This is a genomic window from bacterium, from assembly GCA_028820935.1.
Taxonomy (GTDB): Bacteria; Actinomycetota; Acidimicrobiia; order Spongiisociales; family Spongiisociaceae; genus Spongiisocius.
Window position 1 is genome coordinate 1 of record JAPPHZ010000047.1, and the last position, 55573, is coordinate 55573.

General features: G+C 62.6%; 35 protein-coding genes. 29 read left to right on the forward strand and 6 right to left on the reverse strand.

Going from position 1 to position 55573, the window contains the following annotated elements; translation table 11 throughout:
• The first annotated feature begins 571 nt into the window (after positions 1-571).
• On the forward strand, positions 572-1306 hold the full coding sequence (locus tag OXM57_14240; GenBank protein ID MDE0353838.1) for a site-specific integrase: 735 nt from the start codon (positions 572-574) through the stop codon (positions 1304-1306).
• 722 nt (positions 1307-2028) lie between these two features.
• Here OXM57_14240 and OXM57_14245 read toward each other — a convergent pair.
• Together OXM57_14245 and OXM57_14250 are read right to left on the reverse strand one after the other, a co-directional pair.
• Positions 2029-6801 carry a relaxase domain-containing protein gene (locus OXM57_14245; GenBank protein MDE0353839.1) on the reverse strand — a complete coding sequence of 1591 codons (4773 nt, stop codon included), beginning with the start codon at positions 6799-6801 and terminating at the stop codon, positions 2029-2031.
• Between the two features lie 674 nt (positions 6802-7475).
• Complete coding sequence (locus tag OXM57_14250) at positions 7476-7658, reverse strand: AlpA family phage regulatory protein (protein MDE0353840.1); 183 nt, start codon at positions 7656-7658, stop codon at positions 7476-7478.
• Positions 7659-8527: 869 nt separating this feature from the next.
• On the opposite strand from OXM57_14250, the gene OXM57_14255 reads away from it, so the two are divergent.
• From OXM57_14255 to OXM57_14365, 23 genes are all read left to right on the forward strand, one after another.
• Positions 8528-9094 (forward strand): HNH endonuclease family protein, encoded by a 567-nt coding sequence (locus OXM57_14255; protein MDE0353841.1) that lies wholly within the window; start codon positions 8528-8530, stop codon positions 9092-9094.
• A gap of 818 nt (positions 9095-9912) precedes the next feature.
• Positions 9913-13176 (forward strand): adenosylcobalamin-dependent ribonucleoside-diphosphate reductase, encoded by a 3264-nt coding sequence (locus tag OXM57_14260; protein ID MDE0353842.1) that lies wholly within the window; start codon positions 9913-9915, stop codon positions 13174-13176.
• A 28-nt stretch (positions 13177-13204) separates the two neighbouring features.
• Positions 13205-13351, forward strand: a complete 147-nt coding sequence (locus tag OXM57_14265) for a hypothetical protein (GenBank protein ID MDE0353843.1) — start codon at positions 13205-13207, stop codon at positions 13349-13351.
• Positions 13352-13466: 115 nt separating this feature from the next.
• Positions 13467-14111 (forward strand): hypothetical protein, encoded by a 645-nt coding sequence (locus tag OXM57_14270; protein MDE0353844.1) that lies wholly within the window; start codon positions 13467-13469, stop codon positions 14109-14111.
• A 17-nt stretch (positions 14112-14128) separates the two neighbouring features.
• Positions 14129-18988, forward strand: a complete 4860-nt coding sequence (locus tag OXM57_14275; protein ID MDE0353845.1) for a hypothetical protein — start codon at positions 14129-14131, stop codon at positions 18986-18988.
• A gap of 237 nt (positions 18989-19225) precedes the next feature.
• A complete protein-coding gene (locus OXM57_14280; protein ID MDE0353846.1) occupies positions 19226-20251 on the forward strand; it encodes a zincin-like metallopeptidase domain-containing protein in 1026 nt (341 codons plus the stop codon).
• Positions 20252-20419: 168 nt separating this feature from the next.
• Complete coding sequence (locus OXM57_14285) at positions 20420-21427, forward strand: hypothetical protein (protein ID MDE0353847.1); 1008 nt, start codon at positions 20420-20422, stop codon at positions 21425-21427.
• Positions 21428-21756: 329 nt separating this feature from the next.
• The gene (locus tag OXM57_14290; protein MDE0353848.1) at positions 21757-24231 is read left to right on the forward strand and encodes an ATP-binding protein; all 2475 of its coding nucleotides are present in this window, start codon (positions 21757-21759) and stop codon (positions 24229-24231) included.
• Positions 24232-24266: 35 nt separating this feature from the next.
• Positions 24267-26369, forward strand: coding sequence for a hypothetical protein (locus tag OXM57_14295; GenBank protein MDE0353849.1), 2103 nt, complete (start codon positions 24267-24269; stop codon positions 26367-26369).
• Positions 26370-26373: 4 nt separating this feature from the next.
• Positions 26374-28077: a hypothetical protein gene (locus OXM57_14300; protein ID MDE0353850.1), complete on the forward strand. Its 1704-nt coding sequence runs from the start codon at positions 26374-26376 to the stop codon at positions 28075-28077.
• Positions 28074-30191, forward strand: a complete 2118-nt coding sequence (locus OXM57_14305) for a type IV secretory system conjugative DNA transfer family protein (GenBank protein ID MDE0353851.1) — start codon at positions 28074-28076, stop codon at positions 30189-30191. Before OXM57_14300 ends, OXM57_14305 begins: the two co-directional genes overlap by 4 nt.
• Positions 30188-31624 (forward strand): zincin-like metallopeptidase domain-containing protein, encoded by a 1437-nt coding sequence (locus tag OXM57_14310; protein MDE0353852.1) that lies wholly within the window; start codon positions 30188-30190, stop codon positions 31622-31624. Before OXM57_14305 ends, OXM57_14310 begins: the two co-directional genes overlap by 4 nt.
• A complete protein-coding gene (locus tag OXM57_14315) occupies positions 31621-32343 on the forward strand; it encodes a hypothetical protein (protein MDE0353853.1) in 723 nt (240 codons plus the stop codon). Before OXM57_14310 ends, OXM57_14315 begins: the two co-directional genes overlap by 4 nt.
• 1395 nt (positions 32344-33738) lie before the next feature.
• Positions 33739-35142 carry a hypothetical protein gene (locus OXM57_14320; protein MDE0353854.1) on the forward strand — a complete coding sequence of 468 codons (1404 nt, stop codon included), beginning with the start codon at positions 33739-33741 and terminating at the stop codon, positions 35140-35142.
• A gap of 1556 nt (positions 35143-36698) precedes the next feature.
• Complete coding sequence (locus tag OXM57_14325) at positions 36699-37271, forward strand: hypothetical protein (protein MDE0353855.1); 573 nt, start codon at positions 36699-36701, stop codon at positions 37269-37271.
• An 18-nt stretch (positions 37272-37289) separates the two neighbouring features.
• A complete protein-coding gene (locus OXM57_14330) occupies positions 37290-38822 on the forward strand; it encodes an ATPase, T2SS/T4P/T4SS family (GenBank protein ID MDE0353856.1) in 1533 nt (510 codons plus the stop codon).
• Complete coding sequence (locus OXM57_14335; protein MDE0353857.1) at positions 38819-39631, forward strand: hypothetical protein; 813 nt, start codon at positions 38819-38821, stop codon at positions 39629-39631. Before OXM57_14330 ends, OXM57_14335 begins: the two co-directional genes overlap by 4 nt.
• A gap of 7 nt (positions 39632-39638) precedes the next feature.
• Positions 39639-40370 carry a hypothetical protein gene (locus OXM57_14340; GenBank protein MDE0353858.1) on the forward strand — a complete coding sequence of 244 codons (732 nt, stop codon included), beginning with the start codon at positions 39639-39641 and terminating at the stop codon, positions 40368-40370.
• A gap of 29 nt (positions 40371-40399) precedes the next feature.
• Positions 40400-40609 carry a hypothetical protein gene (locus OXM57_14345; GenBank protein ID MDE0353859.1) on the forward strand — a complete coding sequence of 70 codons (210 nt, stop codon included), beginning with the start codon at positions 40400-40402 and terminating at the stop codon, positions 40607-40609.
• Positions 40610-40640: 31 nt separating this feature from the next.
• Positions 40641-41078, forward strand: a complete 438-nt coding sequence (locus tag OXM57_14350; GenBank protein ID MDE0353860.1) for a hypothetical protein — start codon at positions 40641-40643, stop codon at positions 41076-41078.
• Position 41079: 1 nt separating this feature from the next.
• Positions 41080-41400 (forward strand): hypothetical protein, encoded by a 321-nt coding sequence (locus tag OXM57_14355; protein MDE0353861.1) that lies wholly within the window; start codon positions 41080-41082, stop codon positions 41398-41400.
• 9 nt (positions 41401-41409) lie between these two features.
• Complete coding sequence (locus tag OXM57_14360) at positions 41410-41751, forward strand: hypothetical protein (GenBank protein MDE0353862.1); 342 nt, start codon at positions 41410-41412, stop codon at positions 41749-41751.
• 59 nt (positions 41752-41810) lie between these two features.
• Positions 41811-42941: a hypothetical protein gene (locus tag OXM57_14365; GenBank protein MDE0353863.1), complete on the forward strand. Its 1131-nt coding sequence runs from the start codon at positions 41811-41813 to the stop codon at positions 42939-42941.
• A gap of 141 nt (positions 42942-43082) precedes the next feature.
• Here OXM57_14365 and OXM57_14370 read toward each other — a convergent pair whose 3' ends face one another.
• A complete protein-coding gene (locus tag OXM57_14370; protein ID MDE0353864.1) occupies positions 43083-44231 on the reverse strand; it encodes a tyrosine-type recombinase/integrase in 1149 nt (382 codons plus the stop codon).
• A gap of 488 nt (positions 44232-44719) precedes the next feature.
• Here OXM57_14370 and OXM57_14375 point away from each other — a divergent pair, with 488 nt between their 5' ends.
• The 5 genes from OXM57_14375 to OXM57_14395 all read left to right on the forward strand — a co-directional run bounded on the left by OXM57_14375 (position 44720) and on the right by OXM57_14395 (position 50110).
• The gene (locus OXM57_14375; GenBank protein ID MDE0353865.1) at positions 44720-45505 is read left to right on the forward strand and encodes a hypothetical protein; all 786 of its coding nucleotides are present in this window, start codon (positions 44720-44722) and stop codon (positions 45503-45505) included.
• Positions 45502-46578: an XRE family transcriptional regulator gene (locus OXM57_14380; protein MDE0353866.1), complete on the forward strand. Its 1077-nt coding sequence runs from the start codon at positions 45502-45504 to the stop codon at positions 46576-46578. Before OXM57_14375 ends, OXM57_14380 begins: the two co-directional genes overlap by 4 nt.
• A gap of 247 nt (positions 46579-46825) precedes the next feature.
• Positions 46826-47050, forward strand: coding sequence for a DUF2188 domain-containing protein (locus tag OXM57_14385; protein ID MDE0353867.1), 225 nt, complete (start codon positions 46826-46828; stop codon positions 47048-47050).
• 18 nt (positions 47051-47068) lie between these two features.
• Positions 47069-48757, forward strand: coding sequence for a hypothetical protein (locus tag OXM57_14390; protein MDE0353868.1), 1689 nt, complete (start codon positions 47069-47071; stop codon positions 48755-48757).
• A 393-nt stretch (positions 48758-49150) separates the two neighbouring features.
• Positions 49151-50110: a DUF2511 domain-containing protein gene (locus OXM57_14395; GenBank protein ID MDE0353869.1), complete on the forward strand. Its 960-nt coding sequence runs from the start codon at positions 49151-49153 to the stop codon at positions 50108-50110.
• Positions 50111-50274: 164 nt separating this feature from the next.
• Here the strand turns inward: OXM57_14395 and OXM57_14400 are convergent, their stop codons facing one another.
• From OXM57_14400 to OXM57_14410, 3 genes are all read right to left on the reverse strand, one after another.
• Positions 50275-51681 (reverse strand): hypothetical protein, encoded by a 1407-nt coding sequence (locus tag OXM57_14400; protein MDE0353870.1) that lies wholly within the window; start codon positions 51679-51681, stop codon positions 50275-50277.
• A 98-nt stretch (positions 51682-51779) separates the two neighbouring features.
• Positions 51780-54275, reverse strand: coding sequence for a hypothetical protein (locus OXM57_14405; protein ID MDE0353871.1), 2496 nt, complete (start codon positions 54273-54275; stop codon positions 51780-51782).
• Positions 54262-55377, reverse strand: coding sequence for a hypothetical protein (locus OXM57_14410; protein ID MDE0353872.1), 1116 nt, complete (start codon positions 55375-55377; stop codon positions 54262-54264). Before OXM57_14410 ends, OXM57_14405 begins: the two co-directional genes overlap by 14 nt.
• Between the last annotated feature and the right edge of the window lie 196 nt (positions 55378-55573).

Below are 55573 nucleotides of genomic sequence, written 5' to 3' on the forward strand. Positions count from 1 at the left end.
TGCTGTCTGCCGTCGGAAACGGCTCAAAGAAGCAAACATAAGTTTACATACTGCGGCACACAAGGCGTAGCTTTACATACCGTCAACCAATGTGGACACTTTCCTGCCGTGGGCCGAAAAAGCTACCTTGCCAAGCTAGGACGAACTTATCCAAATTTGGGGAGGAGGTGGGGACGCCGAGAAGTGGGATGCACTTGGTACCTCCCGGGAGCCGTCTAGGGAGCGGGGAAGGGGAATAGGCAGTCCGGTCGTCACTATGGGCGTCGCGGAGAGGATCACCAACCGGTCCGGACCGTTCGAAACCTCTAGGTCCTCGAAGCGGACCGGGTGCGGCTCCCCCAGCATTGGGAATGGTGCCGTCGGTTAGCAATCCACGCGAACGCAGCGGGTGAGCGTTTCCTGCCCTGCTCCTCCAAATCGTAAGCGGACCAGAGGCGTGCGGCAGGTTTTGGATCTTGCTCTCCAATCATCTACGCGCGGGTTCGCCGTCGTCGCTGGTCGAAGGCCTCAGGCTTTCCATTGTGGCTTCGAAGCAGGACCTGTCTGTTGATCTACCGTGGAAAGGAAGGCCATGAACAGTAGGACGCCGGACCATCTCCCGACCAGCATTTCCCCCTCCGATGTCCGTCTGCCGGCCAAGGACTGGGAGAGGGTGCTGGATGTAGCGCGCAAGAGCCGATCTCCCAACACTGAGGCTGCTTATCGGAGGTATCTCTCTGCGTGGGCCAGCCACGCGGAAAAGCGAGGAGTTCCGACGCGGCCGGCACATCCCGCGGCGGTGGCCGAATGGCTGACCAGCCTGGCCGACGAGGGCAAGTCGATCAGCACAATGCAAGTGGCCAGAGCCGCCATCGCTGCTGCTCACCGAGAAGCCGGCTTCGAGGATCCAACGGCCACTGAACTGGTCCGTCGGGTGCTGTCGGGTTTAGCCCGGGAAGCCGCCAGACAGGGCCGTCGTCCCTCGCAGGTAAAGGGACTTAACGGCGGGGACCTCCAGCGGATCCTGGCTCACTTCGACCCATCCGGAGGGGCTTTGCCTAGCCGTATCGTGCTCAGGGATTTGGCGCTTGTTCAGGTGATGCGTGACGGGCTGCTGCGGCGGAGCGAAGCCGCCAACCTGATCTGGGGTGCCATTGTCCGGGTGGAGGACGGGTCGGGGCGGTTGACCATCCGTCACAGCAAAACAGACCCGGAGGGCAAAGGCGCCGTGATGTACCTGGCACCGTCCACCGTGGCGGCCCTGGAGCGGATGAGGCCCGCAGTTGCCCAGCCTCATCAGGCGGTGTTCGGACTGAGTGGCTCCTAACTCTCCACGCGGATTAAAGCAATCGCCAAGAGAGCTGGTCTCGGCCCGGGGTACAGCGGTCACAGTTGCCGGATAGGCATGGCGCAAGACCAGGCTGCCCAGGGCGCCACTCTGGCCCAGTTGATGACCGCGGGACGCTGGACCAACCCAACCATGCCCGCCCGATACACGCGGAATCAGGCGGCGGCCAACAATGCTGTGGCACAATGCTACCGGCAACTCGGTCTGCTAAACACACATCCCTGAGTAACTACTGGGGCACTCAAACCCAATCACCCGAACACGATCCCAACTAAAGGGATGGAGGCTCTGGGGAGGGGGGAGTTTCCATCCGGAACGCCTTGATGTTCAGGAAATGAGGAACTGGGGCACTCTGCATGGAACGGTCCTCCCTATTCAGCATCAATGTCGTCGAAACTCAAAAGGGGGTGCGATGGCTGGGCGGGTGTCGTGGTTCCAGTGCCGACTAACAGGAATGACAACGCCACATTGGCGCAGGAACCGCAACCGCGTTGGCAGTCGCTTTTGTGATGGTGGCAACTTAGGGGAGGAGGGCGACAACCGTCAGTGGCTGACGTTTAATGGCAAGAGGCAAACAACAGGGTAAAGACGTGAGGGGACTCTGTCCTTGTGGGGACAGGATTCCTGGTCTTTTTGGGGATGCTTTTTCGGAGCCGCTTGTGGTGTGCTCACTGCGGTATTGAGGAGGGGCTGGTATTGGATCAGAGGGTGCGAACGTGGGCCCGTCCATGTGTTGGGACTGGTTGTTGTCTTTTGGGTTGGGTTGTGTGGTAGCGGTGCTGTTCGATCAGGAAGATGTCGGTGTCGGTGCCGAGGAGAGTACTGAGCAGGTGGGCGGTGACCAGGTTGGTGAGGTGGGGGAAGGTGTTGTCTGGGTGTGTCCAGGGGACGTTCTGGTCGAGTGGGAGGCTTTCTTGGACTGTTCTGCTGACGCGGAGGGTGCTTTCGATGGGTTGCCATCCGCCACGTTCGTAGTCGATTGCCTGCTGTAGGGCGTTGGCGATGGTCGCCCAGGGCAGGGATTTGGCATCGGTGATCGCTTGACGCAGTTCCTCGGGTGTGACGCTGGCCGGGTCAGTACCTTGGGGTAGTTGCGCGATGGATACGGACAGAGCTTGGCGGAACGCGGGAAGGGCAACGTTGTTGAGGGCCGAGCTGGTCCCTGCCTGGTCTCCGTCGAAGCAGACTGTCAGGTGTTGACAGCCGGCTGCTTCGAGTTGGTTAAGGTGATCGCCGGTGGCGGCGGTGCCGCAGGGGGCGACTGCCGGAAGGTCGGCCTTCTGTGCGGCGATCACGTCGAGGTACCCCTCGACCATGATTGCTTGGCCGTTGGTGTCGATACGGTCGGCGATGCGGTCGAGGCCGTATAGGACTTCGCTCTTGTGGTAGAGGTCGGTTCGGGGAGTGTTCAGGTATTTGGGTCCTTGGTCGGTGATGGCCCTTCCTGCAAAGGCGATGGTCTCTCCTGCAGGGTTGCGGATGGGGAAGACGATGCGTTCCCGCATCCGGTCATAGATGGTGCCTTTGCTGCTGGTGGCGGCTATGCCTGTGTGGAGGGCGAGTTGGTCGTTGCCTATGGGACCGCAGGCGCCACGCCAGGCGTTGCCTCCCCATCCGAGTTTCCAGGTCTTCCAGTCGTTGGGAGTTAGCCCGCGTTCGATGAGGTACCGTCGAGCGGGTTCGGCGTGGGGAGAATAGAGAAGTTGTTTGTGGTACCAGTCGGCGGCGGCGTCGCAGGCCTTCTTTAGGTCTTTTGCGGATGGAGGCGTTGGCCGGTCGGGGAGGCGACCGCGGGCGGCTGCGCGTCGCAAATCGGACAGCGTAGCGACGGCGGCGTCGTGGCGGGTCTGGGTAGCTGCTGAAAGGCCGGTGAGTGGTGCGGTTGGGCAGCGGCCGGGTTCGGGGGGCTGGGCGGCGATTAAGGACTGCCATGGTGGTTGGGAGAGGGGCTCGATGATGAGGGTGGTGGAGTGGCTGGTCAGGGAGGCCTTCAGGTGATGGTTGGCCTGGTGCCATCGCTCCACAAGCTCTCGGGGGTGTTCGTTGTTCTCCAACCATTCCTGACAGTGTGTCCACCATTGATGCCGGTCGGTGTCTTGGATGACTTTGGCTTTTTCTGGAGCGCCGAAAGTTGTGGTGGTTTCGACGGCTTGGGTTTCTCTGAGGTGGTCGAGTTCGTCCAGAAGGGGCCGGGTTCTGACAGCCCGCTGGTGGAGAGCCTGTGTTCTGACCGCGTCGGCCCAGCGACGTTCGGGCTCGGTCAGGGTGCCGGTGTGGAACCCTGCTTCGATGGCGCGGCGCAGGCCGGGATCGGCTACTCGGGCCATTATCGCCAGGTGGCGGGAGATTTGCTGGCGATTCCAGGTGCGGTGCGCCTGCTCGCATCCAACCAGAAGGGCCGAGATGGCGTCTGTGACGGCATCGCTGTAGATCCGCGGCGGATGGGGAAGCGCGTCCTTAATGATCTGGGACGCCTGCGCGGCCCCCGGAGCGAAGTGTTGCCACGGGTCCAAGAGCGGGGGTGCTGGCCGTTCGGTGGTCTCGGTCTGGTAGGTATCCCAGCCTTCCGGGGTGAAGTCTTGGTCACCGAGGCTGGCGAGGTAGTCGAGGAATCGCCGATCCCAGGCGGCCTGTTCTTCGTCGTGGGCTTGTTCGTCGTAGGTCATGTCGTCGTAGTCGGCAGCCCATTCGGCGATTTCTTCGACGATCCGTTCTTCGAATTGGCGGGTGGTCTGGTGGGTGGTGGCTTGGGTTAGCATGTGGGGCACGTCCAGACCGTCGAGGTGGGGAAGGGGTTGGTCGTGGGAGGTGTTGGTGATGGTTTGCAGGTGCTCGCTGGCTTCTTGGGCGGGAAGGGTGGAGTGGGCGTCGGTGATGGTTTCCCATCCGCCGCGGCGGCTGAACACGGTTTGCAGGACTTCTTCGCGGGGGAGCTGGGGAGGGGGCGTGTCTTCGTCATAGTCGGGTTGGTCGGTGACTACCACCAAGTGGTTTTCGATCTTGCCGCGGGTGAGACCCACGTACAGTTGGTTGAGGCGAGAGTTAGACGTGATCACGGTCATGGCGGCGTCTACGGAGAGGGATTGCGCTCGGGTTTGGGTGATGCTGTAACCGAGTTGGACATGTTTGAGTGCGTATTCTTCGGGAATCCGCAGGAGGGCTTGGCTGTCGTTGTCGTAGCGTTGTACGGTGAGTCGGCCGCGGTGGGCGGAGCGGACTGTCCACCGGTCGCCGTTGCGGACCCACTCGCCGTTGCTGTCTACCAGGTGGCGGGAGTTGCGGCGGGTGAGGATGATGTCACCGACACGGATGGTGTTGACGCCGGTTCCTTGGATGGTGTCGCCGGTTTCACCTAGGGCGTGGCGTCGGCGGGCGATTTCGCTGTTGATTTCGTGCATGAGCGTGGAGGTTTGAGCGGAGATGACGGTGTGTTGTTCCCTACGGGGTTGCCACCAGTCGCCGGCGAGTCCGGCTACTTCGGGGTGGGTGGCTTCTTGGACGCGGTGTCGTTTGATGTGATAGGACAGGCCGGATATGTCGCCCAACCGGATTTTGATGGTGGCGAGGGCTTCGGAGCGTTCTTGGAATCGCCAGAGTTCGGAGAGGGTGACCGAAGGGGTGGTGCCCGATTTGGCGAGGGCGGTGAACATTCCACCGGCTGCGATGGCGTTTTGCTGGGCAGGGTCTCCGACCAGGATTACCTTGCCCTGGGTGGCGGCGGCTTTGCCGCAGAGCGCTGCCAGGTCGCGAGTGCTGACCATGCCGGCTTCGTCGACGATCACCCAGGCCCGGTGTGGGAGGGGCTGGTGCTGGGTGACGATCCGGGCTAGGGTGTCGGAGGGGACCCCGAGGCTGTTCCCGAGGGTAGCTGCGGCCACGGCGGTGGGAGCGACGGCTACGACTTTTTCGTGGCCCACCGCTTCGGCGACGCGTTGCAGCATGACGGTTTTGCCCGATCCTGCCGGGCCGACGACTATCGCGCCGTTGGTGTGGGCGGTGAGGAGGGTGGTGACCGCGGCCGCCTGGTCGCTGCCCAGGTTCGCCAGGTCCGTTTGATCGAGGAGCGTTCTGGCAGGGGTGTCGGATTTGTCCGGTTCGCGCTCTTGCGGTGTCGAGTCGTTCTCGCTGGTAGTGGCGGAGGGGTGGATGGATTGCATCCAGGCGACAATTGCAACTTCGGCGGCGACCATTCCTGGGGAGTACCAGCGGTCTTTTTGCTTGATGAGCCTGTCCTGGACCAGGCGGAGCAGGATATCGGCAAGACGTTCCACGGCTTCTACCGAAGACGTGGTGTTGTCCAACCGGGCGGATACGGGTCCGGCGGTGATCACGGTGTAGATGGTTTTTTTCAGGTCTATGTCGGTGAGCCTGTTTGCTTGTTGCTCTGCGGTGGCCAGGATGTGGTCGATTACTTGGGTGGAGAGTTCTATTTGGTCGGTGACGATCACTTCGGGCCGGTCGTAGCGGTCGGGCGGGAGACGTTGGGCTGTGCGGTATAGGGACAGTTGCTGTTCGGGTTCTACCCCGAGCGCTGCGGCTTCGGTGCGCCACCCCGTGTGGGGGTCTTCACCTACCCCGTAGCGTTTGGTCGCTCGGGAGGCGATTGTGGCTGCGTTCCACAGTTCCAAACGTTCTTCCACCGTGGCGGCCCTTTGGCGTTGTTTCTCGAATTTGCGGACGCGGCGTTGGGCTTCTCGGGCTATCTCTCGGGATCGGTGGGACCAGTATTCGGACAGTTCCGCGGGGTTGCCTGCGATCTCGGCGTGCAGGTTGTCACCGACCCGATCCCAGGACCATCCCAGACGTCGGGAGAGTTCGGTGCGGAGCACCGCTGCGCCGTACAGGCTGGCGGGCATGAGATGGCGGTAGATCAGCCGCCCGTCCAAGGTGCGCCATTTCCCGTCTTCGCAGAGGACCCTGTTGTGGAACAGCAAGTGGCTGTGCAGCTGGGGGTCTCCTGATCGACTGGTCCGATGATCGAACCGCGCTACCGGTGCTCCTTGCGGGACCTCAACTCTTTCTGTCCCGCCCGCGCCCTTGCGGGAGGCGACTGCCCAGGTTTGCATGTAGTCCACTAATGCGTGGACGCCGGTGTCGAACGCGGCCTCGATGTGTGCTCGGGTGTGGGGATCGGATAAGGCCCAGGCGACGCTGATACTTTTCGGGGGTGAGAAGGTCAGGTCGAAGGCCGCGCAGGGGCGCCGCTCGCGGCGGATCCCGAGTTGGTCCACGAAGGTGCCTTGCACGGTGAAGCGACGCCCGAGTTGCTCGCCGGTGTTTGGTTCAACGGCGCTGAGAGAGGCTTGTAGGGCTTGATGTGTTACGACGGCGCCTGCGGCGACAGTCAGCCCACCGGCGTTTACCCACCGGCCCGGGGTATCTCCACCGTCCGTGTAGTACCCCGCCGAACCCACCGCCCGGCCTGCTGTGTAATAGGCGGCATGAGCGACGCTTTTCTTCCCGATCGACAGCATAAGACCTTCAGCATGAATGAAGGATCGGGTCAGAGCGTTCGCAAACCGTTCGTTAGGGCACCGAACGTTTGCGCGAACGTCTACGGCGGGGGAGGAGAGCCGCCCACGGGTCGGGGGAGGAATGCCCGCAATGCGGGACTTGGTCTAGGAATCCGGGGGGCTGGCCTTGCCCTCGAGGCAGGCGAGCATGCTCCAGGTTCTCCCTTGGAGAGTCGAAAGGGACACCGAAGGATGCCTCCACTTGGAGCGCCGGACGGATGCCACTGTGAGCAGGATCGGCAGAAAAGAGACACCCCAACATGGCGGCGACCGCTCTTTGACTTGCGCCGCGGCTGGTGAGATATCCATGGTCGCACACCCGACCCCGGCAGCGGGTACCGCGAAGCTGTTCAAGCGATTGAGGCGGCTATGCGTCCCGTAGCCACCTCAAGACCCTACAACAACGTCCCGGTGAGGTGATCTGCAACTACGGACAAGCCGCGGTAACGGAACACAGCATGGGACCGACAAATGTTGGGAGGGGGGTATTCTTGTGCTGTCTGGCAGGGCCGACATGGCAGCCACGGCAAGGAGGGGAGAGCACGCCCCCCACAGCCCTACAAGGAACCGAGGTCGTCCTGCACATCGCAGCGACACTGGGTTTACTTTTCCTCCCTGGGAATTGGTTCTCAGGTTTAGCCACCGTTTGGTTGGGCTGCGGGTCTGGTGTGGATCCATGCCTCGATGTCGCTTCTTAGCCAACCAACAGCCCGGGATGTGCTCCCGCCCAAACGGACAGGGTTCGGGAACTGTCCGTTCTGGCGCAGACGCCACAGAGTCGTACGAGACAGACCTGTAACAGCCACGACTGTAGGCATGCGCAGCACCTGAGGTAACCCTTCGGCGGGAGGGCCAGGTTCAAGGTGGGGAGGGATGGCCCATCCCCGGGGATGTTCGGAAAGCGATGTACTGTGTTTCATGCCCTCCACTATGAAACCACGCCCAGAACACGCGTTCGCAAACCGTTCGTATAAGCGTTCGCAACGTTCGTGTGGTGTCTGACCTGGGGAAACGCCAATTGTGGCGGCAAGCGTTCGCAGACCGTTCGCTGGGAGTCTCCTTGGTGAGGAGTCGTGTGAGTATGCTGCGAACGCTTTTGCAGAAGGTCCCCCGAATCCACCTCACACTGGCCTGCGCCACCCTGGAATGCTGGTGTTTGCCCACCCGAATTCCGTTGTGGGCACTGCTTTAGTGCAAACGTGTGGTTGAGGTCTTCGGTCCTTTTTCGATCTCTCTGGAAGTTCTCTGGTTACCGCTGGTATGGGCTATTCGATCACCGTGGATCCGCCAACGGATCGCCAACGCTCAACGCAGGCTGAGTTCCGAGCCGATCACCGAGTCCGTTCACACATTGTCGGGCCTACCACGCCTACCGCACAACTGTCCCCGCAAACCGGTTGTCTTCTTTCGGGCCTCTCCCAATTCTCGTCGTTGGTTGTGAAGCAGCTCAGGTGGAGCGGGAGCTATTGTCCGTGCGACCCGCCCTCCTATGGTGAGGGATCGGCGGTGTCACAGGTGGCCGGTAGCGTGCTTGGGTATGAGGGTTGGTTGGTGGCTGTTGTTTTTGGTGGCAGTGGCTTGCGGAGGCGATTCGACGGGAGTGGAGACTCCGGCCGAGTGGGGGGAGGAACCCGTTTGGGCCGTTCCGACATCCTCCACGGCAGTGGCGTCCGGGGAGAATCGGCTGGTGTCCGAGTCGCCGACGGAGGAGCTTGTGGCCAGCTTGCGGGTCGAAGAGGAGCGGTGGGAGGGGTACGATCGGGGGCTTTTCTCCCACTGGTCGGATCTCGACGGTGATGGGTGTGACACGCGGCGGGAGGTTCTGATCCGGGACTCGGCACCGGACTACTTGGTGATGGCGGCTGACCGGCCATGCTGGGTGGTGTCTGGCCGATGGGGGTCGCCCTATGACGGGCTGGTCCTGACCGACGCCGCCCACGTGGACATTGATCACTTGGTTCCGTTGGCTGAGGCCTGGCGTTCCGGTGCGTGGAGGTGGGACTCGGGGCGGCGGGAACTTTTCGCCAACGATGAGAGATCATTGTTGGCGGTCTCGGCCGTGTCGAACCGGACCAAGGGCGCGGACGATCCATCGGAGTGGTTGCCGCCGGTTGAGGAAGCAATCTGTCCCTATGCGGTGGCTTGGGTGGAGGCCAAGGTCCGGTGGGATCTGTCTGTGGACGCCTCCGAACTTGCGACCCTCAAGCAACTGTTCGGAGGTCCGTGCACGGGTTGGCTGGTGGCGTTGCCCTGACCCGGCGAATCTCGCCGTCGGTCGGTCGGATGAAACTCCCGATCCCGTCGCAAAACAACAGCTAGGAGCCCCGGAGGAGACCCTTCTGACGTCCTGGCAGTGTTACTCACGCACCCTCGTGGGATGCCTCCAACCTCTCAGAATGCGCAGGAAACAGGGATTCTGGGCCCCGCCACTGGGGCCAGGGTGGGTGTTTTGAAGCGTTCGTGGACCGTTCGCAAGGGAAACGAACGCTTTGCGAACGTTCGCCGATGAGCGAATGGCATGGTGTACCCAAGGGTTTCCCATTTGAGAGGAGCGATGACATGTTCACCACAGGGACGGATCGGCTTCCGGGTCGAGGGATGCAGGGGCCGCTGACTGATGCTGGCGAATGCGCTCGGAATGTTCGAGCGGCCCGTCGGGAACTGGTGCGCACCGAAGCCGCTAGGGATGTCGCATACGAGACGGCGATGTCCCTGGGGGACTTGGACGACGCGCCCAGGGAATTGTTGGAAGTGATCTGGTCCGCCGAGGACGACCATGCCGCCGCCGAGTTCCGGTATTTGGAAGCGAAACGAGCCTTCACCGAGATGGCGGCCGTCGTGGGGCCGGGCCTGTGCGATTCGGTCTGGCGGCAGGGCTGTGATTGTCTCCCCAATGGACCGGGCGGTACTCTGCCAGCGGCCAGTGTGGGCTGCAACCCTCTGGGTGAACTGTCGCCAACGGCGCATGTCGCTCCGACCGCTGGGAATGTGGGAGGTATGGCGACGGCCCAGACGGTGGACACACATCGTGGTGAATTGGGAGGAACGGAAGGGAGGCCAGGTTTGGTTGGTGTGAATGGTTTGAAGATTGATCGGCGGTACACCACTGCCGGTGAGGATCCGTACAGTGGGGTGACGTGGCAGCGGCGGGACGCTCGCATCACCAACCCGGACGGTTCGGTGGTGTTCGAGATGGAAGGCGCGGAGGTGCCTGCCGGTTGGTCGAGGGTGGCATCGGACATCATCGTCTCCAAATACTTCCGGAAGGCGGGTGTTCCGACCGACGGCGACCATCTGGATTCGGAACGGTCTGCCCGGCAGGTGTTTGACCGGCTCGCCGGAACGTGGCGACGGTGGGGTGAAAGACTTGGATACTTCGCCTCTGCTGGGGACGCGGCGGCGTTCGAGGACGAGATGCGGTACCAGCTGTGCAGGCAGATGGGCGCACCGAACTCGCCACAGTGGTTTAACACCGGATTGAACTGGGCCTACGGACTGACCGGCCCGCCGCAGGGATTCTGGTTTGTCGATCCCGAGACCGGAGAGATGGCCCCTTCCCCGGATTCCTACTCCCACCCGGCGCCTCACGCCTGTTTCATCCTCAAGGTCGAGGACGATCTGGTCAATCCGGGAGGGATCATGGATCTGTGGCTGCGGGAGTCCCGCGTTTTCAAGTTCGGTGCCGGTGCCGGCTCCAATTTCTCCGCTATCCGAGCCGAAGGCGAGCGCCTGTCCGGCGGCGGCACGTCCTCGGGGGTCATGTCGTTCCTGAGGGTCGGGGACCGGGCGGCTGGAGCTATCAAATCGGGCGGCACCACCCGCCGCGCGGCCAAGATGGTCATTCTTGACATCGACCATCCCGACATTGAGGCCTTCATCAACTGGAAGAAAGAGGAGGAGGAAAAGGCCAGGATCCTCATCGAACAAGGCGGGTTCCCTGCCGACTTCAACGGAGAGGCGTACGCCACTGTGTCGGGGCAGAACTCCAACAACTCGGTGCGGGTCACCGACCGATTCCTGCGAGCCGTGGAGTCCGACGGTGAGTGGCGGCTAACCGAGCGCACCACCGGCAGGGTGGTGAGGACCGTCCGGGCCGGGCACCTGTGGAACAGCATCGCCGCCGCCGCGTGGGCTTGCGCTGATCCCGGGGTCCAGTTCGACACCACCATCAACGACTGGCACACCTGCCCTGAGGGTGGCCCCATTCGGGGTTCCAATCCCTGTTCGGAATACATGTTTTTGGACAACACGGCCTGCAACCTGGCGTCTTTGAACCTGGTGGCGTTCTACGACGAAAAGACTCGGTCCTTCGACGTGGACGGGTTTCTGCACACCATTCGCCTGTGGACGATCATGTTGGAGATCTCCGTGGCCATGGCCCACTTTCCTTCCCGGGAGGTGGCCCGGGGTTCCTACGACTACCGCACCCTCGGCCTGGGTTACACCAACCTCGGGTCTCTGTTGATGCGCCAGGGCATCCCGTACGACTCCCCCCAGGGAAGGGCAGTCGCCGGCGCGGTGACCGCGGTTCTGACCGGCCACGCCTACGCCACCTCTGCGGAAATCGCCCAAGCAGTGGGCCCGTTTCCCAGGTTCGACGAGAACCGGGAGGCGATGCTGCGGGTGATCCGGAACCATCGCCGCGCCGCTTACGACGCTCCCCCAGGGGAGTACGAGGGGCTGTCCCGGACGGTGATGGGCGTGAGCAGACGGTATTGCCCCCCTGACCTGGCCCAGGCCGCCCGCGATGTTTGGGACCGGGCTTTGGCCCTGGGGGAGGTGCATGGGTTCCGCAACGCCCAAGTAAGTGTTCTCGCGCCGGGCGGGACCGTCGGATTGGTGATGGACTGTGACACCACCGGGGTCGAACCGGACTTTGCGCTGGTCAAGTTCAAGAAACTGGCCGGCGGTGGTTACTTCAGGATCGTCAACAATGCGGTGGAACCCGGGTTGCGGGCTCTCGGGTACGACGACGAGCAGCGGCGAGCGATCCTCGAGTACATGGTCGGAACGGGATCTCTCGAAGGGGCTCCGCATGTCAACCGTTGCAGCCTGAGATCGCACGGGTTTTCTGACACCGACCTGGACAGAATGGAGGGGGACATGGGTGATGGGTTCGACCTCCGGTCGGCGTTCGACGTCTTGGCTGTCGGCGATGTCACCTTGCGCCGCCTCGGCGTCCCACCCGACTTGGCCGAGCAGCCCGACTTTGATCTGCTGCGGTGGCTCGGGTACACACCGGAGCAGATCCGAGCGGCCAACGACCATGTGTTCGGCCGGCACGCCATCGAGGGCGCACCGCATCTGCAGAGAGAGCATCTGGGGGTGTTCGACACCGCCAACCGCAACGGCCGGCATGGGCAACGGTTCATTCACTACGAAGGGCACATCAGGATGATGGCCGCCGCTCAGGCGTTCATCTCAGGTGCCATTTCCAAGACCATCAACATGCCCAACGAGGTCAGCCCCTTGGATATCCGGGACGCCTACTCACTCTCGTGGAATCTGGGATTGAAGGCAATTGCCCTCTACCGGGACGGCAGCAAGGCCTCCCAGCCTCTCTCATCGACAACCACCACCCCTGGCGAGGAAGACGCCGAACTTGCCGACGCACTGGCGGTCGAACAGCGGTTGGCGTTCGGGCCCCTCCCCGAGGGGATCTCCCCCACCCAGGCGTGCCGCCAGGGTTTAAACCCTCCCCGCTTCGTGCTGTCGGCCAGCCGACGGGGTTGGACCCACGAGGCCCGGGTAGGCGGTCACAAACTGTTCCTTCGCACCGGCGAGTACTCGGACGGCACCCCCGGGGAGCTGTTCATCGACCTCGCTAAGGAGGGCACCACCCTGCGAGGGGTCCTGTCCTGTTTCGCTATCGCAGTCTCCAAGGGCCTTCAATACGGCGTACCCCTGGGGGAGTTCGTGGACACGTTCCTGTTCCAAACCTTCGAACCGCGGGGCTTGGTGCAGGGCCATCCCAGCATCAAGACGGCCTCGTCGATGGTTGACTACATCTTCCGGTCTTTAGGCATCGAATACCTGGGCAGGGAAGAACTCGGCCAGGTGCGTTCCACTTCTCAGCTCGAACTGGCGGCGCCGCCTGACCCCGCCGTGGCAGAAGCAGGCACACAACTCCGCCTGGAAGCGACCCCAGACGGGGCGGCCATAGCGGCGGTGCAGACCCGTCATGCTGGCCAGAACGGCTCCGCTTCCGCTTCTCAAATGTTCCTCGGGGACATGATGGGCGACGCTCCCATGTGCGACGAATGCGGCCACCTGACGGTCCGCAACGGCAGCTGCTACTGCTGCCTGAACTGTGGAACGTCGCTGGGCTGCAGCTGACCCCGCTATTAGAGAGGAGCAACCGGCCATGACGTTCATCGGGAACATCGTTCACGACCCTCCCTACGCCACTTGGCTACGGAACGCCGAGCGGCAACTGGCCGACGCCGACCGCCAACCCGAAGAAGCAATGGGAATCCGCGTCTCGACACCCACCGTCGGGCTCAACCGCTAAAAGGGCCGCCACCGAAAATGTTTCACACCCTACAGAAAGCATGGCTGTACCATGAATAGTGGCTCCGGTCGCTGGTTTTACGAACAACTGTTGTTGTTCGGTTTGGAGGAGGAAGATGGTGAACATCGCGTTGCCCCCGTCGCAGGAGATAGCCCGCTGTCGGGTACCGGAGACGATCGGGATCCAGGCGCGGATAGGCCAGATGGGCACCGCGGCGTGGACGTGGATGGCCATGTGGTGTCCACGCCACTTGGCAACAATCAGCGACCAGGAAGCACATTTCAAGACCCTGGACCGCAAACTGGAGCGGATCCTGACCGAATCGGAGATCCGGATAGGACAGCAACTGGGAGTGACCGATCTGGACGACCCGGACCAGATGGCAGAACCCCAGGAGGTAGCGATGGCGAACTTGCGAGCCGACTGGGTGGAGGTGTGCAGGGAGGAACCGACTCCGGTGTGGGATCCGGAGTGGACGGAGTTCAAGGTGGCTTACGGGGAGAGCCTGTGGGGCCGCTACCAGGGCCTCCCGATCGACATGCTGGCGAGAGAGATAATCGAGCACATGGGCCCGGTGAAGCTGTGGTGGACGGCGGCGAAACGCCAGCGGCAACGGGAACTGCAGCAGATTCTGGACAGGGAGATGTCACCGCTGGGACGGCATCTCACGTTCGACCTGGCGGCGCGGATGGCCAGGAGGCTCGATCCGCCGCCGGCGGAGATGGGCGAGTTGGTGAACTACCCGAGCCCACCCTACTAGCCGACCCGAGCCTCGACTTGTTCCGACCACCGTCGGGACAGATCGGCCGGATCGATGCCAACCTGGCGGCGTTGCGTCTGATCCGCAGGCGGAAGAAAATCGCCACCGTCGAGGACCAACGTATCCTCGCTAGGTGGTCGGGATGGGGAGCGGTACCCGCCGTTTTCGACCCTCACCACAAGCTCGGCCGACGGTACGGCGCCGCCATAGCCGACGTGCTGTCACCGGAGGAGTTGCGTTGGGCGGAGGCCAGCACCCTCAACGCCCACTACACCTCGCCGGAGGTCGCTGAAATGATGTGGGACCTGCTCCGACGGTGGGGCATCACCGAAGGCAGCGTGTTGGAACCCGGTTGCGGTGTCGGGGTGTTCATGGCCGGTGCCCCCCGGGGTGTCAACGTTGTGGGAGTGGAGATGGACCCGTCCACCGCGGCGATCTGTGCCGGGTTGCATCCCCGACACCAGGTAATCAACGAACGCCTGGAGGAGTTCCGCGGGGAGGGGTTCGTTGCTGCGATAGGGAACGTGCCGTTCTCGGAGGTGCATCCGTTCGATCCCGAACACAATCCCAACCGGCAGTTGTCGCTGCACAACTACGCCCTCTACCGGGCCTTATTGAGCCTGAAACCGAGAGGGGTGCTGCTGTCTATCACCTCCAGGCATACCCTGGACTCGCAAGCAGACCACCAGCGCCGCCAGCTCGCCAAGTGGGGCCACTTCCTCGGGGCGGTGCGCCTGCCCAACACCGCGTTCACCGAGCAGGCCGGAACGGCAGTCACCGCTGACATCGTGGCGTTCCAACGGCGGGAAACACCCCTATCCGACGAAGAAGCAGCTGAGCTCGAGGAGGCCTGGTTGGAATCGGTGCCCCAGGTGTGCGCTGACGGGGACTTCCACATGAACGGGTGGTTCGTGGAGAACCCCGACCTAGTGTGCGGCACGGTGCGCCTCGGGGGAATGTGGGGCGCCCGGGACGTCCGAGTGGTGCTAGACGAGACTTCGTCCCTGGTGGAAGTGGTCGGCACCGCCATCGGAGAGGCGGGAACCGCCAACCTGCCGTTGGGCGTTCCCCCCGCGGACGCAACGGAAGCCCCTGGGGAGGATCCGGTGTTGGATTGGTCACCGCCTCCCTGGTACCGGGAGGGCTCGGTTTTCGCCCCCGGACGCGGGTTTGTTCGGATCACTCGCAACAAACCAGTCACGTTCCACCCCAGAATTCCTGGGAACCAAAACCCGCAACTGGTGAAAACCCGTCTGCGGGCGTTGTGTCACCTCCGCGACGCGGCCCGCACGCTGCTGGCGGCCGAGCAGGCCGGGTACGGAGACGATCATCTGGACCGCCTCCGGTCCCGGTTGGATGCTGCCTACCGGTCGGCCCGTCGAGCGTATGGGGGAAAACCCCTCACCCGCCTAACCCCCAACGGCAACCGCCGCCGGGCCCACCTCGGAGAATTCCGCACCGACCCCGACTGCGGGCTGGTGCTCGGCCTCGAAGACATATCCCGCTCGGGAAAAGTGACCCGAGCGCCCATCTTTACCCGACGGACCGTCCATCCCGATGTTGCGCCGCAAATGGTCAACACGGTCGAAGACGCGGTGAAGGCTTCTGTGGGTCGCACCGGCCGCATAGACCTCAACCTGATGAAACAGATCACCGAGTTCGACTGGGACGAGACCGACCTGGCGGGGCTGGCGTTCTACGACCCCCAGGGTGGAGAGTGGGTGCCGTCGGTCCGGTATCTGTCCGGGAACGTCCGAGCGAAACTGAACACCGTCGAACAGGCCAACGATCCCCGCCTGGAACCCAACCGGGAAGCCCTTCTGGCCGTCCTGCCCAAGCCGTTGGAGTCGGGAGACATTCATGCCGGGTGCGGAACCCCGCTGCTGAAACCCGACGAAGTGCAAGAGTTCATCGAAGCCACCCTTCCCGACAGCCGAGGCAACATAGCCGTTGTGTACACCGACGCGGCCGGGTGGACGATAACGGGGGATTTGTACCACGGCGCCAAGGAGAGACAGGACTGGGGCACAGCCCGCCGCACGCCCCTTGAGATCGTCGCCGCGGCGTGGGCCGGTCGCAAGATAGAGGTGAAAGACACCGTCTACGACGATGACGGGAACCGCCGCCAAGTCCTCAACGAGGTGGAAACCGCCGCCGCTTCGGAGAAGACCGAAAAGTGGAACAACCGCCTGGCGGAGTGGATGTGGGACGAAGACCCGACGCGGTGTCATCAGCTGGTGGAGCGGTACAACGACATGTTCAACGCCTGGGTGCCGCCTCGATATCCCGCCGACTGGATCGGACGGCCTCCCGGCCTGGCGACCGGGATCGAACCCTATGAACATCAGGCCGTGGCCGCGGCGCACATCGTCGACGTTGGTGACTTCCTTCTCGGCCATTCCGTCGGCGCGGGGAAGACCATGACCATGGCCATCGCCGCCCAGGAATCGAAACGGCTCGGTCTCATCCGCAAAGCAGCATTCGTAGTACCCAACCACCTCGTGACTGACTTTGCCGTGGAGTACCAGAGGGTGTTCCCGAACGCTCGCCTGTTGATGCCCGACGAAGGGCGAACCCCCGGACCCGAGGAGAGGGAAGAGTTCGTAGCCCGCTGCGCCTGGGGCGACTGGGACGGGATCATCTTATCCCACAGCCTGTTCACCATGCTGAAGCTGCGGCCCGAAACCAGAGCCCAATACCTCCATGAGGAGCTGTTGGACTGGCGGGGAGCGTTGCAGTCGTATCGTGCGCAAACAGACGAACATGGGGGCAGGGACCGCCTCACAGTCAGGCGCATGCAGAAGGCCATCGAGCAGCGGGAAGCGCAACTGCAGGAACTCATCGAGACCCAGTACGTCAACCGCGAACCCGCCTATTGGGAAGACCTCGGCGTCGACTACCTGTTCGTGGACGAAGCGCACGAATTCAAGAACCTCAGCATCCCCAGCATGAACCGCGATCTCGCCTTCCGCGGAAGCGGCAAAGCCACCGGATTGGACATGAAGCTTCGGTGGATGCGCTCCCACTACGACCGGTCCCACGGGGTCGTCACCGTGGCCACCGGCACCCCCATCGCCAACAAGCTCATCGAACTGGCGGTGATGCAACGGTATGTGATGCCGGACATGCTGGCCCAATCAGGCCTGTTCCGCTTCGACGACTGGGTGGCGCAGTTCGGACAGCGCAAGGGCGCCAGCGAACTCACCGCCGCCGGCCGCGGGTATAAGTGGCGGGAGCGGATCGCTCGCTACACCAACATGCCGGAGCTGTTCACCATGCTGGCGGTGCGGGCCGACATCCGCTCGGCGGAACAACTCGGGTTGGACCGTCCCTCCCTGGTGGGTGCCGAACCCAACATACACACAGCGCCGCCCACACCACATTTGAACAGTTTCATGGACTCTTTGGACGACCGCCAACAGAACCTGGAACAGCCCGACAACATGCTGGCCGTCTGCACAGACGCTCAGAAGGCCTCCCTCCACCTCGGCCTGGTCGGTTTGCCCCAAGACAATCCGTCCAAGGTGCTCCAGTGCGCCGAGGAGGTGGCCGGCCTCTACCACAGATACGCCGATGTCGAATACCGCTCAGAGGATCCCAACGCCCAACCGGGCGCTCTGCAGGTGGTGTTCTGCGACAAAGGAGTACCCGATGGTGCTTCCACCGTCCCCATCTACGACATCCTGGCATCCCACATGACCAAAGCGGGCGTCCCCCGGGAGAAGATACGGTTCATCCACGACTACAAGACCCCCGCCGCCAAGAGCGCCCTGAACAAACGATGCCGCAACGGAGAGGTGGCGGTACTGATCGGTTCCACCGCCAAGATGGGCACCGGGATGAACATCCAAGACCGAATGATCGCCCTCCACCACTTGGACTACCCGTGGAGACCCGCCGACATCGAACAGCGGGAAGGAAGGATCCTCCGACCCAAGAACCAGAACCCACAGGTCTTCATCAACTACTACCTCACCGAAGGGTCCGCCGACGCGTTCTCGTTGCAGACCATCCAACGCAAACAGGTGCTGATCGACCAGTTCCGCTCCGGTAACTGCGACCGCATTATCGAGGACATCGACACCGGATCCGACGCAGCCGTGTTCGGAGCCATCAAGGCCCTGGCCACCGGCGACCCACGCTCGGTCCGCCTCAACGAACTCAACACCGAGATCACCCAACTCACCACCCGCCACCAGGCCAGAGTCGTCCAACAACAACGCCTCCGACGGCACATTCAAAACTGGGAACGTGCCATCCCCAAAACCGAACAGCGCATCCGGATGCTGACCGAACTGGCCGAAGACCCCGGCGACCTGGAACACATCACCCTCCCCGAATGGCAAAACACACCCGACGAAGCCGACTACTGGAAGACCATGGCCCGCCACGGCCCCAACCATTGGCTGTGGAGAGGCATGGCCGTGACCGAACACCGGATGTGGTCCCGCAACCGCCGCCGCCTCGGTCGCCTCGGGAACATCGACATTCACCTGGCCCGCCGCCCCTACAACCGGCGAAGCGCCATGTTCGCCATAGAACTCGGCGACCCCAACACCGGGCTGGGGTTTGTCATCTCCCGCAAAGACTGGTCACGGCACTTCCACAACCCTCACACCAAGAAACCCGTCCAGATGGACAAACGCATCGGCCATGCCCTCGGACGCATCCCCGACCTCATCGCAGCAGCCCAGAAGAAGCTGGAGGAGATCAACTCCGAACTGCCCAAGCTCAGGGATGCGATCAGCCCGGTCGACCGTACTGACCTCGACCTTCTCGAAGCCGAAAGAGCCGCCCTGGAAGAAGACATCACCAACAACCCCATAGAGCGGATACTCCCCCAGGAGGACCTTCCAGACCGGCACATTTCGCTGTAAACCCCCCACCCCGGGAGTCCGAATAGGAGGAACCTCCAGAACATGGCAACCAAAGACAAAACCCCATCCCCGGGCAAGGAAACCCCCACCCACACGCCCGTGGACTTGTCCCCACTCGAACTGGAAAGCGACGACCAAGGGCGGATCGCCCGACATCCCGCCGGGTTCGTAATCGCGGTCGCACCCGAATACGAAGAAGCCGACCCACGCTCCGACTCCTAGACGAGGAGGACAAATTTGGCCAGCACAAAGCGCATCGACAGAGTCCAGGCGGTAGCCACCGAAGTGGCCCAGGCCATGGCCACAGCCATGGAGAGCAACCCAAGCCGGTGGACCCAACCGTGGAGCGCCCTCGGTGCCGCAACCCCCCACAACCCCGTCTCCGAAGTGATCTACAACGGCATAAACCGGTGGGTGCTGACCGTGGCCGGTGTGACCTTCGGCGACGACCCGAACGCCTGGGCCACATACCGTCAATGGCAACAGGTCGAATGCCAGGTACGCCGCGGGATGCACGGCGTCTACATCATCCGGCCCATGTTCACCCGCTGCTGTAAGGACAGGAAGTGCCGGGACGGTGACCTGTGCGGCAACTCCCGCCGCCTAGTCGGAATCACTACCCATACCGTTTTTCACCACACCCAGGTGGACGGCGAAGTCCCACAAGACCCACGGTTCACGGCCGTAGAGCACGCTTCCTTTGAGCATGAAGAGATCGACAGGATGTTCGACACCCTGGGAGCGACCCGCGAATACGGCGGCGACGAGGCCTGCTACACCCCGGAGACCGACCGTATCCGGATGCCCAAGCCAGAGCAGTTCTTCGACGTCGGCGGCTACGCCTCGACCATGGCCCACGAATACGCCCACTGGACCGGCCATCCCTCCCGCCTCAACCGCTTCGACGAATCCACGATCCCCAGCCGGGAGGAACGGGCCTTCGAGGAACTTACAGCCGAACTCGGGTCGGTCATCATCTGCAACGCCCTCGGAATGGAACACGAACCACCCCCCCAGCACGCTGCCTACCTCACCTCTTGGACCAAGGCACTCAAAGGCGACAACGGCGCGGCGATCATGCTCACTGCCTCATCCCAAGCCACCAAAGCGGCCGCTTGGATCGTGAACGGCATCCAACGAGGACTGGAACAAGGACGCACCACCCCCGCAACCGAGGTGATCGTCGCCCAGCAGAAACCAACCAACGTCCTCCCCCAACCGGCCCGCACCGAGACCGTGGCAGCCCGCGGTCTCAGCTTGTAACCCCCGGCTGCCTGACCGGCCCAGAACCTCGAAGGAAGGCACTCGATGCGCCCGGCGCACCCTCACCTTGGGTCATGGCGTTTGCCCAGGTCAACACCGAAACGAACGGTTTGCGAACGCTCATGCGAACGGTCTGCGAACGGTCGAGGAAACGCCTGTTGCATAGTGGTGGCCATGCACAGCGGAACGACCTTCAGCAGCCGTCCCTTCGAGCATCTGATAGCCGAGGTCGCTGACCTGAAATACCCATGCGGCGCTGCCGGTTCCCCTGACAATGACCCGCCCACCTCCGTGGGCAAGTTGCAACGCCCAACCTCGACGGTCTCCACCACCTTGACCGGACGGACCGAAACCAGCGAAGCCCCGGGTCCCGTCTCCACGGAGGACACTACCGCAACCAACGGGTTCGGCGCACCTACCTACCTGGCGCGGATCCGCCTGGCGACCCTGGTCCTCCCCACCGACAGCCCAACCGAAACCGGGCGGACCGAAACCGGTGAAGACCCGGACCCCCCATCCCGCACCGAAGCGACGACGGATCAAGGTCCGGTGGATGGGTTCGATGATTTGTTGGCGGCGGCGGAGTTTTCCGTGCGGGCCTCGGAGAGCCGTCCCCAACCGGTTGAGGTGGGGACTGTCAGCGGGGTGTCAATGGGAGGGACGGCCCGGCAGGTCACCGCGGCCGCTGTGGCTAACGGCGGTTGGTTGGATGCATCGTCGGTTCGTAGCGACGGCAGGGTGAGTGTCTTTCGGCGTCGACTGGCGAGAGCTGGGGCTGTCACCGGGAACCTGTTTGACGGTGACCGGCTGATAGTGGCCGGCCGGAACTTAGAGCAGAGAAAGGAAGAAAGCAAAATGTTGACCCTATTTGTCTTGGCACAGGCCACACCGGCCCAGCGTGGGATATTCGACATCTTCACGGAGCTTGTTAGCGATGGCTTCAAGGCCGCCGTGGCGGTGATCGGGTTGGCTGCGATCGTCGGTGGGATTGTGGTGTTTATGAAAACGAAATCAATGCCGGCGCTGCTAGGCGCGATAGCCCTCGGTGCTGTGGCGGTTGGTCTTGCTGTGAACATGTACTTCTTTGCCGATGCGACATCGGCGGAGTTCAATCCTGACGCTCCGCGGGTCGGCAACGTCGGGAACCTGCAGTACGGCACTCCCGACGGTTCCTGAACGGCGGGGAACGCGTGGTGCGTGTCGTTCGAGTGTTCACACAGGCCCGCAGGCGGCCTAGCGAAATAGGCCGCCTACCGGGTTTGAGCCTTCCCTGGACGTTCACTATTGCCCAGTTCTGTGTTGGGGCGGTGGGCTGTCTGGCGGCGTTGTGGATGCTGAGGTCGGGGGTGCATGTTCTGTTGGCGTTGGTTGTGGTAGGGGCTACCTTGCTGCTCGGGCGGTCATTGCGACGAACGCGGGTCGACGAGCGGTCGATGGTGACAGGCGTGGCCGGGTGGCTCCGGTGGCGTTTGCGGCGGCGGGTGTGGAAGCGGTTGGCACATCGCATGGCTGATGCCGTAGTAGACAATGTGGTGGTCGGGAGAGATCATTCGGCTTGGATGGTGTTCGCGGTCGGGTCGCCACATTATGGGATGTTGCTGGACACCCAAGCCGCGTTGGGGTCGCTGGATGCGGTCGAACGACTGGTCGAGTCGGTGACGGCCCGGCGGTGGCGGTTGGTGTCCACGCTGGCTACCGTGGACGCGGACACTGTGGCGGCGCGTATGGCCGCCACGTCCGACCGTGAGTCGTGGCGGGTAGAGATAGAGGCGGAGCGGAAGCGGTTATCACGGGGGATGGAGTTGACAGAACGTAGGTTTTGGCTTTGGGTGGAGGGCGATGTAACGGCTGAACCGGCGGGGCCGGTGGCGCGATATGCGCATCGAGTGCAACGGATGTTGGGGTTGGCGGCACCCGCCCGGGCGAGTTGGGTGGACAGGGAGGCCATGGCCCGGGGGGCGGAGGCGACGGTTGCCAGGGCCGCCAATGCGGTGGGGCTGCGACCGGCGACTACCGGCGAGGTGATGGAGTTGTTGGAGCGTATCCCTCGGGGGTCTGCGTTCGTTCCCCCACCGGAGCCCGACGACGACTTGCCCCATTTGCTGCCGGTGCCCAAGCCCGGTGGGGTGATGATCGGCAATGGGATGGTGGACGGCGGATCTGCCTGGCGGCTGGGAGAGGCTATGTGGGCGGAACCGATCCGGGGGGTGGCGGTGGCGGCGATGCCGTTTGATGGGAGGGTGGCGCACACCACGGCCGTGGTGGCCCAGTTGCCGAACGCCTGGCGGTTGCCCGGCGGCGGAGAGCTGTTGTGGAGGTTGGACAAGTTGGATGCTCCTTGGGAGTGGTGTGTGGATGTTTCGGTGGTGCCGCATTCGGTGGCGGCTGCGAAGACCCGCAATCAGGCGCGACGACTGACCTCGGAATATGCCCAGTTTGCGGGGGATCCAGCCGGCCCGCCGCCGGAACTGGACTTGGCCCACGAGTTGGTGGAGACCCAGCGGAGGGCGTTGGCCGAGAGACAGAACTCCGACGAGTTGGTGATCTCGGTGGCGTTGGCTACTGCGGTCCGGGTGGATGGCGAAGATGTAGTGGCAGCCGGGGAGCGATTGAGGCGCAGGGTTGAGGGGTTGCGAGGCCTGGCCGCATCGGTTCAGGTGACTTTGGGTGTGCCTTCAGGTGATCAGGTCGCCGCGCGGCGGTGGTGGGCTCCGCAACGGGTCCTGGGGCCGGTCGCTAGGGATTATCGACAGTATGTCATGGCTGATGGTTTGGCAGGCCTGGGCCCGTGCCTTCAGTCGCAGTTGGGAGATCCCCGGGGAGCGTTGTTGGGGATGATGGACGATCGTGGCGTTCCGGTACCGGTGTTGTTCGACCCCACCCTGGGTCCACGGGCACAGTCGGTGGGTGGCCACCCCCGCTCACCCTCGATGGGAATCGCGGGGAAGTTAGGGTCCGGCAAGTCGGTCTTCGCCAAAAGGGTGCTGTGGACGGCGCTGGCCGCCGGCGGCCGGGTTGTGGTGGTGGATCGAAGCAATATGGACAATGGCACCGGCGAGTATGTGGAATTCGGTAAGGCGATCGCCGGGCTCTCTCCGGAGATCTCCGTGGAAGTGATCAATGTGACTGATCCTGCGGCTGGGAGCATCGACCCGATGCGGGCCATACCCGACCGGGAGTTGGCGGCTAAGACGGCAGTGAAGCTTTTGTCTTATGCGGCCGGGCTGGATCCCCGCTCCAAGGTGGCGTCGGCGATAGCTCGAATGGCGTCGGAGCGGCACGGTGTCCCGCTGTTGTCGATGGTTCGGGAGGCCGCAACAGGGGCGCCTGAAGGTGGGGGCTGGTCGCGGATCGTGGATTTGGTGGAGGTGCTGGCAGCCGACCAGATCGGTGGTGCGCTGTTTGATCCACGACGCCCACCTGCCGACCTCACTGCCGACCTGATCGTGTTGCATGCCCCCGGGCTGTCGCTCGTGGAGACGCCTGATACCCCCTCGGAGGTGGCAGCGACGGCGGTAGTGCTGGGTTTGATGTTGGTGGCCCGGGCGGTAATCGCTCCCCCGGAGCGGTACGGGGCCCTGCTGTTGGATGAGGCATGGTCGGTGTTGGACGATGTGAGATCCCGGAGTGTGGTGGTGGAATCGATCCGTGACGGGCGGAAGCACAACGCTGCTGTGCTGTTGGCCACCCAGTCCCCTTCGGACTTTTATGCCTCTGCCGAGTTGGCCGAATTGTTGGGATACTTCGCCGTGTTTGGTGTCGAGACAGAGTCCGCGGGACAGGCCGCAGCCAAGCTGGCGGGGATCGACCCCGACCTAGCAACACCGGCTCTCATGTCCCTGCCGACGGGTGTGATGATGTGGCGTGATGTTTACGGCAGGAACGGTCTGGTCGACGTGTTGCTTCCTGCCGACCCGCGGCTGGCAGCGGCGATCGACACGACCCCCGCGGCGTCCGAGCGGTCGGCGGCGGTGTCGTGAACCGTCCACAGTGGCTTCTCGGAGCAGCCTTGGCGGTGGTTGTGCTGGTTGGGGTCGGGGCGGGGCTGGCCGTGGCGCAGGAACCGCAACAGCCCAACCAGCCGGAGGAGACGTTGGCGGAGTGGGCAGCGAAGGTGGAGCAGGCGAAGGCCGACTTGATGAATGAAGTATTGGACTGCCAGCGAATGGCTGGGCAGCCTGCCACCACCAATATCGGCTCGTCGACGTTCAACTTTGACCTTCCCAACCCCGCCGATGCCACCTTCAATCTGGACTACTTCGTCAGCGATTGTGATCGGAAGATCCCCCAAGGCATGAGCCTGTCCAATCTCGGAGGGGACTGGCTGGGAAGCGGGAGCGTGGCGGTAACCACGCCGGGGTTCGCTCTGACCCGTTACCAGATGTATTACGACGGCGGATGGATCCTGTCAATGTGGCGGAAGTTCCTCGGCACCTTTATCTCTGGGATGTGGTTTCTGGCCACGGTGCTGCTGCGTTTGGGAGTTTGGGCTTTTGACTTCGTGGCGGCCGGGCGGCTGAGTGACATCATCGGGTCCATACCCTCCAGTATCAGCGAGGTCCTGGATAGGGACATTGTGCAAGGGATGCAGCTTCGATGGGTGGCGGTGACCGCCATGGGTGTGGCAGGAGGGTGGGGGTTGGTGCGCCAGCAGTGGGCCACGGCTGCCGGCGGTGTGGCGTTCTCGCTGGTGGCCCTGGCCGTTGGTGGGTTTGTTCTCGCCAACTACAACGGCTACTACCAGGGTGCCCAGGCAACCTCGTCGGCGCTGGTCGCGGAGGTGCTGAAGATCGGCGACGGTTCCGCCACCACACGGCCGGGGCAGATAGATACACCGACGATGATGGCTCCCCTCCTCGACGCCGCCGTGCATGTGCCGTGGGAGCAGCTGAACTTCGGGCGGGAACTGTCAGGGGACTGTGAGATAAGGGCAGGTGTGGACATCCTGGTCCGAGTCGGCGGTGTCGACAGCACCTATCCGCGGGATCGGATATCTCAATGCCCGGGCGGGCATGAACTGGCATTGTTTAACGCTTCGGCGTCGCTGGAGCGGGCGTTCGCGGTGGGCGTGGTCACTGTCGGGCAGACAATGATCGCTCTGTTGATCCTGTCTACCGCCGGGATGGCGATGCTGTCCGAGGTGTTGATGGCAGCGGCGTTCGCGGTGTTGCCGGTAGCAGCGGTGCTGGTGGGGTTCCCGGGATTCGGCAGGAACGTGGCGGCATCGTGGCTGACCATGCTTTTGCAGGGCATTACCGGCTTGGGAATCGGAGTGCTGTTTCTTCGCCTGATCCTCCTGGTGACGACCGCAGTGGCCGAGAACTTCGCCGACCTGGCGCTGCTGGAACGGTTCATGGTGTTCATGTTGATCGCGGTCGGGGCGTTCCGTCTGCGGAAGCTGGTGCCGAAGGCAAGAGCCAAAGTGTCGGCGACCCTGGCGGGCAAGGTCGCCACGGCGGGCACCCCCGGCGGTGGTGGTGGAGTCGCCCCGGCGGTGGCGGGCGGCGTCGCCGGCGGCCTAGCCGGTAGCGCGATCCGGGCTCACATGCTGCCCGCCCAAGGTGTAGTGGGTGCCGCCAAGACCGCCGGGAAAGTGGGGCAGAAGACCACTGGTGCGCTGGCAGCCTACCGTGCCGTCAGCGCCTCCCGGTCCAACCTGAAGGTCGCGGCGGCCCAGGCGGGAGAAAAACTGCCTGCCGGTAGCGGCTTGTTGGATATGACCAAAGGACCGCTCGGCCCTGCAGGAACCAGGGGACCCGGCCTGGCCGCGGCGGCGGGTATTGGGATGGCCAGCGGCGCGGTGAGACTCCTGAGCGGCGGCGCCAAGAAGGCCACTACCCCCCTTTCGGTTGGTGCCCGGGCTGTGTACGACTGGGCCAACAGCCCATCCGCCGGTAAAGCTGCCATTCCCCCGTCGACCGGGCAGACACCTACCGGGCAAACACCCGACGCCGACCCTCCCACCACCGCACGCTCTTCCGAACGTCCCCCCAGTGGGCCGGTTTCCGCTACGCCGGCAGGTGCTTCCCCCGCCCCTCTGCCACCGCCGCCCCCGTCGCTGGAGTTTCCTCCCGACCGTGTGTATGAGGAGGAACCGAGAGGCGAGGAACTCGTTTAGCGCCATGGGTAGCAAAAGGCACCATCGGGCCACGGCGGCGGCTGCGGCCGGGACGGATGCGTTCCGAGCGTTCCATGGGGATGTGGTTTCTGCGGGGCGGTTGGTGTGGTCGGTGCTGCGCAGCCGCTGGTTGCGCCGCCTGGTGGCGGTGTTTGCGGTGGTCATTGGAACCCTGGGGCTGGTACTGTTCGATGGCGAGCCGCTCAATGGAACGTCCCGGTGGAATGGGACAGCCGGGCTGGCGTTTGGGGTCCCGCCTCGCCTGTGGGTCGCCTATCAGGCATCGTCGAGGGTGTGGTGTTTACCGTCCGGGGAGGTGGCGTTGAGCGGCGAACCGATGGCGGCACCGTGGATGCAGACCGACTGGCGGCTGGTGGCGGCAGTCGGGAGGGTGGAATCGGCTCATGCGTCCGGTGTTGAGATCGACGCGTTCGGGGATACCAGCCCGTGGTTTTTTGGTCCGATGTTGGATGGGTCCAACCCGCAGTGGCTAACTGTTAGCGACAGCGACGGTGGGCGTTGGGATTTGACGGAGGAGTGGGATCGGGCGGTGGGGCCTATGCAGCTTCTGCCTCAGACCGTGGCGTCGCATGGCATTGACGGCAACGGGGATGGGATCGTGAGCCCTCATAACGTGTGGGACGCTGCCGCGTCGGCTGCCTATTACCTGTGCGTCGCCGGGGGATCGTCCCGGGACCGAGTGCAGGCGCTGTTTGCTTATAACCGGTCGGAGGAGTATGTGAGGGATGTGCTGGGGTTCTACGCCGAGTTCGTAAACGCTGAATTACCGGCGGAGACGACGCCGCGGTTCCCGGCGGGTGCGCCGTTGGCGTATGTGCCACCGTTGGGACCGGTCGCCGACATCAGCGGCGACGGGTCGCCCCAACCCGCATTGCGGGCGTTCTTGCATCGCCTCGGTCGGGGAGAGTTCCTGGAAGATGTGGAGGTGGTGTGCGCCGGTGACGGGGGATGCGTTTGGACGGCGGACCGCGGGACCGACTGGGTTGGCCAATGGGATGGTCTGCGGAAAGTGGGGTTCGCCGGTCCGGTCCGGTTCGCCGACCTAGGTGTGGCTGTGCTGGGGGAGGCGGCCCGGTATGTGCGCGTGGCGCCGCTGCCGAACAGTGGGGGAGAGTTGAGTTGGCCGGTGGCTCTGCGGCCGCCGCCGCAGCCCTCCAGGGCCGCGCCGCCCGCCTGGTTCTCGGCGCATGTTCCGATGGTGGACGGCAGCTGGACCGCACCCGGCGACATGGTGGTGTTACCGACTGTTCCCGGGCAGTGGGTGTTCGCCCCGACGGAGGGCACCGTCAGGGTCGACGGGAGGTCCGGTTGTGTGATTGTGGTGGACGGCGAGGGGTGGACTTGGTCGGTGTGCGGCGTGGCCACAGAGCACCGAACCGGAAAGGCACCGGCAGGGGTGGGTATAGCCTCGGCGGAAGGGGAGGTGGCTTTGCGGCTTGTCAGTCCCGAGGGGAGGGACGCCTGCCTGCAGCGGCTATTCGGCCTATGGTCGGCGGACCGGGCGGTAACCCCGGGCCAGTTGGATCGAGACATCAAGGCGTGGCAAGCGAGGGCCGTCCGGTTGGCCGCCGACGCGCTGGCCGAGAGGGTAGTGAACGAGAGGCTGGAGTTGGCGGTGCTGGCTGCCGAGGCCCGGGCCGAGACGGATCGGTTGGAGAGGGCATTGTATGAAAGTTGCAGGACATGAGAGGGTCTTCTAGGTCCCAGAGGGCCCACCCGAGATTGTTCGAGTGGGGAGGTGTCGAGTGGTGGGTTCTGATACCTGGTGGTCTCCTGTTCGGATATGTGGTGTTGACCGCCGCTTTGTGGCTTGGGACCTTCGTTGTCGGCGCTGACGCCGGGTGGGCATCACCCGCGGACATGTTGGGTCTGGTGTGGGCCATGCTGTCGCTGGGTCATCGGCTCGATGAGGCTTGGCTGTTGGGCGGCCACGCGCACGCGGTGGCGGCGGCGGGATGGCTGTGGGGGATAGCCACCACCGTGGCAGTGGCGCTGTGCGGCACGGGAATGGCGGTGTGGGAGTGGTGGCAAGCCGACCTGCCGTTACCGAAGGGAAAGCCGAAAGCGCGGCGCATGAAGGAGGTACGTCTTAGGGATTGGCCGATCAAACCGCCCTACTCGCCGACCCGACCGGGCGCCGGGCTGCTGCTGGGCCATCCCCGTTATCGCCGCGGCAAGGTGACCGTCGCGGTGGACGGTCTGCCCGGTCTGGTGATAGGCCCGACGGGATCGGGCAAGACCCGCCACGTCATCGGCCCGAACATTGCCCATTGGCCGGGTCCGGTAGTGGCTACCTCGGTCAAGACGGATCTGGCCGAGTTAACCCTGCCGCATCGGCAGCCCAAGGGCCGGGTCTTCGGCTACGAACCCACCGGACGGCTGTGGCCGTGGATGCAGGAACTGGGAATAACACCAGTCGTTTGGGATCCCGTGGCGATCCTCAACGAAGTGGGAGCCACAAGGGAGAACGCCGATCTGCTGGCACAGTTCCTTTCCTCCCAGTCGTCCGCGCACCAGGCAGGCTCGGCGGGCCTGTGGGCAAGACTCAGCCACCAGGTCATCTCCCAGGTGCTGCTGGTGGCCGCCGAAACAGGCCACTCCCTATATGACGCTCAAAACTGGCTGGCCAACCTGGTCGAATTCCGCCAAAAGGAGATCGACCCGGACCAACTCAGCGCCCAAGGAAAGTTGAGTATGAAACGGCTCCGGGAAATGGCCGCCAAGGACCCCAAACTATTGGGAAGCGTAGAGGTCTCCATCCTCGAGGTCGCCAACGCCCTGACCTTCACCGCCGAGAACCCCGACGCGCCGTCCCTGCCCACCACCGTCACCACCGCCGACAGTCAGGACACCCTCTATCTGATAGCCGATCACCTGAGCCAGGGAACCCACCAGGCGGTGTTCGCCGCCGTTCTGCGACACCTATTTCACCTCACCGAAACCCATCACCCGCCGGCGGGAGAGGAACCCCCGCGGCCCCTGTTTGCTCTGGACGAGTTGGCCAACCTGGCCCGGCTGAAAGACTTCCCGCAAGTGCTCTCCACCATCCGGTCTCACGGTCAGGTGCTCACTGGGCTCCAGGAACTGTCGCAGCTGGTGGCCGGGTGGGGGAGAGACAACGCCACCACCATCATCGGGAACCATCCCACCAAAATACAACTCGGGGGCAGCTCCGACGCCAGCCAGCTCCAGGCGTGGGCCACGCTGAGCGGCAAACCCGACGACGACAACAAGCACACCGACCCAGCAAGTTGGCGGAAGATCAAACCCGGGCGGGGCAGAGTCCTGGCCGGAGACATGGATCCATTCGATCTGCGCCTGGTGAAACCACAACGGTGGCTTAACCCTCTGGGAGAGAAGCCCGAGCGGAATGGGAGTCCCCCGACCCCAACGCCACCAACGAGGCCAACTCCAGGAGGGGAGACCGCCGTATTCAACGGTCCCTCTGAAACGGAGGGGGCTTTCGGGGGGTTCGACCTACAGGAAATGTGCCAAGCCGAACAGTTGACAATCGAACCGATCACCGTTCCCAACCCAACCACCCAGGACCCAGCGGAAGGGCCCTTCCTGCCGGTACCGATCGCCGACCGCAACGCCGAAGCCTACGCACGGTCGCAAGCCACCGCGGAAGACCCGCTGCCCTCTGATGGGGGAGGGCACCGGTCGGAAGTCCACCCGGACGTGCAGTACCGATTCGACGAAGACGGGGACGAATGTTGGCGGTGGGCGGGTGAAACCGAATCGCATTACGGGGAACCACCGAGTATCGAATACGACAGCGTAGGGGGATACGAACTATGACAGAGCAGAACAGTCCAGGTGCCGTAGGGCAGGAGTTGGCGAGCGCAATCGCCATATCCATCGAGACCAACCCCAACACCTGGACCCGACCGTGGAGCGTCACCGGCGAAGCCACACCCCACAACCCGATCACCCACGAGATTTACCGTGGCGTCAACCGTCTCCTGTTGTCCAACGCCGCCTACGCCGAAGCACACAAGGTGGGAGCGTGGGCTACCAAACGGGACTGGCGCAGGGCCGGGATCGACGTGGAACCCGACCGTCCCGGCATTGCCATAGTTGTGCCATCAGAAACAACCTGCTGGGACGACCCCGCCTGCGACGACGGGTGCGGCAAAGCCACCATCCGGGGCTTCCGGACTTCCACCGTCTTTCATTACACCGCCACCGGAAGCGACCAGCCACCGGCCACCCATCCCCGCTTCCAGACAGCGCCACCAGCCTTCACCGCCGACCAGATAAGCGAAATGTTCGCCGGGTTGGGCGCCGCCATCGAAACCGGTGCCCAACCGTACTACTCGCTAACCACGGATCGAATCACCATACCCACATCGGACATGACAGCCGGCCTCGACCACTGGGTCTCGACCCTGGCCCGGGAACACATCCACTGGACCGGCCATCCCTCCCGACTTAACCGGCAAGTCCGCAAGGCCACCAGCCGACAGCAAGCCCTACAACAGTTGGTCGGAGAATTCGGGGGACTGCTGCTGACCAACTCTCTGGGACTGCACTACCACCCGGGGCAGGAGAATCAGAGCACACGACACGCATGGGTGTCACAACTGCAAGGCAGCACGGGCGGGCGCGTCATCAGCGAAACGGTCGCATCGGCCTGCGCCGCCGCGCAGATGATCAGAAACGGCCTGAACCCCATTCCCCAAACGTCCCGACACCAGCCAACAGCCACCGAACCAACGTCCGACCACGAACCGTCCAACCCACCAGCCCCCAAAGCCGGCCGGCCGAAGACCAAAAGACCCCGAAGGCGACGCCGCCGGGTAAGGGTGTTCACCCGCAAAACCCACTCCTCGCCGCCGCTCACCACCCCAACCGAACCAAAACCCGAGCCGGTCACCGAGATGGCGTCCGCCGCCACGGCACCTGACGAAGAATCCAACGATCACGACCGCCGCACAGTTGCATGGTGGATCATGGAACGGGTGGCCGCCGACAACGGCGACGACGAAACCGCCTCGCAAACCATCGCAGACCTCCTCGACCTTCCCGCCGAACACTGCCAGCGCCCACCATCCGCCGCCCCCGGCCATGCCTCCCGGGAAGAACGCCTCCGAGTAGCGAAGTGGATGCTGGAACAGGTCATCGCCGACAACGACGACCCCACCGAAGGAGCCCACCACATCGGGCGCCTGCTGGGAATCGCACCCCGCGAAATCCAACCACCCCAGAACGATCAGGCCATGCACCTATGAGCACCACATCCAGCGACCGACTGCGCCGCGTGCTCCGAGCCGTCGCGATCTCCGTCGTGGTTTTGATCGGCGTCCTGGCGTTCGCCAGATGCAGCTCCCCGTCCACCATCACAACCGGACTCGCCGGCGGCGACGCCTCCACCATCAACGCCGCCGCCATCGCCATGGCCCACCTGACAGCCTGGCAGCAAGAAACACCCACCCTGGTCCAGGTCCGCCAACTCGGCGCCCACAGCGTAGTCGTCACCGCCCGATACCCGACCACAGGTGAACATGTAGAGATCACAGCCGAGCACAACGGCACAACATGGCACACGCCCTACCCTCCTCGGCCCGCCGCCGCTCCAGCCACCCAGGACTGGCCACAACTACCAACCCCAGACCCAGTTACCGCCGAAGACGCACGCTGGGCCACCGCGACCGGGTTCCTCCGCGCCTGGCTCACCGGCCAACCCACCGACCGGTGGACAAGCACCAAATACCAGGCACAGCCTCTCCCCGTCAAGTACAGCAACTACGAGATCACCGGCGCTCTTAATCCAATGCCCGTTCCCAATAGCCCCGTCCAAGTCATCACCATCGAATACACTGCTTCACCCGACACCGACCTCAACAGCCGACCCCGCCCATACCGAACCTACATCGCCGTCCACAAAGACCAAACCGGCCGCTGGACCGTAACCGCCGTCGCCTACCAACCTCCCGAATCCAACCCATAGGCCAATCAGAGGTAACGGGCATGGAACACTAAGCACACCTCCTCCTCGAACCTGGTGTCCCGGCGTAGTCCCACTTCCAGCCGGTGCCCATCACGGGTGTACGCTTCAGCGATAGTGCTCCTGCTGCCGTAGCGACGGTCCAACTCGTCGCGGGCCCCGAACCTGATCCGGTCCAGACGGTAGATAGGAAGCGACAGAACATACCAAAGATCCCCCTCATCGACACCGTTCTTCCAAACCGAAGCGGCAAACCCGAAATTCTCGTCGGGAAGGGTCCGTGTGGGCCAGTAGGCCGCCGGCACTTAGGCAACCGCCAGCGGGTTGTCTCCTAAGAGAGGAACAGGGCCTTCGATAGGCCCCTCGTAGTGTTGCAGAAACCGAGCGGCAGCATCGCGATGGTCACGAACCAGTCGCTCCCGTTCGCTCTCGGGATAGCCACATCGGGCAATAATTTCATCAACCGTGGCTGTCAAAGTGTCGAACGACACCATCCTGCCCCTGTCCTGCTGATGAGGCACCCAAAACGTGGGATCGTGGCGGTCGTAGGGACCGCGTTGGTCTATGCGAGCTGCCTGGGCATCCAACAGCCGCTGATCTTCCACAGAGATCCTCTGGATGCTCTTTTCCGTCACTATACGACGTACTTTACCACCAGACGCGAACCGGGGGGATGTGTGATTTGGTTGAAGGACGGCGCCACCCGGTGGGGGAGAGGGACTGCAACACCGGTTTGACCTAGATAGTGAGTCGGGGAGGGGTCGAGTTGTCACATGGCGTGAACCTCCAAATGACCATCCCACTCTTCTCCGTATGGGTGAGTGAGCACCGGCGGCGGTGCGCAGGGGCCCATCGCGGGAAAGCTGTTCCCCTAAAGATTTGACAATCGAACATATGTTCGACTACCATGTGTGGTTCCCTGACGTATACGACGTGAAAAGGAGAGGAATTGTGGATCGGGTATCTGCCGTTTTTTCTGGGGTTGGCGGTCAGCATCTCCGGTGGGCGTGGGGTCGGCGGACACGCGTTTCTGACCGGAACGGCTGCGGGTCGTGGGGAGTATTGGAGCACCCGTGGAGGAAAGTGGACCAGGGAAAAGGAAGGAACCGGCCTCAGAGCATCGTCTGGTACGCGGCCTTATTGGTTTTCATGGCGGCGGCTTGCAGTAACCGGACCGGCCCGTCGGTCGACACTGTCCCGCCGGAAGCGGTTACCACTTCGACTGGGGCGATGCCGGAGCTTCTGCCGCCGGCCACCGTCGCGCTCGAAACGGTCGATCTCGATCCCGGTAGCGGCCCGGCTGACTGTCCCGAGAGTGCCTATTCTCACGACCAGGGCTGTCATCCTGTCCACACGGATGACCCGCCAGAAACGCCGGAGGAAGTGCAGGATGCCGCCATGGTTGTGGTCGAGGACCTGCCCAACCCCGGTTCCTGCGAGGCCGGCGGGGGCGCCTGGGACGAGGACACCGGCGAATGCGGACCCCTTCCCACCGCGCAGGATCCCCATTCCGAATCGGTGCAGTCCCACGACCAGAAACAAGGCGGGGAGGAGCCACACCGGAGTGGGGATGGAGCGGGAACCGCGGGCGCCGACGAGGTGGTTGTCCAGTGGTGGCGGCCCGGTCTCATCGACGAAGCCGTGGCGCTGGTCGATCCGCGCTCTCTGGGTGCGGACGATTGGCATCTGAATGAAAGCGAGCGAGACTGGGGAACCTACCGTTTTTACCGCTTCTATCACGCTCTCCGCGAGGACAGCGCAACGGAGCGGGAGACGTTCTGGCAGGCGATCCAAACTGTCCATGACGTCCATTTGCAGAAGGGTGGGGGAATCTACTACCCGTTTCGGTACGACGTGGCCTGGGTCGAGTACCCGAACCGGATAGGGGTCACCCTCACCTTTCCCCTCGGGGAGGCGATGATAGTGCCTGTAATCCGCACCGATGGTTCTTGGTCGGCGGAATGGGATGTCGAGTTTCCGCCCGGGCCTCCGATCCGGCCCACCACTCCTTTCACTGACCCGCGATTCCCTGAGACCGCTCAGGCTTTGGGGCGGGACTGCCCACCGGTGGAGCAACTGTGGCGGAAGAACCAACCGGTCGAGGACCCTTGCACCCTCAAAGCGGTCCAGACCGCCCTCGAGTACGCTGAGTCAGGCACGCTTGAGCAGCGGATGGCCGCCGTTCGGGACGGTCATGTCCTTGCCGACTTGTTGGCGGCAGTGGACAACATACAGGACCCGTTCATAGCTTCGGGGATGGGAGACGTCGGCCGGGCGACGAAAACGATTGAGACAAGTGCCGTCAGGTGGCGGGGCGGGTTTGCGCAAGCGTCAATGATCCTGCTCGAATGGCGGTCGGTTTGGCCCGTGCGGGACCTGACCGAGGAAGAACGGCAGGCGGCGATTCGCTACTACGAATGGCGCGCCGCCCAAGGCCTGGATGTGCCACCGGACCGCCTTCGGGGGGAGTTCCGAATCGGCGGCCCCACCTCCTGGTTCGAGACGTTGATGGTGCGCACCGCGGACGGCACTTGGCGGCAGTCATACCGAGAGTTCTGCCACAAACTGGACCACACCATCCCGAACTTCCCTGATTATGTCTCCGAGCACACGCTGCAGTGTCCCGACGATCCCACCCCCCATTTCCCCGATTCGCGGTTCTTTGACCAGTTCATCCCGCCACCCAACACCCGCCTGTACTACGTTGACCCCCGATCGGGCGATGATCCGAACGAGTTGTACCGGCTGGACCGGGGCCTTTACCGCCTTGGGGGCGAGTATCTGGGGGTGCCTCCCTCGTGAGCCCAGCTCAGGTCCGCCACCTCCACCGCGCCATTCTCTGGTCCGCGGGTCTGGTGCTGGCGGCCGCGGTTGCCCTGGTGCTTCTCCCATCACCCAAACAGTCCGAGGCTGATACCCGAACCCGGCGAGGAACGGTCACCCAGACCACTACATATGTTGGGACCAAACCCGAGGAACGCCGCGAATGCCTTTCATACGACTGGTACGGCCAGTGCGAAAAGTGGAGGGTCAGGACTGTTCAGGTGCCCTGCACCCCGGGCGCGGATCCAGCCTGTTCGAATATCCTCACTCAGACGCGGCTTGCCTGTTCGGGGTTTTGGGCTGGCGGGCCGGGGTCGAACTGTCGGGAATACGTGCCGCACTCCCAGACGCAGACCTGCCCGGATGGCAGCGTGATCCCTCATACCGCCACGTGCCCGACCACTACAACCGGCGCCCCAACGACTACCGAGGGAACAACTACCACCAGCACCTCTTCCACTACGACGATCACCACGACCCCTCCGTCTCCTCCTCGGGATCGGTGTACGGGGAATCTGCATTATCACCCCGGCCCGGGTGGGGGATGTTTCGCTCCCCACCAGGTGCCGACCTGCGGCGGGTATTACGTGCATTCGGGACATACCCATGTGTGGGTGGAGGGGACGCCCTGCAACCCTGAACCTGACCCTGACCCTGACCCTGATCCCGATCCTGTGACCTGTGCGGGGGGCACCCATCGGTTCGGGTCGGGGTGTCACCCGGATCATCCTCCGCGTCCGGCGTGTTCGACGGCGGCGCAGACCTACACGTATCACTCTGGCGGGTCGCATGTGACGGGCACTGTGGCTCCCTGTCCAACCACAACCACCACCCAGACGCCGAGCACAACCGCGGTTCCGTTGGTGTGTTCGAGTGGTTTGTCACCGATTCAGGAGCAGGAGTTGCGGGATTTGGTCGGCGATTTGGTGGGGTGGGGGACCTCGTTTCCGAATGACGGGTCGGTGGGGGCGGTGTGGGCTGGTGATGAGCCACCTCAAGCGGGCGGTTCGTTTTGGTTTATCGCGTCGGATAAGATTTCGTCGCCTTCGTCGGCGGAGCCGCCGGTGTGGCCTGTGGCTGATGGTGCGGCAACGGCGGCGGCAGTTGAGGATGACGGTGGGTGTTGGTGGTATCCGGTCAAGACGTGGTCGAGGTGGAATTCGTTGAAACCGTGGTCATATGCGGAGCGGTTGAAGATCGGGTCAGTGGCCCCGGATTGGGTGGACAGGTGGAATCTGATGTCTTCTGCCGAACAGCAGGAGACGCGGGATCGGTGGGAGGCGTTGGAAAAAGCCCATCCTGATCCTTCGCGGTGGTGTGATGTAGATGAGGCGGATCCGGAGGGGGAGTGTGCATTCTTTGTGCCTTATACGGCGGTTTGGGAGTGGTCGCTGTATGCCCGGGTGGAGACAACCGATGACGGCGGGTTGAGCAGAGATGTGGTGAGGTTGCATTCGGGGGTGTCGATGGTGCGAAGGTTGGTGGACTATTCGGACTGGGAGCGGACCACCACAGGGTTTGGAGGTGATGAGTAGATGTTGGAGTCGCGGGTTTTGGGATTGGCTCCCGCCCAGTGGGCGTGGATCGCGGCGACGTTGGTGGCGGGCGTGGTTTCCATTTGGTTGCTGGGGACGGTTGATGAGGAACCGACGGTGGATGTGGCCGTGACGATCGGGGAATGGCGTGCCGGGGAGGTGGGCGAGTTTGTGGTTGTGCCGGTGCCGGAGTCGTTGGCGCCGCTGTTCGCTACGCGGGAGATGCTGTCGGGCGGGGCGGTGTCGTCGGTGGCGTTGCCGGATGGGGTGGTGGTGCCCGCGGCGGTGTTGGTGGAGGAGAAAGCGGCGACCGAGAATGAATGGACGACTTTGATGCGGTTCCCGGTGGATGCGTCGCTGTGGGCCGGTTCGGGCCCTCGGGCTGGTGACCTGGCGGTGTTCGGGCGGCAGGCGGGCGGGTGTGCTGTGCTGATTGCGGAGCTGCGGGCGGTGGATCCGGGTGCTGTGACGTTGGAAGTGGATGCGGATATGGTGGCCCGATTGGTGGGGGAGGAGGGGCTGGAGACTTTGGCGATTTGGGAGTCGCCGGCGGTGGGCTGGCCGGGCTGCTGAGTTAGGGGTCGGTGGCTGGTGCTGTTCGTGGTGTTTGATCGGGCGTTGGAGTCGAAGGGGGTGGCGACCTGGGTGCATACGGAGATGGTGAGGTCGGCGGCGCGGGTGTTGGGCGGTGATGTGGGGTTGGGGTGGGACAGTCCGGATCCATTGGCGTCGGCGGAGATTGTGGGGGCGTTTTCGGATGCGCCGAATCAGAGGTTGGGGCAGACAGCTGCCGAAGCGATGGGGGTGGTGGCGGTGACCACGCAGCCTCCGGTTGGGATCCGGAAGCTGTTGGGGTTGCAGGGGGCTGGTGGGAGGGTGGAACTGGGGGTGGTGATGGTAACCGACGAGGCAGTGGACGAGACACAGATCAAGATTCAAGTGGCGGCGTCGTGGGTGTTGTCCGTTTCGGCAGAGGGGACCAAAAGGGAGTTGCGGAAGATCCGGCGGGTGCGGAAATGGTTGGCTTGGAAGGCGGCGGAGTCTCATCGGTTGGACGAAGCGGACGGGCGGAAACGTCGGCGGGGGGCGGTGGTGGCGGCTAGTGAGCCGTTCCACGAGTTGATTGCCGAGAAGGGTGTCGAGGAGATACAGATCCGAGGTTCGCAAAGTATGTATGTGTTGTTTGCGAACGGGGATCGGGAGAAGCGGCCGTCGCCGTTTCCGACGGATGCGGACCTGTTGGAAACTTTGAGGACGGTGGCGTCGCATGGCGGGTCGAAGAAGCTGTTCTCGCCGATGCGGCCGATGTTGGATGTGCAGTTGGCGCCTCAGTGGAGGTTGCATGGGGAGGGGTTTGTTAGCAGCCCGACCAATGCGGTGTTGCGTTACAACATGGGCGGCACCAAGACTCTGTCTGAGCTGGAGGTTGCCGATGAGGGGTTGTTGTCGTTGTTGGTGGGGGCGGCAGCCGGTGACGTGCGGGCGAATGTGATGGTGGCGTCGCCGCCGAGCGGGGGGAAGACCACGATTGTGCAGTGCATTTGTGGGGAGGTTGCGGAGTCGGAGCGGATCGACACGATCGAGGACACCAAGGAGTTGATGCTGTCGGAGTATGGGATCCATGAGAACACGATCGCCCGGTTCACGAGGGACGAGAACCAAGAGGGCGTCGCGGTGTTTTCAATGGCCGATCACATTCGGGCGGCGAAGCGGGCCAACAGCAGCAAGGTGGTCGTGGGGGAGATCCGCGGGGAGGGGACAGAGGCCATGTTGGACACGTTTTCGTCGGGCTGGGTGGGGTGTTTGGCGACCATTCACAGTCCACCGGGGGCGGGGATGTTGCAGAAACTGGTGCAGTATGCCACCAGCGAGGGAGCGACGGAGAGGTATGCGAGGCGTCAGATCGCCAATGGGGTGGATTTGTTGGTGTGGATGGGCCTTAACGAGCAGAACGAGCGGGTGGTGGCGGATGTGACTCAGGTGCTGGGTATCGACGAGCGGTCGGGGCTTATCCGCACCCGGGGGTTGTGGAAGTGGCACCCGGGGGGTCGGTGGGCGGTTCCGACCGGGAAACCGGAGGGGCGGATAGCGGACCTTTACGAGTCGGTGGGGGTGGCGTTGTGAACCTTCGGGCCTGGGTGGTCGTGGCGGCGGTGGTGCTGGTGGTCGTGGCCGTGGTGTGGAGGCCTTCTGGTCCGGTGGCTCATGTGCCCACTGAAGTGGGGCGGATGCGGGCCCGGGGCCAGTTACGTAGCGTGGTGGAGGTGTACGGGGTTCCCGCCGCCGTGATTGTGGCGGGGTTGTGGTGGTGGCAGTCGGTCGAGTTGGCCTTGGCAGTCGGGGTGGTGACGTGGGGGTGCGTGGCGATGTGGCAGGCGGCCCGGGAGATCCGCCGCAGTGTGAGCATGGTGGCTTCGTTGGCCGGTTTCACCACGGTGCTGGCGGGCCAGGCGAGGACCGCGGGCACAGTGGAGGAGGCTGTTCGGGAGGCGGGACCGTTGGTGTCCGGTCCGGTGACCGAGGCCGCTGCGGAGTTGGGGGACACAGTCAGCCGGCGGGGGATTGTGGCTGCTGCGGGGACGTTCGTGAGGGGGGTCAACGTGCCGGCGGCGGCGTGGCTGGGGATGATCGTTGTGAAGGCATCGACGGGGGGAGGAAGATGGGCGGACGCGGTGCGGATCCTGCGGTCGGAGACTGTGCAGGAGGCGGAGATTCTGCGGGAGTTGCGTAAGCAGGTGGCGGCGAAGATGCCGTCGGCGATGTTCATGCTCGTGGCGGGTGCTGCGACGGTGGCGGCGGCGGGGTGGCTGTACCCGGAGGTGGGTACCTGGATCGCGGGACCGGGGGCAAGGATCGTGCTGGCGGCCGCGGTGATGGCAAGCCTGAACGCCAAGCGTGCGGCGGGTGCTGCTACCGCGTTTCTGAGGACTTGAACGCGAGATGGTTCCTTGGGAAGCGTGGGCTGTTGCCGGACTGATGGTGGCAGGGGTGGGGACTGTGGTGCTGGTGCCTTCGCGGGCAGTGCGGGATGCTGAGGCGTTGACGGCTATGGGTTGGCCGCCCGGGCGCATAACCGCGGTGGGGTGGGCGTTGGCGGTGACGATCGGTGTGGGAGTGGGGGGTGTGCTGTGGGTGGTGGTCGGGATAGGCCCGGCGCTGGTGTGGCTGGTGGCGGCCGTGAACTGGCTGATGCGATTGGTGGTGGCGACCCTGCGGGCGGGTGTGCTCGGTGGGTTCGGGCCGGCCCGGGATCGGGCACTGTTGAAGTGGCTTCGGGGGGTGAGGTTGGCATCCGGCTCTGCCGATCCCCTGCAGTCGGCGGTGGTGGAGGCGGCGGAGAAGGTCCCGGATCGTGCTTTCGGGCCGGTGAAATCGGCGATCAGCCGGGCGTTGAGCAGCGGAAAGGACCCTTTGTATGCGGTGGAGAAACTGCTGCGAGGTTCCCCCGCCGAGGCGATGGTGGCGCAGTTGTCAACCATCGACAGGTCTGGCGGGCGTGCTACGGAGCAGATAGACGAGGTGCTGGCCGAGGTGGTGAGTGAGCTGGCGTCAACGCGGCTGGAGGAGGTGGAGCGGCTGGGAAGGTCCATGGAAAGTGCTGCGGCCTCGGCGGTGCTGATCGCCGTTGGAGTGGTGATGTTGGCGGTCGTGTCCGCCACCTTTGCGTTCTGAAGTAAACCAAATCAGAAAGGAGCAGATATATGAGTGGTTGGTTAGGTGTCCTGCAAAGGGTGCTGCTGGTGTTGGCGATAGGAGCAATGGTTGGAGCGGTTGTCTGGGGCATAGTGAATGCGATGGGCGAGGACATAGACGTGGACCAGGGTGTGGACCTGTCCCTTATCACCAACGAGACCACCTGCGAACTGGCGGGTGGCACATGGACCGCGGCCAACACTCCGCCCTGTGCCTGATCCGGACGGTCCTATCAGGAGATAGCGGCCCTTGAGCGAGTGGCTGGGTTTCCTGAAGATGGGAACGGCGATGATGGTGCTGTTGGGGATGCTGTTCTCGGTGTTCTTCCGGGAACTTGCCCGGTCCGCGTCTGCTGGTGCGGCGTCCGCCTCGGCGGCTGCGGCCGTGAAGGTGCTACGGAGTGACAGCGACCGCGCGTGGGACTGCACGGAGGGGGATGCGTTGTGGGCCCCGGCCGAGGAAGCCGCCGTGTTGACCGCGTTGGGCCTGGCCGGCGCCTTGCGGCAGGTGAACGTGACCGCGGTTGAAGTAATCGCTCACCCGACCGAATGTTGGGTGGGTGTCACGGTGCGGACTGTGGCCCGGGGGGCGCGAAGAATGTTGCCCGCGGGGGCGACGAGCTGTGCGCCGGTGGGGGTTGACCCCTTCGGGGAACCTCCCCCCTGCGGCACCTTCGTATCGGAGTGACATGAGCGAGGCACTGGGACTGTTGAAAGTGCTGGGAGTGGTGGTGCTGTGCGTGGCGATGTTGCATTTGGTCGGCACCAAGTCGATCGTGGACGGGAGGGTGTTGGCCGCGGCCGAGCGAGCGGCGGAAGCGGCCGCGGCCCATCCGGGTCGGGCCGCCGCGCAGGCATCGGCGGAGGAGGCAGTTGCGCGGGCGCTGTTCGGGGTGTGTTCCAACCAGACGGTGCAGTTGCCGAGACAGTGGAACAACGCCGAGCAGGTTGCCGCGGTGGTGACGTGCGCTACCAGCCGGGCAACGGCGTTGTACCCGGCTGGACCGTGAGGAGCGAAGATGGGGACTAGCTTGCTGGCGCTGGTGATAGCACAGGCGGCGTTGCTGCTGGCCTCGATGTTGGGCGACTACGCCCGGTTTGTGCAACACACCGACATTGTGCGAGACCGGGCGGAACGGGTCGCTTCCGACCTGGCCGAGCACTGTGTGGTGGCGGGAAACGATTGCACCGCCGACGACCGGGTGTGCGCGACTGCCGATCAGAAGATGAAAGTTACGGTGTCCCACCACTGGGAACCGCGGTTGTGGGTGGGACTGTCACCAGTGCAAGCCACATACGAGAGGTCGTTTGCCACCGCGACGGTGATTGATCTGAGGGCGGTGATCGCACCGTGCGTCTGACGTACACCCAGCGACGGCTGCGGACACCGGCTGGGCGGCGGGAGACATGGCGATGGGGGATGGCCATCGGGTGGCTGGCGCTGGTTGTGACTCTTGCTCTGATGCTGTGGCGCCGGGGTTGGATGGTGTCGGAGTGGCGACATGTGCAGGCCGCCTGGGAGGTCCTGCTGGGCGGGCAGATCTCGGAGGAAGTCGTAAGCCTGGTGATCACCGTGGCGCTGGTGATGTGCCTGCCCAGCTTGGTGCTGGCCGTGCGGCTGTCGGTCAGGCTAAGGCCGTGGCGACCGCACAGCGGGGGGATGAACCTGGCGATCCCAACGGTGCGGCTTTCTCCTCCGGGCGCCGAGGCATGGCGGTTCATAGGCCAGCAACGTCTCCTGGAACGCTTCGCCGACGCTGACCTGGCGCCGCCCGGACCGCCCATGGCTGTTCCGGGGATGTTGGGAGGTCCCGCCCCGCCGCCGGCGACCGTATCGGAGGAAACCGGGGAGGTGGATCCCCCCGCGGGCACCGGCGACGCCGTCCCCTCATCGGAGAAAGCCAAGGCCGAGATGGAGCGTCTGGTGAGCGCCTCGGACAACGAAATGGTGGCGGCGGGAAAAAGGGCCGTCTCGTCGATGCCGTCCACCACGGTCGTGTTGCCGCCCAAAAAGTCCGCGCCCGCCGGACCGGAAGTCAAGATTTTCCGGCTGTTCAAGGAGAACCCCAACATGCGGGAGGAACGGGCCAGCGTGGTCCTACTGTTCGCGATGCACAACGAAGCAATCGAGAACGCCGACGTTGCCCAAGTGTGTCGGATCAGAAGGGATCGCGTCCGGAGCCTGTTGTGGAGGTTGGAGAAAGAGGGATGGTTGCAGCGTGCAGGCACGGCAAAGTACAAATGGGGCAAGTACGCCACCACTGACCTTGGGTTGTTGATCGGAGCTGTCAAGACAGGCAAAGAGGAGGCCGCGGCCACCGTGGCCGCCACCATACGAACTCCGCTACCGGGATTGGATGCCGACTGGATCACAAGCGAAATGTGGACCCTCCGCCGCTCCCTGCGGACGGCCGCGATGGAAACGCTGGAGGCAGCCCGGGAACGGTGGCCCCACAACGAAGTGTTCACGTCGGCTCTCCACAACATCACAGAGAAAGCGCAGCAGCCAGGAGAGGAATCGAAGCAGAGGACCAACCGAGGCGCGGGGTAGGCGATTCCTGCGTGGGCGTCCCGCCCGGAAAGGGGGTCTCTTCGCCGGGCCGCTCAATCCGAGCCGGTCCCCCACAGACAAACGGGTGGGTGGAACCGGTCCAACAAAATGTCATCGGGACACCGAAAGCCCGTTGAGCTTTCAGGGCTTGATGTATCTTCCCCAGGCTTCCATGACCTCGCGGCGTCGGCCGAGCAGGTCGCTTCTGGCATAGGCGCCCTCGACGCCTTTGACGATGTGTGACAGCGCCGCCTCCGCCACCTCCCTGCGGATGCCCAGCTCGCCGCACCAATCCCGAAAACTCGACCGGAGTCCGTGAACGGTGCCGATGCCGAGCCTGCGGAACGCCGCCGCCAGGGCCCCGTGACCTATCGGACCGCCGCGCACCCCCGGAAAGATCAGCGCTCCGGGGTCCGCCGGGTCCGAGTGGCGGGCGGCCTTGTGCAGCACGTCGAGGCTCATCGTGCCGAGCGGCACCCGGTGGTCTCTCTGGGTCTTCATCCTCTCGGCGGGGACCGTCCACACTCGTTCCTCGAAGTCGATCTCGGACCAGCGGGCGCCGCGGGCTTCCCCCGTCCTGGCGGCGGTGGCCGCTATGAACTGGATGGCAAGTCCGGTCGAGGCCGCCACGTTGGATCGTTCGACCCTCCGGAGCGCCTCGGCCACGTCGGCGTGGTCTATCGCCCGATGGTGGGCGACCGGCCTGGTTTTTCGTGGCAGCGTCGCCGACAGGGCCTCCCCGACCGGATTGTCCGACCGGTAGCCCTGGGCCATCGCCCACTGCATCACCTGTCCGATGCGCCGCTTCAGGTGCTCGGCCTGCCGCGGTTTGGCATGCCAGAGGGGGGCGACCACCGAGAGGACGTGAGCGGTGGTGATCCTGTCGACCGGCATGTGACCGATCCGCGGGTAGACGTGGTTGGCGAACCCGTTGCGCCAGGCGGACTCGGTGCGGCTTCCCGGTTTCCAGCCCCGCGAGTGGAGCCTTATCGTCCGGTCGGTGGCCTTCCGGAAGTTGGGGATGCCGCCGCCCCGGGGGTCCTGGCCCTGTTCGATCGCCCGGCGGTTTTCCAGGGCCTTCCGCCGCGCCTCGGCGAGGGACACCACCGGGAAGGCCCCCAGGCCGAGGTTGGTTGTCCGTTCGTTGATGCGGACCCGCTGCACCCACGATTTGCGGACCCCGCCGCCCTTGCGCGGTTGGACCACCAGCGCCAGCCCGTGGGAACCGCGGCCGTCCCCGTACCGTCCCGGTCTCTTCACCGTCCGCACGAATCCCGCGTAAAGACGCACCGTTTACCCCCTTCAATCCTCCGTTATCACTTCCGTTGTCACCATATTAACGTGATGCTATGTTATTCTATGAAACCGCCTGCGACAAGCCAAATCGGGAAAACCCTATGTTTTCCCAGGTCAAAGGAGTATTATGGAACATTATGAAACTTCCCGGATTTGGGGTAGGTGTTTTGATTCCGTCAACGCCCACCTGGCGCAGTCTGCGATTTATTTCAAATCAGTTGGCGATTTAGGGCGCTGACAGGCCGTTTTCCCGGTTTTCGGTGGTTTCGGGCGGTTGTGACCGTTTCGGAGGGTGGTGTGGTCTAGCTGTTGGCTTTTGACGGCTGCCGTGGGTGGGGTTCCGGTTTTTCGGGCGCGCCGAAGCCGACAGCGGGAGTGGTTGCTGTCGGTGCTGTGTCCCCGGGGGTGTGTTAGGTGGGTGGCCCTCGGGTTATCAGCCCGTTGGCCACATCAGCTGTCTGGACAGGACGCTGGGTGGCCCTATGGGTGGGTGGCTGTTTGTTGTCTGGTTCGCGTTAGTTGTCGTGGTCGAAGTCGTTGGGTTGGCGGAGGTTGTGGGCGAGGAGGCGAAGTTATGGGCGGGATGGGTCTGGAGAACCTGTTTGGTGGGGCTCGGAGACTCTGGTATATTTCCTGGTATGAAATCTGATAGTTTTTCCGTAGATGGCGAGCGGGTTTTGGAGTCCTTGGGTGATAAAGTGCTCGCTGCGTGGGCATCAGCGGTAGCGAAAACAGCCGATGATCTCGCCGAATACAGGTCCGCCCTGCCTTCCCAAGCGGCCGCCAACGGCCCTCGAGGACTGTCCAACCTCCTCCACGACTGGTTGTGGCATCACCTCAGAGCCGAAACCGACGACTTGGAAGAGGTCTCCATCTACGAAAAAGGCCCCATCCGGGAACTGGTCGTCCACGACCGGTTTCGTATCAGGGTCAAACGGCACCACGGCACCGGTGCCGTCGCAAGCTACCCGACCACCGAAGCCCTCCGGTTCTACGGGCAGCACCCACCGGCGGGACAGTTCGTGTTGTTTGACGACCTCCCCGAGACGGTCAACCTGGTGTTCGGCTACATCTGGCACCGCGACATCGGAGAGATAGGCGCGGCTACGGTGTCCTATCCGACGAGCAGAAGCAAACCTCTATGGCTTCGGGAAATCACACCGGACACGCCTTCGGGTGTAATCGTGCCGTCCCGACCGGACGCTCCTGTCCCCACCGTTCGACCCTTGGAAACCAACATCGACAAACGGAAGGATTCGGAGACATGAGCCGACTGGGAGAAGCCATCCACACCGCAAGAATCGCCGCCGGGTTAACCCAGGCGCAGTTGGCCGACCAAGCAGAAATAACCCAAGCGGCGCTGTCAAGATACGAAAACGGGTTACGGGACCCGGACTCGGAGACCCTTGAACAGTTGGCTTCGGCTGTCGGGGTAAACAGTCGCCTTCTTACCAACATGTCCCAAATCGCCGGTTCCATAGCCACAGAAGCGCACATGCGTCGACGGGCTACCGCCCCGGTACGAGTGTGGAGACGCCTCGAAGCGGGCATCAATGTCCTCCGAGCGCAGATGCGGCTCATTCTCTCCATAGTGGACTACCAGGCACCGAACAACATGCCCTCTCTTGATCCGGTTGAGTACCCGCCCCACGAAGCAGCTCGTCTGGTGAGAGCCCAATGGCGCATGCCTCAGGGACCAGTCCGGGACCTGACCGCGTGGATGGAATCAGCAGGTTGCCTGATTATCGAACGCGACTTCGGCACTCCTCGCGTGGATGGCCTTTCCCAGTGGATCGATGACCATCCGATCATCATGATCAACTCCCGAGTGCCAACCGATAGGAAACGGCTTACGTTGGCGCACGAACTGGGCCACATAGTTATGCACTCAGAACCAATTCATCTATCCAAGCTGAGCGAAGAAGAGGCCATGCGGTTCGCTGCAGAGTTTCTCATGCCCGCCCATCTGATACGCCCTGAACTCAGGCGACGCTCCCTAGGTCACTTCGCCAACCTAAAACGCAAGTGGATGGTTTCCATAGCCGCGCTGATCGAGCGAGCCTACAACCTTGGCACGATCACCCAGACGAACAGAACCTCTCTCTATAAGGCGCTCAGCGCCAGGGGATGGCGGAAACAGGAGCCGCTGAGTGAACAATTGCCGCCCGAAACCCCCTCAACTCCGGCATCGATCGTCAACGCCCTTGCAGAACTGTCCTACCACCCACAACAAGTCGCTGCCCTTGGCGGGTTCGCTGATGTGGACCGCGCAGCTGCGGTGTTACCGCTATCGCGCCGAAGGCTCCGCATAGTACAAGACAGTGGGAGCCACCGAAAGTGAACAGGTTGTCCGTCTTTGGGATGAGGGGCGTAGACCTTTGTTCCCGCGCCACAACGGCGTGCAACCATTTCGAGAAAGGAGGTGAATGACTATGGGAGCTATCCGCAGAGAATGTAGCCGCTTGGTCGCCTGGGCACTGCAACTCCTGGGGCTGTACTTGGCACTACAGGTACTTCAGTGGCTGATATAGAAGCATTGGCACTAGCGGGATTGATGGATCTCGCGTTCACTACGAAAGGAACATGACATGAGCAAGCCTCCAGTGCGCACCGTCCCTCACGACAAGGGCTGGGCTAACAGGCGAGACGGATCCTCCCGGGTCAGCAAGGTGTTTTCTACAAAGGCAGCCGCCCAAGCAGCCGGCAGGAAGACCGCCAAGCGGGAAAAGACCGAGCACATAATCCACAATAAAGACGGCCGGATCGGCAGTCGTAACAGCTACGGGAGAGGCCCGTATCCACCGAAGGGGTAGCACCAAGGGAAGTGATCGGTGGTCACTGACATAACCAACGAGCAAATCGCTGAGGCTCTTTCGGTTGCTTGCGAAGCTGCCCGGGAAGGGGACCTACAAGACCTTGACACGGTGGCCCGCAATCTGGAACTGTCGGACGAAGGCATCTTGGAAGCGTTGCGAGCAGGTCTCGATTACATGCTGGAGCTTGACGGCCAGAGGGAAGGATGGGGGGTCTTTACCCCATTGTGCGAGATTGGCAACAAGGTGTACCCGGCTCCCATTTCTCGTGTTTCGCCGTCTTGGCTTCCGATCTGGGTGAGGGCTTTCTCTTGTGCCCCCTATTCGTTCGTCCAGGCGAGGTTCGCTGATTTGCTGTGGGAAGCCAAGTACGGGGAAGAGAGATACAAGTGGGGACGGCGAGCAGCAGATGCCTATTTGCTGGCCTTGGACGAGCCTTTTGGCGAGGAGGTCGACCTGGCAGAGGGGGCCTGCAGAGCACTTTCCCTCACTAGGCAACTAGGAGACAAAACGCGGCAGTCCTCGGCTATCGCAGCCTTGCGGGACCTGGTGCGGAGAGACATCGACAATGCCGACATTTCATCTGGAGTCACCCTCCGGTCCCTGTCTGCGCTTGTTGATCTGCGAAAGGAGCACCGTCCAGATGGTCTCGGGAACCTCATTGACGCTGTTCTTCAGCACGAACAGCCCTATTACGTCCGACTCGGTGGCCTGAGAATGAAGTCGAAGTTGGCCGAGACTCAGGAAGAGCAACGGACCCTGTGGGAAGCACAAGTGAACGCCCATGCCGATGAAGGGCGGCTAAAAGAGGGATTGGCCCGGTACAAGCACTTTCAGGACGCAATCCAGCTAGCCGAGAGACACGGCTTGAAGGATCTAGCCAACCAATTGCAACAAGAGGCGGGTCCCTTGAGCGAGGACGCTTTCGAACGCGTGGAAACGCAGGTTGAGATTCCAGCATCCGATATGGACGCGTATATCGGGGCCTTTGTTGGCGATGACAGCCTGTGGGATGCACTCGGACGGTTCGGATTGCAGATACCCAGCGGGGACCCAGAGGAAAACCGGGCCTCCGCACAGGAGAATTTCTCAATGCGTTCCCTGTTTACCAACCTGATAACGGGCGAACACGGGGAGCTGATCAAACAGGTCCAAACACGTGAGGAATTCGAGGAGTACCAGGTCGTTTGGACCGAGGCTTACAACATAAACTTTTTCGCTGCCACCGCGGTTCTCATCCTGAAAGCGATCAGGCAAAGATACGGACCGCTGGGTGCTAGTGCCAAGGTTTTCGAATCCGATCTCGTAGACGAGACCCAGGCGGAATGGATTGCCTTGGCGGTTCAACACTATGAGGCAGGGGACTACCGGTCATGCGTCTCGATTCTGGCCCTCCGACTGGAGAACGCCATTCGTGGCCTTGCCGGAAAGCTTGGCATACCCATTCTGAGGGATTCGAGAGGAGGCCAGAGAGTAGGTGGGGTAAAGGATCTGGGTGGAGTGTTGTCGGAACTGGAGGGCCGGATGCACGAAGGGGTGCGGCGTTATTGGCGAACACTGCTGGTTGAGTCTCTTGGCTTGAACCTGCGGGACAGAGTGGCTCATGGACTCATAGACGATCCTACCTCTCAGGAAGCAGCGATCCTGATTCACGCGGCGTGCCAACTGCGGATTCTGTCCATCAAGGAGTCATCAGAAGAGACCTAGGCAAGCGGTGTTGGACACCGACCCCTTCATGGGATGTTTAAAAATGTGGGTGTCTCCCCATTAGGGTGTGATGTCCACCCCGACCTCCCTGCTAAGGCCCACCTCAGGGAAGGTGGCAGAGTTCTCTTTATAAGATGGGATACGTCATGTTTCATGGTGGCGTGGCTGGACGGAACGGAGGCATCGAAAGTGCCATCGATGAGGCCCTCGGGTTCGAGGACTCCGCTACCGCAGCGATGTCGGACACCGCACGGGTCCCTGCCGAGTAGGACCAGACCCGCCACGTTCTTGTGTCTCCTGGTGGGGGATCTCGACGAGCCAACAACCGCTCCCAGCCTACCCGGGCGGCCATGATTATTAGCCGAGCACCAAGAAAGGGACGAGAGGTGTAGAGTGGTCGAATGGTTTGATCTGAACGCTCGCCACCAGGCGGCGTTCGTTTGGGGTTCGATAGCACTGCTGATCCTGGGTGTGAAGTTCCCCGACATTAGAAACTCGGTCCGGGGTCTGCTAATGGCTTTCTTCAAGCCTGTCATATTCCTCAGTGTTATGGGACTGTTCTTGACTACCGCAGTCGTCTCAGCGGCTGGATTCAGTGTTGGAAGGGGCTTGGGGGCCTTCGACATCGCGCCTGTTTTCACGTCGATCGTCTGGTCCTGCACTTCCGGTGTCTCCCTCATGGCAGCCAAGCTTGTCCCCGGCAAAAGAACGGGTAGCGTTCAACGAGCATTGACAAAGACCCTCGCTCCGGCAGCGATCCTCTCGATCCTCCTGAATTTCGCGGTGATGGGTATCTGGTGGGAGATCGGCACCTTCCCCTTTGTGACAGCGTTCGGCATCGTGGCGGTCTGGGCGTCCCTGCGGGAAGAATTCGCAGGCGCTGCTCGCTTGTCCAACGCCGTTCTTGCGGTCTGGGGACTAGTGATGCTCTTGCGCACCGTCCATTCGCTAATAGGGGATCGGGATGCTTGGATCGCCCTGGTGGAATCAATCTCGTATCCAGTTTGGCTGACAGTGGGGGCGATTCCGTATGTGTACCTTGTAGCCCAATATGACAAGCTGCGATTCGTTCTTGGCCGCAAAACGAGACAAATCACGGCTGCAGAATTTGGAGACCGGTGGCCGCTAACCGTGGATACAGCCAAACTCTGCTGCAGACACAGCGCAGTTTGGGTGGAGGTCAGCAGGAAGAAATACTGCCTCAATGGCACTTCGATAGGCCTACTGCAACGCTATGGGTTCACAACACACGAACTTGAGGACATCTGGAAGCCCCATCCCGAGTTCGAAGGCCTGAAGGTGAGCACTTTTCCCCTGATCCAGGACGGATTGAAGCTGGAAATGACGGACTGAAGATACGCGTCCTCTATGAGTCCTACCGGGCGCGAACGGCAGCGTCTCTTGCACGCAGACGGGAATCTATTACCTCTTGCAAGGGTGTCTGTCACATTCCGCAGCAGGGCCGGGAGGTTTGTTAGGCGATCAGGGAAAGGGCGGGGAGCGATGGAGCATTACTGTTATCGGCTGAAATCGCTGGGGCGAGGGAAGCCCGCCCGAATGATGATGATGCCAACCATTGAAGGGAATGGTGGGTGTGGTCCGGTTGCTATCTCGGGGTATTCCCATTTGATCTCGTTGCCCATCACGCCCGCGGGTGCCCGTTTTTCAGAGGTATCAAGAACGGCGAGCAGGGAGACCTGTGAATCGCCGGCTGATGCGTACTGGGTCGGTTGTCTGACGAATCTACGGGCGGCATCTTCAAGGGAAATTGCCTTTTTGTCCACTTTCAACTCGAGTGGGATCCTGCCAAGAAGCGGGTCGGTTATTCCCCCTGCCCGCATGGCGTGACCCTCGAGTCGGGCACCGATGGTCGGGTCCGCCCGTAGAAAGAAGCTCAGGTTGCGTTGGAACCAGTCCTCATCAATGTCGGCCTCTGCGTCAAGACGTTCATCAAGAAGTGTGTGACCGAATCGCAAGACACCCTCTATTAGCAATCGCACATCCCGCTTGTCTTCTCTGCTCAGGTCCGGGAGGGCGTTGGCTAGTTCACTCATCCTCTGTTGAACGGCTCTTGCCGTGGTTGGCATGTTGAGAGGTGTCGCCGTTCCGGGATCGAAGGTGACCAGTTCGAGGGTGGTGTTACCAGCGATGCGGGCTGGGATTCGTTGGTCGCCGCGTAGAAGGGTCGCACTTGCGGTCAGTCCCAACGGCGGGTCCGACGATGGTCTTTCTCCTCCGATGCGTATTTCAAGGGGCTGCCGAAGCTCCTCTTTGGTGAAGGTCAAATCGGAGGCGTAGAGATAGTCTCTGGGGAAGACCGAAATGAATTTCACCTCCAAGTGATCAGTGTCTTCTGGCCATGGGTCGATGCGGACTTCCGCTTCGAACCGGTGCATAGCTCCGGGTTGGAGGGCTGTTGGCCGCATCACAGGTTCTCCTTGGAACCGGATGACGATTACCAGGGTGGGTTTCTCCTCGGGAGGATCGTCGCCGGTTCGGTTTCCCGATGCCTGTTGAGGGGGCTTGAACAGCGGAGTGACTCTCGGAGGCATGGGCACTCGGGACAGGTTGGCGGCAACCACCTGAGGGGTGCTGGGGTCGGTCAGCTTGGCTAGGTGTCGAGTTGCTGTAGTGAGCGGTTCGGGCCATGTTGGATGGGATCGGTTTGCGACCGCGGAGGCTCGGATCCGGGCGGCGTTTGCATGAAGAGAGGTTTCGGGTTCTGCGTTCCACTGAGCTTGGAGCCACCGAACAGCATGTACCAGGGTTTCTATGAGTTCGCAATAAGCCCACAGCACATCGCCGGTCGAAGCCGATGGGACTGTTTCTTGGTAGGCAAGCAGGGCTTGTTCCAGGTTGTCGGCGTCCGTAGAACCACCTGCGATCGCATCAAGGGCATCAACTAGGGCACTCTTGGCGGTCACTGTGATCGCGAGGTCAGGACCGGTTGACCCTCGTTGTGATGCCGGGTGCCTTTGTGTAAGAGCCCGGCCCATCTCAGCGGCAGCGTCGGGGGAAGGGTCTATTCGTCTTCGCTGCATAGTTCTTTCGCCTTGTCGACAAGATGAGAGCGGGATCTGGAGTCGCTGGCTGCTATGGCCACTTCGAGTTCGAACACACATTGACAAAGTGACAGTTGACGCCGGGTGAAGCGCTGTTCTATGGTGTCTGGCATTTCCTGTAGGGCGGACCGAACGATCTGTGTGCTTAGATCAGGTCGATGGATCTCAGCGAAGAAGTCGGCGGCTACCAGTGAGCGGTGCGGATCAGCTGGCCGGGTGGCGAAATCAGACCTCATGAGCGACTCGATCTGGTTTTCGGAGAGCCTCTTTTGAGCGAGTCGCACTAGCAGCCTGTCTCTCTTGTCCTCACTGCGATACTCACAATTGGGATCGTCGTCCGTTCGAAGTGCGTTGATAGCAGAAGGGACCCAATTGTCCTCTTGCATCAGCGAAGGGACCATGAGGAGCATTTCCCGTGCGCTGGCCGGTGGCATAGCGTCGATCACCAAGAGGGCCTTCTTTCGAACCGAAGCTAGGTGCTGCTGATAGTGGTTGGCTATTCGAAGCGCTCCCATGAGAGCGGACCGGACCAGCTTTTCGCGTTGTCGGTCCGATGCGTAAGAAAAAGCGATGACAACAAGATTGAGGACCTCTCTATAGGACACCAGGTCTGCAGGTAGAACCTGGATGGCTCCGACAGCGGTCTCCACAACAATGAGGTATTGATCGGTAAGTCCTGCGGCTACGGCGGTGGCGAGAAGAGGAGGGATGCTCTCTGGTCGGAGCCCCCTCATAACCTGTCCAGCTGCTTCCATTCCGGCAGCACGTATTACCTGTTCATCGCCGAGCATCGCTGTGTAGACAAGTGGCAAGGCTTTCCCGACGTGTTCGGACGACCGGGACACGAGCCGGCCGACCATCCGCACCACCTGGGCTCTGACCAACGACGTCGTTTCCGTCTCTCGATAGACATCCTCACAAACGGTCAAGAAACCATCTGGATCATCTGAGGCTACCTTCACTATTGCCTCCGACAGACGGTGCACGAGGCTTCCGACCCTCGTCTGGTCTCCCATGAGTTCCAGCGCCCCGAAGTAATCCTCCGGTTCCACAGACTCGATGTCATCTCTTCTGGCCATCCAGACGAGCCACAGACCCAAGAGGCTCTCTAAAGATGGCAAGACTCTTGGAGATTTGCTTACCGCCCTCCCAACCAACTCGGCTGCCATGAATTGAAAGTCGTCGCGGAGGTCGGCACCTCTTACCATCGGCTCTTGCAGGGCTGAAATGACCCGCGAATACACCAATTGGACCGCATTTGCCGGGAGATTGTCTTCTTGCGAGTAGACGAACTGGGTGTAAATGTCAAGAAGGCGAGCACGGTAACTGGGGGTAGCGTGAACCCACCGAGCTTGAATTGCGGCCTCTGTTGCCGTGGGATTATTCCTGAACACCTCGCTGACAGCCATAGACGTTTTACGTGCAGGATGATGCTCATCCCAGATGCCTTCATCGAACCGCAGGCCGTCCAAGAGAGCACTGAGGAGTCGGTCGCCAGCGGTTGGATCGGCGGAGAACAAGGCTTGCGCCGCAACGGCTCCTACCGCTCTGTTTCTTGACTCCCCATGTCGCAACAAAGAGGCGATCTTCGCCTCGACCACTTCAGGGGCTAGAGAGTGAAAACGGAGCAACGCACCCGGCTCGCCAGGCACATCTTCCAAAGGGAACCCTGAGGGGACCGCATGGAAAACCGCCACCTCGACCAAATCTTCTGCGACATCGTTGATCGTCGCATGTTCACTGAAATAGCCGCATCCTTCGGTGATAGCCCACCTGTCACGAACCGCCGTCAAACAAAGAAAACGCAACTCTGGAGGACTGGCCTGAGAGTCGAGTTCCAATAGCACCTCCACCAAAATCGGCAATTTCAACAACGGGGCGTCAATGTAAAACTGGTCCTTCAACTCGTCGGGAAAGGAATCGGGAGCGAGCCGTGCTGTGGTTCTCAACATCTCTGCTGCTTCCTCGTCGGAAGGATCGGTATCCAGCCTGTTGACAAGAGCCACCACTTCCTGAGCCGCCGCATCAAGAGAAGCACTTACTGCCTGGCGTTGAGAGATTCGTCGCTGTTGCTCCTGAGCAGCGACTCTGTCCTCTTCGGCCTGTGCAGCTTCCCGGCGTTCCCGATCGGCTATTAACCCCTCCGCCCAAGTTCCCAGGTTTGGGACACGCCCACCCGGCGACCGATGTTCACAGCCTCTGCAGTTGTCCTCGTAAAAGGCCAACGCAGAGCTGGCCAAACGCATAGCGCTCATCCCACCAGGATTCCTGGCGAAATCACAGGCGAAACTCCCTCCCGACACTGGCAGACCCGTCGCCTGTTCGACCATGCCCACACCCCAGATGCCACGGTCTACTCGGATGTTCGTACACCATGCCTTACCCATTGAAATGAACTTCTGATTCTCCCGACCCATCTCTATGGCGTCCTGAAACTCCTCTTCAATTCCAGGCACTGAATTCGTCCTCCCTGGCTGCCTTTCTCTTTGACCCTTCAGGAACCACCTGCGGTCGGCTCTTGGGAAACACTTCTGCGATGGTTCGACACAGAAGCTCCGCGTCGCGAAGGACCCTGTGTGCCATTTGTTCGGTCACGATCAGACGCTGTCCTTCTTTAAGGGTGCTGGTTGGGACACTGGTGAGATACTTAGAGTCGACAATTCCGTCACAGTGAGTAAAGACGTGGCGGGTTGCCCACGATTCCTGCAATTCCGTCCACGTAGGGCCGATCCTCTCCCGGACATCAATCCCGAGGTGCGTGAGGAAGAGGTCGGCAAGGTCGTCGAGACGTTGGAACACCTGTCCTCGTCCCTTCAGTATGTCCTCGGCTCCCGGGACTCGTTCCCCGAAAGTGCGTCTGGCCAGATTCTCGACAATCCCTACTGCGTTCTCGATGGTGTCGACACAGGTGCGATCTATCACTCCCGACTCCCTCAGTTCGGCATGTTGTGCTGCGGGCACATGGGTCAGGGCATCGAGCCGAGTGGTTTCAGCGGCAAGACTGTCTAGTGCGGTCAATAGGGCTGGGAGTTGTCCACAAACGGGGCAGAAGCGGTGCTCTCCAAACACTGCGTACCTGAACCGGCAGGCTGGGCAAGACCGCTCCCTCACCAGCCGCTCCTCGCTGACGCCTGGAAGTGGCTGCGGGTAGAACGGATCGGTGTGATATGAGATCTGCAGAGGGGAGTTGTGGGAGTTGAGTGATGACCCACCCAGGGCACTTTGGAGGGTGTCGCGTACCTTTTGCATGGCGTAGTCAGCAGCCGCCCGTTTTGCTCGTTCCAGTTGCTGGGCGGTAGTGAAGCGGCCGGCCTCGTCTTGGTGACCGCAGTACACGCACCAGAGAAGCTGTTCGTTGGGCAGCGCCTGATAGTCGTCAGACGCTATCCGGAAATGCTGCCCACAAGATGGGCACTCTCGTCCGACATGACCTTCTTCGTCGGCTGGGACGCTAACTGTCATCCTCACCTGCCCCAGGCCATCCTCGCCCAAGAACTCCACGCCCTCTGGGAATCTGTAGTGGAACATGAAATCGAGTCTACGCGTCAGGTGTGACATCCCTACGACACGTCGGCCTAGGGCACCCCGGCAGGCCAGAGACCATCCACAAAAGGAAAACCCGGTATTACCCGAGCGAAGACGAGGGAGGGATCGGACTTACGAAAAGGCCGATCGGATGGGTTGTTGTGACCGTGCACTTGTTGGCGATCACTGAAAGTCCCCACTCTCGATCACTGAAATTCCCCACCTCCTG

Bases quoted from the DNA above. Each gene is read 5' to 3' on its own strand.
- OXM57_14240 (MDE0353838.1), top strand. From the start codon at position 572: ATGAACAGTAGGACGCCGGACCATCTCCCGACCAGCATTTCCCCCTCC.
- OXM57_14245 (MDE0353839.1), bottom strand. From the start codon at position 6,801: ATGCTGTCGATCGGGAAGAAAAGCGTCGCTCATGCCGCCTATTACACA.
- OXM57_14250 (MDE0353840.1), bottom strand. From the start codon at position 7,658: ATGCCTACAGTCGTGGCTGTTACAGGTCTGTCTCGTACGACTCTGTGG.
- OXM57_14265 (MDE0353843.1), top strand. From the start codon at position 13,205: ATGACGTTCATCGGGAACATCGTTCACGACCCTCCCTACGCCACTTGG.
- OXM57_14270 (MDE0353844.1), top strand. From the start codon at position 13,467: ATGGTGAACATCGCGTTGCCCCCGTCGCAGGAGATAGCCCGCTGTCGG.
- OXM57_14290 (MDE0353848.1), top strand. From the start codon at position 21,757: ATGGCTGATGCCGTAGTAGACAATGTGGTGGTCGGGAGAGATCATTCG.
- OXM57_14300 (MDE0353850.1), top strand. From the start codon at position 26,374: ATGGGTAGCAAAAGGCACCATCGGGCCACGGCGGCGGCTGCGGCCGGG.
- OXM57_14305 (MDE0353851.1), top strand. From the start codon at position 28,074: ATGAGAGGGTCTTCTAGGTCCCAGAGGGCCCACCCGAGATTGTTCGAG.
- OXM57_14310 (MDE0353852.1), top strand. From the start codon at position 30,188: ATGACAGAGCAGAACAGTCCAGGTGCCGTAGGGCAGGAGTTGGCGAGC.
- OXM57_14315 (MDE0353853.1), top strand. From the start codon at position 31,621: ATGAGCACCACATCCAGCGACCGACTGCGCCGCGTGCTCCGAGCCGTC.
- OXM57_14320 (MDE0353854.1), top strand. From the start codon at position 33,739: ATGGTTGTGGTCGAGGACCTGCCCAACCCCGGTTCCTGCGAGGCCGGC.
- OXM57_14325 (MDE0353855.1), top strand. From the start codon at position 36,699: ATGTTGGAGTCGCGGGTTTTGGGATTGGCTCCCGCCCAGTGGGCGTGG.
- OXM57_14340 (MDE0353858.1), top strand. From the start codon at position 39,639: ATGGTTCCTTGGGAAGCGTGGGCTGTTGCCGGACTGATGGTGGCAGGG.
- OXM57_14345 (MDE0353859.1), top strand. From the start codon at position 40,400: ATGAGTGGTTGGTTAGGTGTCCTGCAAAGGGTGCTGCTGGTGTTGGCG.
- OXM57_14355 (MDE0353861.1), top strand. From the start codon at position 41,080: ATGAGCGAGGCACTGGGACTGTTGAAAGTGCTGGGAGTGGTGGTGCTG.
- OXM57_14360 (MDE0353862.1), top strand. From the start codon at position 41,410: ATGGGGACTAGCTTGCTGGCGCTGGTGATAGCACAGGCGGCGTTGCTG.
- OXM57_14365 (MDE0353863.1), top strand. From the start codon at position 41,811: ATGGCCATCGGGTGGCTGGCGCTGGTTGTGACTCTTGCTCTGATGCTG.
- OXM57_14375 (MDE0353865.1), top strand. From the start codon at position 44,720: ATGGGTGGGTGGCTGTTTGTTGTCTGGTTCGCGTTAGTTGTCGTGGTC.
- OXM57_14380 (MDE0353866.1), top strand. From the start codon at position 45,502: ATGAGCCGACTGGGAGAAGCCATCCACACCGCAAGAATCGCCGCCGGG.
- OXM57_14385 (MDE0353867.1), top strand. From the start codon at position 46,826: ATGAGCAAGCCTCCAGTGCGCACCGTCCCTCACGACAAGGGCTGGGCT.
- OXM57_14410 (MDE0353872.1), bottom strand. From the start codon at position 55,377: ATGTCACACCTGACGCGTAGACTCGATTTCATGTTCCACTACAGATTC.